The organism is Pedobacter hiemivivus (assembly GCF_005144565.1).
Lineage (GTDB): Bacteria > Bacteroidota > Bacteroidia > Sphingobacteriales > Sphingobacteriaceae > Pedobacter > Pedobacter hiemivivus.
Genome location: NZ_SWDX01000004.1, coordinates 1 through 57,671, shown reverse-complemented (window position 1 = coordinate 57,671; position 57,671 = coordinate 1). Strand labels below are relative to the sequence as shown.

Annotated in this window: 51 protein-coding genes and 1 pseudogene (1 of these 52 running past the window's edge); 28 read left to right on the top strand and 24 right to left on the bottom strand. The window is 39.8% G+C overall.

Going from position 1 to position 57,671, the window contains the following annotated elements; genetic code table 11:
• The 15 genes from sov to FBD94_RS10525 form a co-directional block, all read right to left on the bottom strand.
• Window positions 1–892 carry the 5' portion of a T9SS outer membrane translocon Sov/SprA gene (gene sov / locus FBD94_RS10595; RefSeq protein WP_136880199.1) on the bottom strand. 6,299 nt of this gene lie to the left of the window's left edge, so only the first 892 of its 7,191 coding nucleotides appear in the window; it begins with the start codon at window positions 890–892; its stop codon lies off the left edge, out of view.
• A 3-nt stretch (window positions 893–895) separates the two neighbouring features.
• Window positions 896–1,480 (bottom strand): Holliday junction branch migration protein RuvA, encoded by a 585-nt coding sequence (gene ruvA / locus FBD94_RS10590; RefSeq protein WP_131609159.1) that lies wholly within the window; start codon window positions 1,478–1,480, stop codon window positions 896–898.
• A 2-nt stretch (window positions 1,481–1,482) separates the two neighbouring features.
• Entirely contained in the window at window positions 1,483–3,798 is a 2,316-nt protein-coding gene (locus FBD94_RS10585) for an NADP-dependent malic enzyme (protein WP_136880198.1), read from the bottom strand.
• A 74-nt stretch (window positions 3,799–3,872) separates the two neighbouring features.
• Window positions 3,873–5,096 (bottom strand): lytic transglycosylase domain-containing protein, encoded by a 1,224-nt coding sequence (locus FBD94_RS10580; protein ID WP_136880507.1) that lies wholly within the window; start codon window positions 5,094–5,096, stop codon window positions 3,873–3,875.
• A gap of 68 nt (window positions 5,097–5,164) precedes the next feature.
• Window positions 5,165–6,619 (bottom strand): Asp-tRNA(Asn)/Glu-tRNA(Gln) amidotransferase subunit GatA, encoded by a 1,455-nt coding sequence (gatA, locus tag FBD94_RS10575; RefSeq protein ID WP_136880197.1) that lies wholly within the window; start codon window positions 6,617–6,619, stop codon window positions 5,165–5,167.
• 41 nt (window positions 6,620–6,660) lie between these two features.
• Window positions 6,661–6,867, bottom strand: a complete 207-nt coding sequence (locus tag FBD94_RS10570) for a Sec-independent protein translocase subunit TatA/TatB (protein ID WP_131609167.1) — start codon at window positions 6,865–6,867, stop codon at window positions 6,661–6,663.
• A 10-nt stretch (window positions 6,868–6,877) separates the two neighbouring features.
• Entirely contained in the window at window positions 6,878–7,270 is a 393-nt protein-coding gene (locus FBD94_RS26255; protein WP_225874709.1) for a Sec-independent protein translocase subunit TatA/TatB, read from the bottom strand.
• Window positions 7,271–7,324: 54 nt separating this feature from the next.
• On the bottom strand, window positions 7,325–8,659 hold the full coding sequence (locus tag FBD94_RS10560) for a murein hydrolase activator EnvC family protein (RefSeq protein WP_131609169.1): 1,335 nt from the start codon (window positions 8,657–8,659) through the stop codon (window positions 7,325–7,327).
• A 22-nt stretch (window positions 8,660–8,681) separates the two neighbouring features.
• Window positions 8,682–9,473 carry a DUF4292 domain-containing protein gene (locus FBD94_RS10555; RefSeq protein WP_136880196.1) on the bottom strand — a complete coding sequence of 264 codons (792 nt, stop codon included), beginning with the start codon at window positions 9,471–9,473 and terminating at the stop codon, window positions 8,682–8,684.
• A complete protein-coding gene (locus FBD94_RS10550) occupies window positions 9,451–10,512 on the bottom strand; it encodes a tetratricopeptide repeat protein (RefSeq protein WP_136880195.1) in 1,062 nt (353 codons plus the stop codon). The genes FBD94_RS10555 and FBD94_RS10550 overlap by 23 nt, the downstream gene beginning before the upstream one ends.
• Window positions 10,513–10,944, bottom strand: a complete 432-nt coding sequence (gene dut / locus FBD94_RS10545) for a dUTP diphosphatase (protein ID WP_131609175.1) — start codon at window positions 10,942–10,944, stop codon at window positions 10,513–10,515.
• Entirely contained in the window at window positions 10,941–12,413 is a 1,473-nt protein-coding gene (locus FBD94_RS10540) for a lipopolysaccharide biosynthesis protein (protein ID WP_136880194.1), read from the bottom strand. Before FBD94_RS10540 ends, dut begins: the two co-directional genes overlap by 4 nt.
• Window positions 12,414–12,692 (bottom strand): acylphosphatase, encoded by a 279-nt coding sequence (locus FBD94_RS10535; RefSeq protein ID WP_317131566.1) that lies wholly within the window; start codon window positions 12,690–12,692, stop codon window positions 12,414–12,416.
• A gap of 8 nt (window positions 12,693–12,700) precedes the next feature.
• Window positions 12,701–13,648 carry an NAD(P)H-dependent flavin oxidoreductase gene (locus tag FBD94_RS10530; RefSeq protein ID WP_136880193.1) on the bottom strand — a complete coding sequence of 316 codons (948 nt, stop codon included), beginning with the start codon at window positions 13,646–13,648 and terminating at the stop codon, window positions 12,701–12,703.
• Between the two features lie 18 nt (window positions 13,649–13,666).
• A complete protein-coding gene (locus FBD94_RS10525; RefSeq protein ID WP_136880192.1) occupies window positions 13,667–14,845 on the bottom strand; it encodes an amidohydrolase family protein in 1,179 nt (392 codons plus the stop codon).
• A gap of 84 nt (window positions 14,846–14,929) precedes the next feature.
• Here FBD94_RS10525 and FBD94_RS10520 point away from each other — a divergent pair, with 84 nt between their 5' ends.
• The 5 genes from FBD94_RS10520 (at window position 14,930) to FBD94_RS10500 (ending at window position 19,194) form a co-directional block, all read left to right on the top strand.
• Window positions 14,930–15,622: a helix-turn-helix transcriptional regulator gene (locus tag FBD94_RS10520; protein ID WP_136880191.1), complete on the top strand. Its 693-nt coding sequence runs from the start codon at window positions 14,930–14,932 to the stop codon at window positions 15,620–15,622.
• Between the two features lie 95 nt (window positions 15,623–15,717).
• Complete coding sequence (locus FBD94_RS10515; RefSeq protein WP_136880190.1) at window positions 15,718–16,209, top strand: DinB family protein; 492 nt, start codon at window positions 15,718–15,720, stop codon at window positions 16,207–16,209.
• 85 nt (window positions 16,210–16,294) lie between these two features.
• Window positions 16,295–17,335: a 23S rRNA pseudouridine(2604) synthase RluF gene (gene rluF / locus FBD94_RS10510; protein WP_136880189.1), complete on the top strand. Its 1,041-nt coding sequence runs from the start codon at window positions 16,295–16,297 to the stop codon at window positions 17,333–17,335.
• A gap of 64 nt (window positions 17,336–17,399) precedes the next feature.
• A complete protein-coding gene (rlmN, locus tag FBD94_RS10505) occupies window positions 17,400–18,449 on the top strand; it encodes a 23S rRNA (adenine(2503)-C(2))-methyltransferase RlmN (RefSeq protein ID WP_131609189.1) in 1,050 nt (349 codons plus the stop codon).
• Between the two features lie 250 nt (window positions 18,450–18,699).
• Entirely contained in the window at window positions 18,700–19,194 is a 495-nt protein-coding gene (locus FBD94_RS10500) for a ComF family protein (RefSeq protein ID WP_225874710.1), read from the top strand.
• Between the two features lie 225 nt (window positions 19,195–19,419).
• Here the strand turns inward: FBD94_RS10500 and FBD94_RS10495 are convergent, their stop codons facing one another.
• Together FBD94_RS10495 and glyA are read right to left on the bottom strand one after the other, a co-directional pair.
• On the bottom strand, window positions 19,420–22,197 hold the full coding sequence (locus FBD94_RS10495; protein WP_136880187.1) for a PAS domain-containing hybrid sensor histidine kinase/response regulator: 2,778 nt from the start codon (window positions 22,195–22,197) through the stop codon (window positions 19,420–19,422).
• Window positions 22,198–22,214: 17 nt separating this feature from the next.
• Window positions 22,215–23,486, bottom strand: coding sequence for a serine hydroxymethyltransferase (gene glyA, locus FBD94_RS10490; protein WP_131609195.1), 1,272 nt, complete (start codon window positions 23,484–23,486; stop codon window positions 22,215–22,217).
• Between the two features lie 93 nt (window positions 23,487–23,579).
• Here glyA and dxs point away from each other — a divergent pair, with 93 nt between their 5' ends.
• Together dxs and FBD94_RS10480 are read left to right on the top strand one after the other, a co-directional pair.
• A complete protein-coding gene (gene dxs / locus FBD94_RS10485; protein WP_131609197.1) occupies window positions 23,580–25,508 on the top strand; it encodes a 1-deoxy-D-xylulose-5-phosphate synthase in 1,929 nt (642 codons plus the stop codon).
• Window positions 25,509–25,653: 145 nt separating this feature from the next.
• Window positions 25,654–26,364: a BT1926 family outer membrane beta-barrel protein gene (locus FBD94_RS10480; protein WP_131609199.1), complete on the top strand. Its 711-nt coding sequence runs from the start codon at window positions 25,654–25,656 to the stop codon at window positions 26,362–26,364.
• A gap of 71 nt (window positions 26,365–26,435) precedes the next feature.
• Here the strand turns inward: FBD94_RS10480 and FBD94_RS10475 are convergent, their stop codons facing one another.
• The 7 genes from FBD94_RS10475 to FBD94_RS10445 all read right to left on the bottom strand — a co-directional run bounded on the left by FBD94_RS10475 (window position 26,436) and on the right by FBD94_RS10445 (window position 34,963).
• A complete protein-coding gene (locus FBD94_RS10475) occupies window positions 26,436–27,467 on the bottom strand; it encodes a GntR family transcriptional regulator (RefSeq protein ID WP_131609201.1) in 1,032 nt (343 codons plus the stop codon).
• A 19-nt stretch (window positions 27,468–27,486) separates the two neighbouring features.
• Entirely contained in the window at window positions 27,487–28,878 is a 1,392-nt protein-coding gene (locus tag FBD94_RS10470) for an FGGY-family carbohydrate kinase (protein ID WP_136880505.1), read from the bottom strand.
• Window positions 28,879–28,893: 15 nt separating this feature from the next.
• Window positions 28,894–30,168 carry a TIM barrel protein gene (locus FBD94_RS10465; RefSeq protein ID WP_136880186.1) on the bottom strand — a complete coding sequence of 425 codons (1,275 nt, stop codon included), beginning with the start codon at window positions 30,166–30,168 and terminating at the stop codon, window positions 28,894–28,896.
• Between the two features lie 11 nt (window positions 30,169–30,179).
• Complete coding sequence (locus FBD94_RS10460; protein WP_136880185.1) at window positions 30,180–32,300, bottom strand: bifunctional aldolase/short-chain dehydrogenase; 2,121 nt, start codon at window positions 32,298–32,300, stop codon at window positions 30,180–30,182.
• A 24-nt stretch (window positions 32,301–32,324) separates the two neighbouring features.
• A complete protein-coding gene (gene rhaT, locus FBD94_RS10455) occupies window positions 32,325–33,404 on the bottom strand; it encodes an L-rhamnose/proton symporter RhaT (protein WP_131609207.1) in 1,080 nt (359 codons plus the stop codon).
• 73 nt (window positions 33,405–33,477) lie between these two features.
• On the bottom strand, window positions 33,478–34,203 hold the full coding sequence (locus FBD94_RS10450) for a tyrosine-protein phosphatase (RefSeq protein WP_136880184.1): 726 nt from the start codon (window positions 34,201–34,203) through the stop codon (window positions 33,478–33,480).
• Window positions 34,204–34,213: 10 nt separating this feature from the next.
• Window positions 34,214–34,963, bottom strand: coding sequence for a glycosyltransferase family 2 protein (locus tag FBD94_RS10445; RefSeq protein ID WP_136880183.1), 750 nt, complete (start codon window positions 34,961–34,963; stop codon window positions 34,214–34,216).
• A gap of 42 nt (window positions 34,964–35,005) precedes the next feature.
• Between FBD94_RS10445 and FBD94_RS10440 the strand changes: the two genes are divergently transcribed.
• The 21 genes and pseudogenes from FBD94_RS10440 to FBD94_RS10340 all read left to right on the top strand — a co-directional run bounded on the left by FBD94_RS10440 (window position 35,006) and on the right by FBD94_RS10340 (window position 57,346).
• Window positions 35,006–35,833, top strand: coding sequence for a polysaccharide biosynthesis/export family protein (locus tag FBD94_RS10440; RefSeq protein WP_136880182.1), 828 nt, complete (start codon window positions 35,006–35,008; stop codon window positions 35,831–35,833).
• Window positions 35,833–38,193, top strand: a complete 2,361-nt coding sequence (locus FBD94_RS10435; protein WP_136880181.1) for a GumC family protein — start codon at window positions 35,833–35,835, stop codon at window positions 38,191–38,193. The genes FBD94_RS10440 and FBD94_RS10435 overlap by 1 nt, the downstream gene beginning before the upstream one ends.
• Entirely contained in the window at window positions 38,172–38,684 is a 513-nt protein-coding gene (locus FBD94_RS10430; RefSeq protein ID WP_131609217.1) for a UpxY family transcription antiterminator, read from the top strand. The genes FBD94_RS10435 and FBD94_RS10430 overlap by 22 nt, the downstream gene beginning before the upstream one ends.
• Before the next feature lie 120 nt (window positions 38,685–38,804).
• Window positions 38,805–39,935 carry a glycosyltransferase family 4 protein gene (locus FBD94_RS10425; protein WP_136880180.1) on the top strand — a complete coding sequence of 377 codons (1,131 nt, stop codon included), beginning with the start codon at window positions 38,805–38,807 and terminating at the stop codon, window positions 39,933–39,935.
• Entirely contained in the window at window positions 39,919–40,782 is an 864-nt protein-coding gene (locus tag FBD94_RS10420; RefSeq protein WP_136880179.1) for an ABC transporter permease, read from the top strand. The genes FBD94_RS10425 and FBD94_RS10420 overlap by 17 nt, the downstream gene beginning before the upstream one ends.
• Before the next feature lie 22 nt (window positions 40,783–40,804).
• Window positions 40,805–42,025 carry an ABC transporter ATP-binding protein gene (locus FBD94_RS26250; protein WP_235884439.1) on the top strand — a complete coding sequence of 407 codons (1,221 nt, stop codon included), beginning with the start codon at window positions 40,805–40,807 and terminating at the stop codon, window positions 42,023–42,025.
• Complete coding sequence (locus FBD94_RS10410) at window positions 42,019–42,855, top strand: glycosyltransferase (RefSeq protein ID WP_136880178.1); 837 nt, start codon at window positions 42,019–42,021, stop codon at window positions 42,853–42,855. Before FBD94_RS26250 ends, FBD94_RS10410 begins: the two co-directional genes overlap by 7 nt.
• Before the next feature lie 4 nt (window positions 42,856–42,859).
• The gene (locus tag FBD94_RS10405; RefSeq protein ID WP_136880177.1) at window positions 42,860–43,840 is read left to right on the top strand and encodes a hypothetical protein; all 981 of its coding nucleotides are present in this window, start codon (window positions 42,860–42,862) and stop codon (window positions 43,838–43,840) included.
• Window positions 43,840–44,772: a glycosyltransferase family 2 protein gene (locus FBD94_RS10400; RefSeq protein WP_136880176.1), complete on the top strand. Its 933-nt coding sequence runs from the start codon at window positions 43,840–43,842 to the stop codon at window positions 44,770–44,772. Before FBD94_RS10405 ends, FBD94_RS10400 begins: the two co-directional genes overlap by 1 nt.
• The gene (locus FBD94_RS10395; protein ID WP_136880175.1) at window positions 44,763–45,776 is read left to right on the top strand and encodes a glycosyltransferase; all 1,014 of its coding nucleotides are present in this window, start codon (window positions 44,763–44,765) and stop codon (window positions 45,774–45,776) included. The genes FBD94_RS10400 and FBD94_RS10395 overlap by 10 nt, the downstream gene beginning before the upstream one ends.
• Window positions 45,743–46,810, top strand: coding sequence for a glycosyltransferase (locus tag FBD94_RS10390; protein WP_136880174.1), 1,068 nt, complete (start codon window positions 45,743–45,745; stop codon window positions 46,808–46,810). The genes FBD94_RS10395 and FBD94_RS10390 overlap by 34 nt, the downstream gene beginning before the upstream one ends.
• Window positions 46,764–47,993: a glycosyltransferase family protein gene (locus FBD94_RS10385; RefSeq protein WP_136880173.1), complete on the top strand. Its 1,230-nt coding sequence runs from the start codon at window positions 46,764–46,766 to the stop codon at window positions 47,991–47,993. The genes FBD94_RS10390 and FBD94_RS10385 overlap by 47 nt, the downstream gene beginning before the upstream one ends.
• Complete coding sequence (locus FBD94_RS10380; RefSeq protein WP_235884438.1) at window positions 47,983–49,266, top strand: glycosyltransferase; 1,284 nt, start codon at window positions 47,983–47,985, stop codon at window positions 49,264–49,266. The genes FBD94_RS10385 and FBD94_RS10380 overlap by 11 nt, the downstream gene beginning before the upstream one ends.
• Complete coding sequence (locus FBD94_RS10375) at window positions 49,263–50,378, top strand: glycosyltransferase family 4 protein (protein ID WP_131609235.1); 1,116 nt, start codon at window positions 49,263–49,265, stop codon at window positions 50,376–50,378. Before FBD94_RS10380 ends, FBD94_RS10375 begins: the two co-directional genes overlap by 4 nt.
• Entirely contained in the window at window positions 50,371–51,774 is a 1,404-nt protein-coding gene (locus FBD94_RS10370) for an exosortase Y-associated Wzy-like protein (protein WP_136880172.1), read from the top strand. The genes FBD94_RS10375 and FBD94_RS10370 overlap by 8 nt, the downstream gene beginning before the upstream one ends.
• Window positions 51,774–52,922 (top strand): XrtY-associated glycosyltransferase XYAG1, encoded by a 1,149-nt coding sequence (locus FBD94_RS10365; RefSeq protein ID WP_136880171.1) that lies wholly within the window; start codon window positions 51,774–51,776, stop codon window positions 52,920–52,922. The genes FBD94_RS10370 and FBD94_RS10365 overlap by 1 nt, the downstream gene beginning before the upstream one ends.
• A pseudogene (locus FBD94_RS10360) lies at window positions 52,915–53,772 on the top strand (glycosyltransferase family 2 protein); the annotation flags it as partial. The gene FBD94_RS10365 and the pseudogene FBD94_RS10360, both read left to right, overlap by 8 nt.
• On the top strand, window positions 53,765–54,307 hold the full coding sequence (locus tag FBD94_RS10355) for a putative colanic acid biosynthesis acetyltransferase (protein ID WP_136880169.1): 543 nt from the start codon (window positions 53,765–53,767) through the stop codon (window positions 54,305–54,307). The pseudogene FBD94_RS10360 and the gene FBD94_RS10355, both read left to right, overlap by 8 nt.
• Window positions 54,304–55,272, top strand: coding sequence for an MraY family glycosyltransferase (locus tag FBD94_RS10350; protein WP_136880168.1), 969 nt, complete (start codon window positions 54,304–54,306; stop codon window positions 55,270–55,272). The genes FBD94_RS10355 and FBD94_RS10350 overlap by 4 nt, the downstream gene beginning before the upstream one ends.
• Before the next feature lie 31 nt (window positions 55,273–55,303).
• Window positions 55,304–56,011, top strand: a complete 708-nt coding sequence (locus FBD94_RS10345) for an FkbM family methyltransferase (protein WP_136880167.1) — start codon at window positions 55,304–55,306, stop codon at window positions 56,009–56,011.
• A gap of 111 nt (window positions 56,012–56,122) precedes the next feature.
• Window positions 56,123–57,346 (top strand): ATP-binding protein, encoded by a 1,224-nt coding sequence (locus FBD94_RS10340; protein ID WP_136880166.1) that lies wholly within the window; start codon window positions 56,123–56,125, stop codon window positions 57,344–57,346.
• The last annotated feature ends 325 nt before the right edge of the window (window positions 57,347–57,671 follow it).

Here is a 57,671-nt window from a genome sequence, read left to right as displayed (position 1 = left end):
TGTCTGCGCTCAATCTATACTCATTTTGTTGCGCGCCATTATTGATCTGTATTTGTCTGGATTGAGATTTCTGTTGCGTAAAAACGGTACTTACGTTTAGTTTACCAAATTTCAACTGTGTTTTTACCCCAAACAGCGCCTGCGTACCACTGATCAGTGTTGTATTTAGCGGTAAACTCACATTACCCGCTTCTATTTTTTGTATAATATCATCTTCACCACCAGTATAATCCAGCTTAACCTGGTTTTCAAAATCAAATTGAGCTTCCGTATTGTAGTTCATGTTGATCTTTAACTTGGTACCGATATTACCAATCACATCCATCTGTATGCGTTGGTTAAAATCAAAATTCCCTTGTACCCGCTGACGCTCGTTAAATAAAGGGTTTTCGTTTTTATTGATTCTTCCTAAAAAGGTAAGTTCTGCTTCACCACGTGGTTGAATATCGATCGTTGTACCTCCAAATATCCTTTCAAAAGCCTTACTGTTAATCTTCAAACTTGGAATAATCCCGGTCTTTCTTACATCATTTACCTCCTGATCAGAAAGCACACGCCAATTATCCCGCTTAATTTCGCTGTTTACCAAACGCAGGTACTCCTCTACGGTTAGGTATTGCACTGTACCGAATGGCTTATCACCAACCAGCTCCTGAATGATATATCTTTTATTTACGGCATCATATTCTACCTTCCTATGCACATTGTCTGGCAATGGAGAAAAGGAATTAGACAAAGACCTGATTCCAAGTCTTTGTTTCTCTTTCAAGCCGAAAGAATTTTTTACGGTATCCTGTTTCGCCTTCTTAGGTCCAACTTGCGAAAAAACTTGTTGTCCACCCAGACAAACAGTCAGGAAGAGAAATAGCGTCAATAAGGTTTTCAATGGCAGTTTTTATAAATTCTTCAATGCTATTTTTATCATTTGTTCAACAGACAAATCCTGTCCACCAACCTTCACCGCATTGTCTATTGCCTTTTCAGAAGCAGGCTTGGCAAAACCGAGCATCGTTAATGCCGATATCGCTTCTTCTCTTGTTGTATTGTTTAGCGGAGCGGCCATTAAAGAGCCCGAGCCCTCCTTCTTTAGTTTGTCTTGCAACTCAAGCACCAGTCGCTGTGCAGATTTGACCCCTATCCCTTTAATTCTTTGAATGAGTGCCAAATCAGCATTTACAATTGCTGTCTGAATTTCAATAGGTGTTATGGACGACAACATCATCCGCCCTGTATTCGGTCCGATCCCGGAAACCGAAATTAAATGTAAAAAAAGCCTGCGCTCCCCTTCATCGGCAAAGCCGTAAAGGGTATGCGCATCTTCTTTTATGTGCAGCCAGGTATAAATCTTACACCTTTCGGTGTTCGCAAGGCTACTATAAGTATTTAAAGATATATTGAGATGATAGCCAACACCACCAGCCTCCACAACAATATAGGTAGGGCATTTAAATGCTAACTTACCATCAATATATTCGAACATAATTATTTCTTAGCTATTCTTTTTAATAAACCGCCTTTCTTGGCATTTGCTTCTTGTTCTTTACCCTGAACATCTAAAACAGCTAAGGTAACCATATTTACAATTTCTCTTACCGAACTTCCAAGTTGAACAATATGAACGGGCTTATTCAAGCCCAACAAAATTGGTCCAATAGCTTCAGCTTCACCCAATTCCTGCAACAACTTATAAGCAATATTACCCGATTCCAGGTTAGGGAAGATCAATGTATTTGCCGGTCCATCTACCAATCTGCTAAAAGGGAAATTGTCTTTCAATAGCTCATGGTTCATCGCAAAATTACCCTGCATTTCGCCATCAACCACAATGTGCGGATGCTGTTCATGCAATATCTTCACGGCCTTTCTTACTTTCTCAGGAACCACCCCTTCGTTAGAACCAAAGTTAGAATAAGATAACAAGGCAACGCGTGGATGAATGTTAAATTTACTAACCGATTGCTCAATAAGTAAAGTTAAATCAACCAGTTCCTCTGCCGTGGGATCAACATTTACTGTTGTATCTCCAAAAAACACAGGCCCTTTTTTGGTCATCATCATGTACATACCCGCAACACGGTTTACACCAGGCGCCGTACCGATTACCTGTAAAGCAGGCTTAATGGTCGAAACATAGTTCCTTGTCAAACCAGAAATCATCGCATCAGCCTCACCAAACTCTACCATGGATGCACCGAAGTAGTTCCTATCGCGCATTAATTTAGTAGCTTCAAATAAAGTTAAGCCTCTACGTTGTCTTTTTTCATACAAGAACTTACCGTATTTCTGCATCAATTCAGGCTCCTTAAATGGATCAATGATCGTTACACCTTCCAAATCCAGTGCACTTTCTTCAATGATCCGTTCAATCACCTCTTTATTTCCCAGTAAAATTGGAATCGCGATGTTCTCGTCTTTCACGATCTGGGCAGCCTTTAATATTTTATAATGATCTGCTTCAGCAAAAACAACACGCTTAGGATCAGATTTAGCTTTATTCGTAATTGCACGCATAATCGCATCATCCATCCCTAACCTGTTTTTCAGCTCTTCTATATAAGCATCCCAGTCGGTAATCACTTTACGTGCGACACCTGATTCAATTGCAGCCTTAGCTACGGCGGTCGAAACATTCGTCATCAACCTCATATCCATTGGCTTCGGAATGATGTACTCCTTGCCAAACTTAATATTTTTCTCGTTATAGGCCATGTTTACAGCCTCAGGAACAGATTTCTTAGCTAGTTCAGCAATCGCTCTAACCGCAGCAATCTTCATCTCCTCATTGATCGCAGTGGCCCTTACATCAAGTGCTCCTCTAAAAATATAAGGGAAACCCAATACGTTGTTCACCTGATTAGGATAATCAGAACGGCCAGTAGCCATGATGATATCCTTACGGGATTTAATCGCCAACTCGTAAGCAATTTCTGGGTTAGGATTAGCCATTGCAAATACAATCGGATTTTTCGCCATTGATTTCAGCATATCCTCAGTTACGCAATCTGCGGATGACAAACCAATAAACACATCAGAATCCTTCATTGCTTCTTGAAGCGTATTCAGATTTCTTGAAGTAGCAAACTCTGCTTTTATAGCATCCAGGTTAGCCCTGTCAGCTCTGATCACGCCCGTACGGTCGCACATCACAATATTTTCTTTTTTTGCGCCTAAAGAAACGTATAAACGGGAGCAGGAAATTGCCGCAGCACCTGCACCATTCACCACGATTTTAACTTTATCCATTTTCTTTTTCTGCAACTCGCAGGCATTTAACAATGCTGCGGCAGAAATAATGGCGGTACCATGCTGATCATCGTGCATTACAGGAATATTCATTTCCTCTTTCAAACGACGTTCAATTTCAAAACACTCAGGTGCTTTAATATCTTCTAAGTTGATCCCACCAAAAGTAGGCTCCAATGCTTTTACGATTTTAACAAAATCATCAACGTTTGTGGTATCCAATTCAAGGTCAAAAACGTCAATATCCGCAAATATTTTAAATAACAATCCCTTGCCTTCCATTACCGGCTTACCAGCCTCAGGGCCAATATTACCTAGTCCTAAAACAGCGGTACCATTACTAATTACAGCTACAAGGTTACCTTTGGCTGTATATTTATAAACATCTTCTTTATTCTCTGCTATGCTTAAACAAGGCTCTGCAACTCCTGGCGAATAGGCAAGAGCCAGATCTCTTTGGGAGTTTGTTGGCTTGGTTGGTATAACCTGAATTTTTCCCGGCCGCCCTTGCGAGTGGTAGTCTAATGCATCTTGCTTTCTATTAATCTTACTCATAAAATGATCCTATGTAAAGCGCCAAAGTTACAATTCTTTTGATAAGCCATAAATAAAAAAAGATTAGAAAAGAATTAGCCCTTCATTGGCCTCGTTACATGCTTGCTTTCTGCTTGATGATAGATCTTTAACCGCTGTCCAGGGACAATTGAAGATCCTTTTAAATTATTCCAAACTTTCAGATCCTGCACTTCAACATTATACTTGTTTGCAATGGTACTCAGGTTCTGTCCTGAGGCAACCTTATGATATGAAATTGATGGTTTATGAACTGTTATCTTAGCTTTCTTCGTTGTCTTACCATCATTCGAAGCCAGTACAATGTGCTTATCTACTTCCAGCTCCTCTTCATTCAACAGCTGATATACTTTTGTAAAGCTGGCAAGATCTACCTTAGGCAGGATCACACGCTTGGGTGCTTGCACAGAACCATTTACAATCTTCTTTTTATAGGAAGGATTCAAGCTCCACAACTCATCCACATCAATATTCATGGCTTCTGCCAATGAAGGAAGGGAAACGAACCGATTTACCTGAATGGTATCCGTGTTTTTAAGAAAAGGCGATTTCTGGGCTTTGATTTGATGACTGCCCGAATAATTCATAACATATACCGCTGCAATAAAGGCAGGGACATAATTCCGTGTTTCCATAGGAAGGAACCTTCTTATTTCCCAAAAATCTCTGGAATCAGCTTTAGCAATAGCCCGGTTTACATTTCCCATTCCGCAGTTATAAGCAGCAATGGCTAACAACCAATCACCCAGCTCTTCATAAGCATCTCTAAAATAAGCCGCAGCTGCATAGCTCGCCTGTATAGGATCCTTACGCTCATCCACAAAATTATCCATGTTTAGGCCGTAACCCTTTGCTGTTGCAAACATAAACTGCCATAAACCCGTAGCGCCAACCCGAGATACGGCGTGAGCGTTCATAGAAGACTCTATAATAGGAAGATATTTAATCTCCTCAGGAATATTATAACTTTTAAGTGCTTTTTCAAAAATCGGGAAGTAATAACTAGAAAGACCAATCATCTTACCCATCATGTCTTTACGACCAGCGTAAATATCTATATAGTTTTGAACAAACTCATTATAAGTAAGCGGCACAGTTTTCTGGATAGAATCGAGTCTGGCCTTATAAACATAGTTATGGTTATGGAAAGTTGGGGTTTCGTCTACAACTGGTACATAGGTGGTGTCGGTTATAGCCAACTTTTGCTGTTGTTGCGCAGTTGCAGAAAAGCTGGCAAAAGCCACAGCGCAAGCGGATACAAAGCAGATTAATATCTTCATAGGCATATTAGTTCCTTTTTATCGGTTAATAAAATCTATTTCAGGCTTTAATTAAAAGCGGTGATGGTTTAGTTCGCCTGGTTCGTCAATTGCTCAATATTCTTGCTGCTTAAAAAAGCATGGGATAAAGACAATAGGTCTTGTTCCCCGAAATGCCTGGCCATCAACTGCATACTTAACGGTAAACCGTTATTATTATTGCCCAAAGGAATAGCAATCGCTGGAATTCCTGTCAAAGATGCCAATACAGTAAATATATCAGCCATATACATGACCAAAGGATCGTCGATATTTTCGCCGATATTAAACGCTGGTGTAGGTGTAACAGGACTAATTACTAGGTCAAAGCTGCTTAGCATCTCTTCCATCTTTTCCCTGATCAGTCTTCTTACCTGCTGCGCTTTCTGATAATAAGCATCATAATAACCAGCACTCAAAACAAATGTTCCCAATAAAATACGACGCTTCACCTCCTCACCAAAACCTTCGGCTCTGGATTGTTTATAAAGCTCGTTTAAACTGACAGCTTCCAGGTTACGGTGACCATAATGTACCCCATCGTATCGGGAAAGGTTAGAAGAGGCCTCAGCGGTAGTCAGCACATAATAAGCAGGCACTAAGTAATCTAATAAATCAAAAGAGACATATTCGACTGTGTGTCCTTGACTTTTAAGCGCCTCAATAGCCTTTAAAATCGTTTCCTTTATATCTGTATCTAGCGCGTCACTTTCCAAAGTTTCTTTCAAAACAGCAATCCTTTTAGGCGCAGTGTTTTTTAATCCATCTAAGTACGCTGGAACTACATGTTTAGAAACCGTACTATCGTGATCATCTGCGCCAGCCAAAACCTCTAGTAAAATTGCAGCATCACTAACAGAAGAAGTAATGGTACCCACCTGATCAAAGGACGATGCATAAGCAATCACCCCATATCTGGAGATCCTGCCATAGGTAGGTTTTAAACCTATGCAACCGCAAAAAGCAGCAGGCTGCCTTACTGAGCCACCGGTATCAGTACCCAGAGCAGACAAGCATAAGTCGGCTTGAACAGCAACAGCTGAACCGCCAGAAGAACCACCGGCCACCTTCGTGTGGTCAGCAGCGTTTTTTACCGCACCATAATAAGAAGTTTCATTAGAACCGCCCATAGCAAATTCATCACAGTTCAGCCTGCCAATAATTACGGCATCTTCACTGATTAGCCTTTCTACAACGGTAGCAGAATAGGGAGAAACAAAGCCCTCCAACATTTTAGATGAAGCAGTTACCTGATGATCTTTATAGCAGATATTATCTTTTATACCAATCACCATCCCTGCCAATCTACCTGCCGTCCCGGCGGTTATCTTTTCCTGTACAAGCTTAGCCTGTTGAGCTGCAGAATAAAAAAACACCTCATTAAACGCGTTGAGGTGTTCATTTTTTTCTATTTGCTTAAAATAATAGTCTAATAACTCTGGCAAACTGAGCATTTTCTGCTCAATAAGAGCTTGTACCTCTTTTAAGGAGTTATACTTCTTCAAACTTCAAGAATAGATTAAATTAAAAAATAGGGTTTATAAACCTACAATGGTTTGTTAGTGTTGCTACGGTTCTGATCAACAGCATCGTCAGCACCATCTTTTCCATCTTTAAATTCTTTAATTCCTTTTCCAAGGCCACGCATCAATTCAGGAATTTTTTTACCACCAAAAAGTAGCAATACAATTACTACAATGACAGCAATCTCTCCGCCGCCTAATCCAAAAGCCAATATTGTTGTATCAAACATGATATTTTAATTAAATTTTAGTTTTATCTGTTTCTATTTTTGTGTTCTCGTTATCTACAGCTGGTTCAGCTTTATTAAAGTCTATTGCTGGTTTATCTGTATCGTCATGATGGGCATTATCCTCAGGCTTATATTCATAAGGATGATGTCTGCTGTTATCAGCATCATTAAAGGTAGATTTAAAATCATTGATTTCATCGGTAATACCTACGGAATTAATATTCCTGTGGATTTCGCGCTTAACCCCTTCCGATGCATCCTTAAAATCTCTCAAACCTTTTCCAAGTCCTCGAGCCAATTCGGGCAATTTTTTACCTCCAAATAACAAAAGTACTACACCAAGGATTAGCATAATCTCGCCACCCCCCATGTTTAAAAACTCTATTAACGTCCCTGAATACATCTTGATCTCTATTTTACTTCTTTAAAACAAATATAAACAATTAATTGCAATAGTTTATTTAGCGATCCATGATGCAGGATTCTGCGCCACAGCTCCTCTATAAATCTGAAACATCAATTCTGGCATATCACCCGAAGTAGCCACCGTTCCAATATTCTGTTTTGTACTTACTTCATCACCCGCACTTACGCTTACTGATCTTAAGTTCTGATACACAGTAAAGAACTGCCCATGCTTAATCAGCACATAATGTCTACCCAATGCACTTCCTACTTTACTCACCTTTCCATTAAACACTGCTCTTACGCCCGCGCCTTCCGAAGTTTGAATGGTTATCCCTGCGTTGTCATAACTCGCCTGACCTTCCTTATGCTTTCCGAAACTCTCCGTAATTGATCCAGATGTTACTGGCCAAGGTAAAGCACCTCTATTACTTTCAAATGCGGCCGACAACTTTGCAGCCTCAGGCGTTGCAGCTAAATAACCACTGCTACTTGGTTTTGGTTTTGCAACTGCTACTGGTGCGACTGCAGCTGGTGCAGGTTTATTTTCAGCCTTCGCTTTTGCCGCAGCGGCGGCAGTAGCGGCAGCAGCCTTCGCTTTTGCGGCCCTTTCGGCCTTTTCCGCAGCTATCCTTGCGGCTTCCAGTGCACGTTTTCGCTCCAGTTCAATCTCACGAACAATTGCCGCCCGGATATTCCGGTCAATCTGTGCCTGTTGTTTTTTACGGGTAGCAATATCCTGACGGAATTGCTTTTCCTGCTTACTGTACTTATTCAGCACAGCCGATTGTTCAGACTTATTCTTACCCAACTTATCCTTTTCATTCTCCTGCTCATGCAAAAGATTACTTTTTTCTTTCAGGTTCTTATCTAAAATAACAATTTTATAGTTTAGATCTTTCTGTGTCCCCTGTATGTATCCCGCCTGTTTTTTACGGTACTGCCCAAATTGCTGCAAATATTTGATCCGCTTATAAGCCTGATTAAAATCCTTTGCTGCAAAAATAAACATCATCTTATCATAGGCATTCTTATTCCGCTGGGCAAACCTGATCATTGCACCATATTCCTTTTTCAGTTGCCCAAGCTGCCCTTTCAGATTAATTACAGTATTGGTATTTTCATGAATCTGGTTGTCCAGATTCTTCATTTCAGAGTTAATCACCGAAATCTTATCTTGCATTAACTTGATTTTAGTATTTAATGCATTAATTTGGCCTAAGGTTAACTTTTTATTATTGGCCGTTTTTTTCAGGTTTCGCTGCAACAGATCAATCTCTCTTTGTATCGCCTCTTTTTTTCTTTTAAGTTCCGAGCTGCTTTGGGCAAATGCAACCGATGTGGATAATATAAATAGGAGGAGGAAAAGAAATCTGCTTAGCTTCATTGGGTCAAAAGTATAAAAAAAATCAGTTTATTACTTCATACTTCCCAGGAACACTAAACGGGAAATCAAGTGGAACATTGCGCTCTACATTATAATATTCAAGCTCAATGTTTACAATCTTGTTTCCTGTCATCGAATTTATCGTCAATCCCTTGGGAAACAATGAGCCCCCCAAATCCTGGTAAACTCCATTATACAGAATTTTTAAAGCCTGACCAGCAGCAACATCATTAACATTACTTTCACTAACTTTCATTACCCCATCAAAAAGCACCTTATAAATAAGTGCTTCTTTTTCACCCTGCAATATCCACTGACCATCCGTTTTCTCAATTTTCGCCTGATCGTTCAAAAAATAAGGGATCGTATTACCTAATAAAATAGATTCCAACCAGTCAAAACTTACCTGCTTATTGGTATACTTATGAATATAGCTGAAGGGTTGTTTTAAATATACACCCTGAAAATTGTTACGTACCTTAAGGCTATCTGGTGTAATTAAGGCCCTGGCCACCTCAATACCAGCCAATGCAGTAACGCTCACCCAAATACGGCGACCCTTTTCCATTCGGATATTCATCGTTGCATTGTTCTTGCTACCACCCAGATCCAACTTCGCCTTTGCCTTAACTGACAAGGTGCTAAAAACTAAATCCTTAGACTTCAACAATTGAATATTCTCGGCAACCTTACTACTTAATTCCGTTACGGGCGACTTAGGGGGCACTACTGTTGCTTTCCTGGTTTTACAAGCCAACAAGCTGCTCGAAAGCAAAGCTGCCCACAATAAATTATTCCAAATATTTCCGCTCATAGATCTTTCTATTTAGTTTTTCTGAGCCATTACCAGCTGCTTTTGCTTTTTTCCATTCTACCAGAGCCCGTTCTTTATCCCCGTTTACAAACAAAACATCGCCATATAATTCCAGATAAATCCCATTATCAGCATCCAACTGCAAGGCCGACTTCACGTGTGGTAAAGCCAGGCCATTTTGATTATCCTGATGCAATGCTAAAGCCATAAAGTAATATAAAATAGCCTGGTTAGGATAAATATCCAGTGCTGCCTCGGCGGTTTTTATAGCATCTTTATACTGCTTTAAAAGCAATTGTATGTTCAAAGCTTGCTCCCAGGCTCTATAAGGATGTTCTTTACCTTCCAATATCATTTTAAACTGGGCCAATGCTCCAGGTAAATCACCTTTTTTGTATAAGCCTTCGCCAAGTAACATGGTTTGCTCAACAGCTGTTAACTCCGGCCTTCCAGGCTCTTCATTGCGTTCCTCTTCGACAGATGCATTTATCTTCCCCCCCGAAGTTACACGCCTTCTTGCACGGGCAAGCTCATCTGATGCCCCAAATTTTTTCTCGAGCTCATCATAGCCCTTCATCGCGTCCGCAGTTTTACCTGCCATCAGATAAGCATTGGACCTGTCGAAATAATAATCGGGTTTATCTGGCGAAAGTCGGATCAGCTGGTTCAAAACTCCTGCCATAGCATTCATATCGCCCTTACGCTTATACAATTCAGCCATCAGCATCCAATACCAGGTATTGTTGGTCTCCAAAGCCGTAGCCTTCTTTATGGCCATTTCCGCTTCATAAAGATTATTCTGCCTATAGTTTACAATCGCTATCTCATAATAAACAGCAGCATTCTTAGGATCCAATTGTAGTATTTTGTTGAAACTCTCGTTCGCCCTACTGTAATCTTCATTCAGTTTATCACGCAAACCACCAAAAAAAAGTACTTTTATCATTGCCGTATCTGCCAATGGCACGGCAGGCTTTTGAGCAAACAATGCAGAAGCACTACCCAACAACATCAATAAAAGCACTTTTAATCTTTTCATTTATTTACCTGTATGTCCATAACCACCCGCACCACGAGCCGTATCACTTAATTCTTCAACTGTATTCCAGGCAATGGTCTCATGTTTTGCAATCACCATTTGCGCAATTCTATCGCCATTGTTAACTACAAAATCAGTATCCGACAAATTAACCAATAGCACCTTAATCTCTCCACGGTAATCCGCATCGATGGTACCTGGTGAATTCACAATACTGATGCCATGTTTATAAGCCAAACCACTACGCGGACGAATCTGTGCTTCGAAACCAACCGGAAGTTCAATATATAAACCAGTTGGAACCAAAACACGTTGCAAAGGTTTAATCGTAATTTCAGTTTCTATAAAAGCGCGCATATCCATCCCTGCCGCATGAGCAGTTTCGTATTGAGGCAATGGATGACCTGAATTGTTAATGATATTTATGTTCATCGTTTTTTTAATATTAATTTCAACTGATCTTTTTCAAAATAGACCACACCCACCAAAAAGACCAATAGCAAGGCATTACCAATATAAAGATTCCTATTAAATACCCAAAAAGAAAGCACCACCAGTACAACCGAAACCAACAGGTAAGCAAGCATCCTTTTCAAATCATAAGGTATAGGATAATGCTTCTGTCCAAGTATATATGAAATGAACATCATCACAAAATAAGCCAGCATAGATACCCACGCAGAGCCCATATAGCCATACTTTGGTACAAGAACAATGTTCAATACAATGGTGGTTATTGCGCCGACGACAGAGATATACAAGCCAAATTTTGTTTGATCTGATAATTTATACCAGATAGATAGGTTCACATAAATTCCCAGAAACACATAACCAAGCAGCAAAAAGGGCACAGCGTTTAATCCCACCCAATATTCCCTATCAATAAAATACTTAAGGATATCGATATTTGCAATCAGGCCGACAAAAATAACTGCCAGAGCAATGACGAAATAATTCAAAATCATCGCATAGGTTTGTTTGGCATTTGCACTTTTAGCATGACTAAAAAAGAAAGGTTCTGCACCCAATCTAAATGCGGTAATAAACAAACTTAAAAATACGGCAATTTTACAAACAGCACCGTAAATCCCCAGATTATATTCAGAAACCCCGAGCTGGGTGATGATCATTTTATCCAGATTTTCATTCACCACAAAAGAGAGATTAGCCACTAAAACCGGCCATGAATAGGAAACCATTTTACCAAAAAGCTCCTTATCAAACTTAAGTTGCAGCTTCATCAATTCGGGCAAAAGCAAGATCAAAGTCAGCACACTTGCAATCAGATTTGAAATAAACACATATCCTATCCATTCTGCTCTGTACCATGAACCAAACCATCCCCCTATCGGGCCGCCAAATTTAATGATAGCTGGAACAGCAAATAAAAAGAATAGATTGAGACCAATAAAGCTGCCAATATTCAGGAATTTGATCAAACTATACCGCATAGGACGCTCATCAGCTCTAACTTTTGCAAATGGAATTACGCAAATGGCATCTATGAAAAGTAACCATACAAAATAGTGTACATACTTTACATAATCAGCCATTTCATCCGGTCCACTGGCAAAATATGCGGCTATAGGTGACGAGAATACAATACCTGAGATTAAAAAGAGTGTGGCGATAAGGGCAACACAGAAAAATGTGTTGTTGTAAACCTCTTGTTTTTTATCCTCATGCTTATTCAGGTATCTGAAAAACGTGCTTTCCATACCAAAAGCAAGAATCGCATTGATCATGGACGCCGAGGCATACATCTTCGTAAAGATCCCATATATTCCAGGTTGAAATACGCCCGTAAAAAGTGGCGTAAGTATAAAATTAAATAGCCTGGAAACTACGGTTGTCACACCATAAATAGCTGTTTGCCCAAGAAATCTCTTTATCGATGACATCTATTTCTTAATGATTTCAAAGTTCTGATAGTTTTTAACAGTTCCCGGTGTAATCTCTACGTTCTCAATCTTAGCACGATCTGTCCCCTCGTTACACCAATCCGTAAAAACTTCCAGCAAAGTATCATCCCCCTCGGCCTCTATGTAAACGCTGCCGTCTGCTTCATTTTTAATCATCCCTCTAATCCCCATCTGGTCGGCCACAACCTTGGTTACAGCCCTAAAAGATACCCCTTGTACTTTTCCAGTAATCTTAATTTGTATATGTTTTATTTCCATGTGTACATTTATAACTTGATCAATGCGATCCGCTCTTTCTCCCTCAAAAACTCCGCCCAAATTGATGCTAGTATCTCTGCTGCAGGCTTTATCTCTTTCAACATTGCCGACACTTGACCTATTTCCAATTCTCCTTGCTCAATATCGCCCTCAAACATACCTAATTTAGCGCGTGCCCTGCCTAAAATTCTCACCAGTGTATCCTTATCTGCACCATCAGCTTCCGCCTGCACAATCACATCTGCAAACTCATTTTTAAGCAGACGAACGGGAACGACTTTCTTCATCGTCAATTTCGTATCCCCTTCCGCAGCATCTATAATCTTCTCTTTGAACTGAGGATGCCCTGATGATTCTTCAGCAACAGCAAATGCCGAGCCGATCTGAACCCCATCAGCTCCTAAAGCCATTGCCGCTAGCATTGCCCTGCCACTTCCAATCCCACCGGCCGCAATAACGGGTATCTTAACCACATCACATACCATAGGGATCAAGCACATTGTCGTAGTTTCTTCTCTCCCGTTGTGCCCCCCAGCTTCAAAACCTTCGGCAACAATAGCGTCCACACCACAAGCTTCTGCTTTTAACGCAAATTTGGTATTGGCAATTACGTGCACTACAGTGATGCCCTTTTCTTTTAAAAAGTCTGTCCAAAGAGCCGGGTTACCCGCTGATGTAAACACAATACGTACCCCTTCGTCAACAATGATCTTCATTACATTCTCCACATTCGGATAAAGTAAAGGCACATTTACCGCGAAAGGTTTTGTAGTAGCCGCTTTACACTTCCTAATATGATCCAGCAAAACATCAGGATACATTGATCCGGCTCCAATAATACCTAAACCACCAGCATTGGCAACCGCCGAAGCCAGTCGCCAACCACTACACCACACCATTCCCGCCTGGATTATCGGATATTTTATCCCAAATAGTTCAGTAGTTCTATTCGCCATATCGTTGATCACCTTTAATTAAAACAATCGCGTTACTATATCTCCTAAAATCACTTTCCCATCCTTTTCCGTAAATTCAACCAGGTTTATGCCCGGCTGCTTACCCAATTCAAAACTGCCAAAACGCCGATCAATTTCCAAAAACTCCGCCCCGTTAAAGGTGGCCCACTTCAGTAATTCTTCAGTTGGCACATCAAAGCGTTCCTGCAGCAAGTTCATCTCCGAAAGGATACTTAAACTATCATTACTAGCCAGACTATCTGTTCCCAAAGTAATCCTTAAGCCTGCTGCCCTCATCATGTTTACATCAGGCAACATATTTTCTATATATAAATTTGCATTTGGACATAAGCACCAATACAAATTAGGGTGAATGCTTGTGGCATAAGTTACATCAGCAGCCGAAGTATAAGTATTATGTACCAGTAAGGTTTTCACATCCGTTGATAGCAAGGGCAGATAAGTCTGCAAAGATGTTTTCCCCGAGGGTTTAAAAAAGCTAATATCCTGCCCCAAAAACTTAAAAAGGGCTAAAAAACCACCTGTTTTTTGTTCAAAAAAAGCGTTTTCGTCTGCCGTTTCTTGATTATGAATCGTCATAGGCCCATCCTGATATTCTGCATAGGCGTTCAGTTCCTGAAACAATTCGGGAGATACCGAATAAGGCGCATGAGGCACAATAGAAACAGGTAAAGGGCTCAGATCATCTTTAAACTGCTTAGCCCTTTTCATCGCTTCCTTAGCCAGATCTGGATTAAAGCCCATGATCTCTAAAAATGAATGATAATAAACAGGGGTATTCACTTTCAATGCTTTTGATATGAGTTGATTACAAATATCTCCAACGGCTACAATCCCATTTTCATACATCTCAATATCGGCCTTTAATATGGCTAGATTTAACTCATATTCGTCAGAAGTTCTCAGTTTAATCACCGACTTCACAAAGTCAGGCAAGCCTGTATGCTTCGGAATTTGACCTTTAAGATTCGACAACTCGATATGGCAATGTGTATTTACAAAACCAGGAACCAACAAGCCTTCATGAAATTGAATGTCATTTATTTGCTTTTCCTTCGCTTCCTGAGGGGTATAAACACCTTTAATAGCACCGATCGAATCAATCGAAAGCACTCCATTTTTTATTGGCGGACCAACTACAGGATAAACATAGCTTGCTGAAATATGAGAAATCATACGCAAATAAAAGATTTTTCCATCTAAAAACTACTATAGGCTATTTTATATAGAGATCAATTATATTTGTAGGGAGAACAACTTATGAACCGAATAGACCGACTTTTTGGAATACTTTTATTACTACAAACGAAGAAATATATTTCTGCGGATAAAATCGCGGATCAATTTCAAATTAGTACCCGAACGGTCTATCGTGACATTAAGGCTTTGCTAGAACAAGGTGTTCCCATCAGTTTTGAACAACCCAGGGGATATTATATTGTTCAAGGATATTTCTTACCGCCAGTTTCTTTTTCTTCAGATGAAGCGAATGCCTTACTGATCATGGAGCGAATGGTATCGCGTTTTGCAGACAAATCCATCTTCACCAATTACACTTCGGCGCTAAACAAGGTAAAGGCGGTATTGAAACATGCTCAAAAGGAAAAACTGGAACTCCTTAATGAAAGCATCAAATTTCAACTGAACCACGAATGGATGAATGAGGAATTTGATCATCTGGCTGATCTGCAGAATGCCATTTCGGGCAAGTATATCATCGAGATCGACTATCAGAACCAAAATAAAGAAAGCAGCAAGCGCGAAGTTGAAGCGATTGGACTCGTATTTTACGCATACAACTGGCACTTGATTGCCTGGTGCCATTTGCGTAATGAGTACCGTGACTTTAGAGTTTCCCGTATTGTAAAGGTCCGCAACCTTGAAATGCCTTACCGTAAAACGGTTCATATGCCATTAAATGAATACATGAAGTCACTGCCAGTAGATTATTAAAATTTAATTATAATTTAAAAAACAGACTGCCATAGGGTTGTCATTACCCCCTCTTTAATTTGTGTTATTAATCCAAACATTAAAAGCACAATATTATGAGCAGAATTAAAATGTTCCTTAAAGAAATGGAAGAGGCAGCAGTAACCACCCGCAAAATGCTGGAAAGGATACCAAACGATAAATTTGACTGGCAGCCACATCCTAAAAGCATGACGGTAAAAAGACTGGCCACCCACATTGCTGAACTTCCGTCCTGGGTTCCCATGGCCCTGACGACTGATGAGCTTGATTTTGCCGCCAATCCTTATCAGCAAGAAGACGTAAATACCACAGACGAGTTACTAGCTTATTTCGAAAGATCATTACAGGATGGACGCAGCCACCTTACCGAAAAGTATGAAGAAGTTCTGGACCAAGACTGGACTTTAAGAAATGGAAAACAGGTTTATAGTGTAGAGCCTAAGGCCGATGTAATCCGTATGAGCTTAAATCAAATTGTGCATCACCGGGCCCAGCTAGGTGTGTATCTAAGATTAATGGATATCCCTATTCCGGGTAGTTACGGGCCAAGTGCCGATGAAATGTAGGCTTAAAGTTCAAAGCATAAAAATATTTTTATAGTTTATATGGGTATAAATTGATTCCTTTGTAAATAAATTTATACCCATACCCATGTCTGACTCTACCACACGGTTAAATAAATACATTAGTGAAAGCGGTTTATGCTCGAGAAGAGCGGCCGACAGATATATTGAGCAAGGAAATGTATATATCAACGGCAGAAAAGCCAAAGTAGGTGACAAGGTATATTTTGGTGACGTCATCACTGTCAACGGACAGACGATAGAGCCAAAAGAGGTTGACAGCACTATTTTAATCGCTTATAACAAACCTGTAGGAATAACCAGCACAACTGAAGCTGGAGTTAAAAGCAATATGGTTGACCATGTGAACCATAGCGATAGAGTATTCCCTATCGGACGTCTGGATAAAGACTCACAAGGACTGATCTTCTTAACAAATAATGGCGACCTGGTAAATAAAATTTTAAGGGCTGGCAATAATCACGAAAAAGAATACCTGGTTACGGTAAATAAACCAGTTACTGAATCCTTTATTTCTGGTATGGCTAAAGGCGTTCCGGTATTGGGCGTGATGACAAAAAAATGTAAGGTAAAACAAGAGAGTACTTTTGTATTTAGAATTATATTGGTTCAAGGCCTAAACCGTCAGATCAGGAGAATGTGTGAGCATTTTGGATTTGAGGTAACCAAACTGGAAAGAGTAAGGATCATGAACGTTAGCTTAAAGGGTATTCCTGTAGGCGAATGGAGAGAACTTACACCAGAAGAGCAAACTGAGATATTTAACCTTGTTGCAAAATCAAGCGCATTAGAGGCTGCATCGGCTCCTAAACGTGTAAATAAAAAACCTAAGGCACAAGCTGAAGAAGATTTATCGGAGAATGTTACGCCTGGAAGAACTAAAGGAAAAAGACCTGGTAAAAAAGCTCCTGGTTCTGTGACCAGAGAAGAGCGAGCACCTGGTGGAAAGGGTAAATCTTTTGGTAAAGTGCCGGCAAGCAAATCAAGAGGAGGCGGCGCAGCGAGTAGCGATTGGTTTAAAGCAGGTGGTCCTAGCAAAAGACCAGTTAAACCTGGTAATGGTAGATCTGGAGCTCCGGCTGCAAAAACCAGAAGCCCTAAACGATAGGCTTTTATACCTTTACCCCACAATTACAATCCGTATTGCATTTTTTTGGTAACTTTGCATTTAAATGCCTACTACAAATAAAATAGATATTCGTTCATTAGACCTGCCACAGCTTCAACAGCACTTTACGGCTATGAAGGAACCTGCCTATAGGGCAAAACAGGTCTACCAGTGGCTTTGGGAAAAATCAGCCCGTTCATTTACAGAAATGAGCAATCTTTCCAAAGACCTTAGAAATAAGTTGGATGAGCATTATGCGATTAATGTTGTAGAGGTAAACAACTCACAGTTCAGCAACGACCATACTATCAAAAATGCATTTAGACTGTACGATGGAAATATCGTAGAGGGTGTTTTGATTCCAATGGAAGACCGAATGACTGCTTGTGTAAGCTCACAAGTAGGCTGTAGTTTAACCTGTAAGTTCTGCGCTACAGGCTATATGGATCGCAAACGAAATCTAAATGCTGACGAAATTTATGACCAAGTCGTACTGATCGATCAACAGGCAAAGAAAAACTATAATGTTCCCCTTACCAATATTGTTTACATGGGTATGGGAGAGCCACTGCTAAATTATGCCAATGTGATGAAATCTATTGAGCGCATTACTGCTCCTGATGGATTAAATATGTCGTACAAACGCATCACGGTTTCTACAGCGGGTATTGCTAAAATGATAAAAAAACTTGCCGATGATGGTGCTAAATTTAATCTGGCCCTGTCACTTCATGCGGCGAATGACAAAAAGCGAAATGAGATTATGCCAATTAATGAGGCCAATTCATTAAAAGCACTTGCGGAGTCGTTAAAATATTATTTTGCCAAAACTAAGAACCCTGTAACCTACGAATACATCGTTTTCAATAATTTTAATGATGAAATTGAGGATGCAATGGAACTGGCAAAGTTCTGTAAACATGTACCTTGTAAAGTAAACCTGATTGAGTACAACCCTATCCAGTTTGCTGATTTCCTTAATGCTGAAGGAGACAAGATAGACGCGTTTTCTAACTACCTAAAAAATCAAGGCATCACAACAAACATCAGACGCAGTCGTGGTAAAGATATTGATGCTGCCTGTGGACAACTAGCTGTTAAAGAACAAAATTAAGCCCCCTTTTAACCAGCGTAACCCTAAAACACATTAGATTGACAGCATGATGCTGTTTAAACGTTTTTTAGGCGACCTCGTTGCCCTCTTATTCCCCAATCTATGTTGTGGCTGTTACACCTCTCTATATCATGGTGAGGACCAGTTATGCACTAGATGTATTTATCATCTTCCTTATACCGATCATCATCTCCATAAAGAGAATGGAGCCGCCAGACAGTTGTGGGGCCGTCTACCCTGCCATGCAGTCATGTCATTACTCTATTTTAAAAAGGGAGCTCGCACACAAAACATCATCCATCATCTAAAGTACCGGGACCGCAAAGATCTAGGAATAAAGCTTGGGGGCATGATTGCTCAAAAGCTATTGATGAATCCTGCTTATGATGATGTCGATTTGATTATCCCAGTGCCGTTGCATCGCCGCAGGGAACACCAAAGAGGCTACAACCAAAGTTTATGTGTAGCGCAAGGAATTTCATCGACATTAAAAATCCCGGTAAACACCCGTTGTTTGTTGCGTACACAAGCAACCACAACTCAAACTAAAAAAGGACGATACAAACGATTTGAAAATATGAAGCAAGTATTTTCAATTGTGGAGTTAGCCAGCCTTAAAGACAAGCACATTTTACTGGTTGATGATGTCATAACAACCGGCGCTACATTAGAAGCTTGCGGGATCGTTTTGTTTGAAGCTGGAATTAGCAAGCTCAGCATTGCCACTGTTGCCTTTGCCAAGTAAAAATCTTTCCTAAGAAAAACAGGCTCTCTTCTCATTAGAGCCTGTTTTTCCCAAAAAAACAATTTTATGACAAAAAAAACTTCCAATATATTTGGCAATTCAAAAATAATTCCCACCTTTGTTGTGAGAGCGTTAATTTAAGGGTCGATAAACTCATTCTTTGAGTTATCGGCCCTTTATCTTTTACCCCAAAAAGAGTATCCATTCCGCTATTTTTATAAGATTTTATTGGTATAAATGAATGGAGAGCAGTTCTCTGATTTCTTCAGGTTTGAATGGTTTTAAAATATGTCCATTCATTCCCGATTCTTTAAACTTCCTGTATTCGTTCTGAAGGGTTGAGGCTGTTAAAGCAATAATGGGAACCATTTTAAAATAATTATCAGGCTGACTTCGAATAATTCGGGTGGCTTCAAAACCGTCCATTCCAGGCATTTTAATATCCATAAACACCAAATCATAGCGCTCATCCTTAACCTTATGTATGGCCTCTTCGCCATTAAAGGCAAAATCAATATTCAGCCCAAACTTCCCCAGGATTCTTTTGGCAATTAACAGATTGATTTCATTATCGTCTACGATAAGTATCCTTTTACCTGTAAATGCTTCGGCTTGCGCAATCAGCTCTCCCCCAGTAGCGAGCAGAGATGATTTTAAAAAGTTCAAAGTAAAAGAAAAGCAAGTCCCTTCGTCTTCTATACTTTTAACCTCAATCTCGGAATTGTACAACTCCAATAACTTTTTGGTGATGGCCAGCCCCAAGCCTGTACCGCCATACTTTCTTGAAATATCCGTTTTAGCTTGTGTAAAAGCTTCAAAAATGTAGCTTAGCTTATCTTCAGGTATACCTATCCCATTATCACTTACCTCAAAATGAATGGCTATATACTGCTCATCACTCGCTATAAGTTTAAGCTGAAGGATGATTTTACCCTGATAGGTAAACTTAATGGCGTTGCCTAACAAGTTCATCAGAATTTGGTAAAGCCTGGTCTTATCGCCCGAAACAAGCTTAGGGATTTCCTCGTCATATAGCAACACCAGCTCATTCTCTCTCTTACTCGCATTGACACCTAAAGAAGTCACAATATCCGTAGTTAACGCTTTCATCGAGAACGGCATTAGCTCCAAATGCAGATTACCCGTCTCTATTTTTGTGAAGTCAAGGATATCATTAATAATATTGAGCAAATTTTCGCCTGAAAACTTCAGGATATTCAAATCTTCGATTTGCGAGGGCTTAGGGTCATTATCCATCAACAGATGCGTCATTCCTATCACCGCATTCAAAGGGGTCCTGATCTCATGACTCATTACAGAAAGAAACATTTCTTTAGCCTCACTCAATTGCAAGGCCTGCTCTTTGGCCTCAACCATTTCCCGCTCTACTTGCTTACGCTGAGTAATATCTGTAATCAGGTCAATCTGCCTTTCGAGTTTCCCTGTCAGTCCCAAAACCGGTGTGGTGGCTACAGAAAGCCAAACCATTGTCCCATCTTTTTTCTTCGCCTCAACTTCTATAGAATAGGCCTGCTTATCTTGTGCCTTTTCTCTTGCTTCATTAATTAATTGCTGTTGAGTAGCATCACTTTCGGCACAAAGTATATCTCCAAGTCTAAACCCATGAAGTTCGGTGGCGGTATACCCAGTTAGTCGTTCCAGAGATTGATTGACCCAGGTAGTATAGCAGTTAGCATCAGAGATATTGACCCCGGTATTCGTCTCACTAGCAACTAATGATAAGACCTGCAACTCCTCTTCGGCATTTTTCTTGTCAGTTATATCAATAATGATTTCTACTTCTATCTCGACTTTTCCCGCCTCATTAAATACTACAGTATTATAAATAGAGATCCATATTGGCTGCTTATCTTTACGGTAAGCCAAGAGGTCGACTGTAAAAGATTGGTTTCTTTTAGTCAACTCCCTTGCGTGTTCCAAAAGTTCCATATCTGTTCTTGGCCCCGAAATCAAATCCCCTAAACGCTTTCCTTTCAGATCATTCAGATTAAAGCCGGTAATTTTCTCAAAAGCCTCATTTACCCAGGTTACATGGTTATTGGCATCGTTTATAACAACCGCATTGTTCACCTTACTGGCGACAAAGGAGAGCTTCATCAGCTCATGCTCCACCTTTTTATTTTCAGTAATGTCTCTACCATAAGCATACCACTTTTCATTCTTGGTAACCATTGTCCAACTGATCCAGCGAATAACGCCGGATTTACTGACAATCCTAAAGTCATTCTCGAATTGCTTAATCCCTTTCCTGAGCCCATCTTCAATCGTATTGATCACTCTATTGAGATCTTCACGATGACAAAAACTCCAGATATTTAAACCTTCAGCTTCCTCAACACTATATTCCAGCAGATTAGTAACAGCATTATTAATAAACAAGACTATGCCCATTTTATCCAGAATACAATGTATTTCGGGAGATACTGCGGAAATATTAAGCAATTCTTCAAAGCGCTGTGCATGAGCAGCGAGTTCCTCACTTTTCCTTTGTAAGGATATATGGGTCATGACTTCCTTAGCTAGCGTTTGCAGTCCTTCTTTCTGAGCGCTGGTAAATTCCCGTGGCACCGTATCAAAAACACAGACTGTACCCAACTTAAAGCCATTCTCGTCTATTAAGGGGGCACCGGCATAGGATCTTACATAGGGGATTTCTATTACGGATGGATGATTTTTAAACCGATCATCCTCCAGGGCATCATAAACTTCAAAAACATCATCATTCTCGCTGATGATGGTATGTTCACAAAATGAGATTCCTCGCGGAATCTCATTAAATGTAATGCCTATTGAGGATTTGAACCAGACCCTATTTTCATCAACTAATGCAATTAATGCAATAGGTGCGCTGCATACAAGTGATGCAAGCTTGGCTATATTATCGAACTGATACTCCGAAGGGGTATCCAGGATATGATAACCATGCAGCGCGCTAACGCGATTATTTTCACTAGTTGATGAACGCTGGTCTTTTGACAACATTTAGCTTTGTAAAGCCGTTATTTATACAACGGAAAACGACTTACTAAATTTATCACTTTTTCTTTTACTTGCGCTAAATTACTTTCATCTTCTGCATTTGTCAATACCTGATCAATCAAGTCAACAATTTCTGCCATTTCGGTTTCTTTAAAACCTCTTGTTGTAATAGCTGCAGTACCAACTCTAATTCCTGAGGTTACAAATGGAGATTTGTCATCAAAAGGAACCATGTTTTTATTTACTGTGATCTCTGCTTTTTCCAATGCATTTTCAGCAAGCTTACCAGTGATATTTTTATTACGTAAATCGATCAACATTAAATGATTATCTGTACCACCAGAAATGATACCGTATCCTTTAGCTACAAAAGCTTTGGCCATTGCCTGTGCGTTTGCTTGTACTTGTTTAATGTAAGTTAAATATTCATCACTTAAAGCTTCGCCAAATGCGATTGCTTTAGCCGCAATAATATGTTCTAACGGACCACCTTGAGTACCTGGGAAAACTGCCATATCTAATACAGATGACATCATTCTGGTTTCTCCTTTAGGCGTTTTTAATCCGAATGGATTTTCAAAATCTTTACCCATCATGATCATACCACCACGAGGTCCACGTAATGTTTTATGCGTAGTTGTAGTAACGATATGGCAATGAGGAAGTGGGTTTTGTAATAATCCACGGGCAATTAGGCCTGCTGGATGAGAAATATCGGCCATTACCAATGCTCCAATCTTATCAGCCACCTTGCGTACAAATGCATAATCCCATTCTCTGGAATAAGCAGAAGCACCAACGATAATTAATTTAGGGCGTTCTGCAAGGGCTAGTTCTTCCAACTTTGCATAATCGATCCTACCATCTTCTTTTGTCACACCATAAAATAACGGCTGATACAATTTTCCTGAAAAGTTAACCGGAGATCCGTGTGTTAAATGTCCACCATGTGAAAGATCAAAACCAAGGATTTTATCACCTGGCTTAATCACCGCAAGCATTACTGCAGCATTTGCTTGTGCACCCGAATGCGGTTGTACGTTTACCCATTCTGCACCAAAAAGTTTTTTAGCACGTTCAATAGCTAAGGTCTCTATAGTGTCAACCACTTGGCATCCACCATAATACCTTTTACCTGGTAGTCCTTCAGCATATTTATTAGTTAAGCAAGAACCTGCAGCCTCCATCACTTGTTTGCTCACAAAGTTTTCAGACGCGATCAGTTCCAAACCATGTTCCTGACGGGCCAATTCTTTGTCAATCAAATCAAAAATTAATGTATCTCTAGTCATTTATCAATGTATTTTTTTGTAAAATTAGCGATTTTCCTTCTTAGTTTAATAACAAAATACCTTACTTTGTACTTTCTATTCTATAAAGCCTGCATGGAAGACAATAACGGTCCGTTTTTACCCAATATAAATTATCCCGCTGATTTAAAGCGGTATAAAGAACAAGATTTAGAGCAAATAGCACAGGAACTTCGCCAATATATTATTGATGTAGTAAGTGTAAATGGCGGACATTTTTCATCAAGTCTTGGTGTGGTAGAACTAACGGTTGCTTTACATTACGTATTAAACACCCCTTACGATAAGTTGGTATGGGATGTTGGTCACCAAGCTTATGGTCATAAAATATTAACCGGAAGGAAATCTGTATTTCATACCAACCGAATCCTTAACGGAATCAGTGGTTTTCCGAAAATCAGTGAAAGTGAATACGATACCTTTGGTGTTGGGCACTCTTCTACCTCTATTTCTGCAGCACTAGGTATGGCTGTTGCTTCGCACTACAAAGGCGAAACTGACCGTCAACATGTAGCCGTAATTGGCGATGGTGCAATGACCGCAGGTCTTGCCTTCGAAGGATTAAATCATGCGGGTATTGAAAACTCTAACCTACTGGTAATTTTGAACGACAATTGTATGTCGATCGACCAGAATGTTGGCGCTTTAAAAGAATATTTAACGAGCATTACGACTTCGAAATCCTACAACCGCTTTAGGGATGATATTTCGCAAGTATTAATTAAACTTTCTGAGCTTGGGCCAAATGCGCACAAGTTTGTAAAGAAAATGGAAAAAAGCATTAAAGGCACTTTACTCAAGCAAAGTAATTTCTTTGAGGCACTAAACTTCAGGTATTTTGGTCCGGTTGACGGCCATGATGTACAACGTTTAGCGCAAGTGATCAGGGATTTAAAAGATATTCCTGGCCCTAAGCTTTTACATATTGTGACTTTAAAAGGCAAGGGCTTTGCTCTAGCCGAGAAAGACCAAACGAAATGGCACGCGCCAGGTTTGTTCGATAAAATCACTGGTGAAATTAAGAAATCAGTATCTGATAAACCACAGCCTCCAAAATATCAGGATGTATTTGGACATACCTTGGTAGAACTTGCTGAGGCGAATAAAAGGATTGTGGGTATTACGCCTGCTATGCCTTCAGGTTCATCGATGAACATTATGATGAAGGCGATGCCAAACCGTGCATTTGATGTGGGGATTGCAGAACAGCATGCAGTAACCTTCTCTGCAGGTTTAGCTACACAAGGCCTTGTTCCATTTTGTAATATATACTCCAGCTTTATGCAAAGGGCTTACGATCAAGTAATTCATGACGTAGCCATTCAGAACCTCAATGTGGTATTTTGTCTAGACCGTGCCGGTGTTGCCGGATCTGACGGAGCTACACACCACGGGGCTTATGATCTTGCTTATATGCGTTGCATCCCAAACATGACTATTGCAGCTCCAATGAATGAAGAAGAGCTACGCAACCTTATGTATACTGGTCAGCTAGAAAATGCAGGCCCTTTCTCTATCCGTTACCCAAGAGGAAATGGTGTTATGCCTGATTGGAAACGTCCATTTAAAGCAATTGAGGTAGGCAAAGGCAGGAAGATCTGTGATGGTGAAGATGTAGCCATATTAACAATTGGCCATGTTGGCAATTTTGCTGTTGAAGCCTGTAAGGAACTAAACAGTGAAGGCATACACCCTGCGCATTACGATATGCGTTTTGTAAAACCTTTAGACGAAGCTATACTGCATGATGTGTTTAAACGCTATAAACATGTAGTAACGGTTGAAGATGGTTGCTTACAAGGCGGTATGGGTAGTGCTATACTGGAATTTATGGCTGATCACAAATACAATAGCCAGGTAATTAGATTGGGCATCCCTGATGAGTTTATAGAACATGGCGAGCAGCCTGAACTATGGGCACTTTGTGGCTATGACACCAATGCGATCATTACAACCGTAAAGAAAATTGCAGTAGGCAGAACCACCGCCACCATAGCGTCTTAACTCCAAAAATTCATTCTTCAGCAAATCAATGTGTTAGAAAATGAATGTTATTACATGACATTCATTTGACATTATTAATTCTATTAAGGCTATTTTTGCAGCCTTAAATATTAGAATTTACAATTATTTAACAATTAACACATTTATGAAAAAATTATTACTTTCGTTTGGTGTTGCTATTTTAGGTTTAGCAGCTCAAGCACAAGACTTTAAACCAGCTAAAGGTGATGTAACTACTGAATTTGGTTTAACAGGTGGTATCAACAATACTAACTTCAATTTAAACAATGGCGCTGGTTTATTGCGTTTCCGTTACTTCCAAAAAGCTGATTTAGCTTTCCGTTTAGGTTTTAACGTTGAAAGCACTAGCGATACTAAGAATGCTTATGGTATTGTAGGTTCTCCAAACGAAGGTAAAGATGGATCTTCTACTAACAGAGGCACTAACTTTTTAATTAACTTAGGCGTTGAGAAACACTTTACTGGTACTGACCGTTTGTCTCCATATGTAGGTGCTGACATTCTTTTCGGAACAGGATCTCAAAAGAATACTTACGACAACACAGCAGGTTATGGTTCATCAGTTTACGTTGATAACCAAAGCGGAGAAACTAAAGGTCCAGGTTACACTTCTTTCGGTTTACGTGGTGTAATTGGTGCTGATTACTATATCGCTAAACGTTTATTCTTAGGTGTTGAAGCAGGTTTAGGTTTTGATTATGCTACTGCTGGAAAAAGAACTGAAACTACTACAGTTGCAGGAACAACAACTACAGTTAAATCTAAATCAACTGGAAACGGTTTTGATTTAGAGGCAAATGTAATCACTGGTGTTCGTATTGGTTTTGCATTCTAAATAAAACACTGATTTAATCAGTTATTATATAAAAAAAGCTGAGCAGATATCTGCTCAGCTTTTTTTATGCGCTACAACGAAGCCCGCAGCGTTAGATGGAATGGAACTTCCAGATGCTCCTTAGAGTTATCGAGAATAAGCTTAGCCGTCATCTCTCCCATTTGCCTGAAATCTGTAGAGATCGTTGTTATTCCGTTTAAAATGATCTTCTTTAGCGGCGTTTCATTGTAAGAGATCACCCCTACATCTTTACCTAACTTCAATTTCATATTGATGAGCCTCTCGATCAAGATCACCAGATCATCTTCCATCAAATTAATATACACCTCTCCTTCTGCAATCTCTTCTGTAAGGATTTGATTGACCACCTTTGGCGTAAAGGCATATTGCTGACAAAAGCGATAAAATCCTTTCAAAATTTCGACAGGATAATAGCTTCGTTTAGGCATAATAATCTTAATGGTATGATATTTCCCTAAATGTTCTCTTGCTTGATCCAGCGCATTATAAATGTCATCCTCAAAGTTTTCATAGACCGCAGCATATTCGCCACTTACCCCCGGAACCAGTTTATCCAAGATCACCAGTTTTTCCTTAGGGATCAGGTTAATCACCTCATGCACGTGGTCGTGTCCCTCCATAAAATGAGGAATGATCACATAATGCGAGTAATCTTCCTTTTTATTGGAAAGCAGCTTTTTAAAGAGGTTAAAATCGTTGTTATAGATGTAAAAATCTACCGCTACATGATCCCCCAAAGCCTTAATAAAAGCATCGTAAATGATCTTTTTATGGGAGCTGAGTTTGTTGAAAAGCAGAAATATTTTAAGTGTCCTTCTAAAATCAGTACTGATGATGTAGTAGCCTTTGCCCGGGACAGAGCCTACTACACCAATCTTTTTAAGGTATTTATATCCTTTTTCTGCTGTATCTCTGGAAATTTCCAGCTCGTAACTCAATTCGTTGATAGAAGGCAGCAGGTAATCCTTTTGAATCGTGCCGGATTCTATCGCACTAAGAATAGAGTTAGTTAGCTGTAAGTACTTTGGCGTTGAAGAATATTCATCAACATGGATATAGTCAGAAAATTTCACCGGCTTCATCAGGTTAAGATAGGACTATTTAATGCAAAACAGTTCCTCCGGCATAATATTTTAATTCAATGATATCATTTGGTAAAGGTTTTGTGTTCCATGATTTATGGATGGCGAGGGCTGCTCCAACAGCAGTTGCTTGCGCCATATAGGCTGCAAACACTTCCAATTCTGGAAAGGCAGCAGCCAATAAATTCATAAATATGGAATTCTTACTAAACCCGCCATCTACAAATATGCGTTTTACAGTTGTTCCCTGTAAAACTCTATTAGTAGAGATGTATTGTTGATTCACCAAATCAAGAATCAACTGATGATAAGCCATCACATCTGTCGGGTAATCATCAAGATGGCGACTACCAAATGGAGATTCTTTAAGGCCTGTAATCGTATGCGCTTCAAGATCGACTACTTTATCCATTCGTTGTAATTCCTCTATAATTTTAGCATCAAAAGGAACGGAGCGATAAGCAATCACATCTGTATTGTAATGGGCTGCAATACGCTTTACTTGTTGCTCATGCTCATACCCAGCAAAAAGACGCGAAGCTTTTACCGGCTTTCCTTCATACTGTAAATAACACAGGCAATCATTTTCCAATTCTTCCGTAGTAAGCGGTGTTGAATTGAAAGGATTTAAACTGATGCACCAGGTGCCGGTAGACAACAAGATAAAGGGTTCATGGAAATTAACCAAATAAGGCACCAATGCTGCTGAGCTATCATGAAAGCCAGGACCAACAGCATAGTTATTTCCGGGAAAAGCCGCTGGAAGCACACTATCCGAAGGAACGATAGGCGCTAACTTATCACTCAAGCCTTCTTTCCCTACCCATTCATGGTAATCGTTTTTAGTAAAATCCCACAAATTAGTGTGACAGCCAATACTGGTAATGTCAGAGTACGCTTCACCAGAAATCAGGTAACTTAAATATTGTGGCAGGTGAAGTGCATATTTAATCTGCGCAAACAGCTCAGGCTTTTCATACTTGATGCGGTAAAGTTGCATCCCCGAATTTAGGCTCCCTAAAACCGGAGATGCAGTAAGGTTTGAAAACACTTCTTCGCCCCCATAAGTATTGTAAAACTGATTTTTTAAAGCTTCAGGGTATTCCTTAAGATAATTATATAACGGGGCCAATGGATTTCCATGCTCATCAATATATACAAAGCTTGCTCCATAAGTCGCAAAGTTGATTGATTTGATCTCAAAAGCAGGGTTTTTAAATACCTCCCTTAGCGAATCAAAAATCGACAACCTTAAGCTTTCCAGATTTTCGCAAGGATCACCATCCTCATCTAAAGTCTCCAGAAACCTGGCCGATCTTTCGAAAACAATTTTATACTGTTCATCAAAAAGGAACAACTTTTTATTTGTCTTACCTACATCAAACACAGCTATTACAGGAGTGGCCTTCATCTTTAATCCCATTAATTATAATCCAGTTGCTACAGTTTTTAAACCACGGCTTTTAATCAATTCTTGTCTAACATTACTCGCTCTAAACAACTCCAGTGGAGCCAAAGCTGCACCAGCACGTAAACGAGCTTCGGCTACTAGTGGACGTAAATCTGTACGGAATGCCTGTTGTAAGATTTCCTGCGCGCGAGCTACATCATTTTCATCTTGTGCTTTTTGTAAAGCCACACGGTCTACAGATAAAGCCTGTGCATAGGCTAGCATAATTGCTTCTACCGATTGCAAAAGATCTTCAAGAGGATCTTTAACATTATGTGAGGCATCAATCATCCAAGCCAAATCTTCTCTGTGGTTCATTCCACGTGCATCCATTCCTTCAACCAATTCATTAAAGATCAGGAACAACTGGTAAGGCTTCATACTGCCCGCAGTTAAATCGTCATCTCCGTATTTTGAATCATTAAAGTGGAAGCCGCCCAGCTTTCCTTCCATCAACAATAAAGAGACGATTTGCTCGATATTTGCATTTGGCAGGTGATGACCAAGATCAACCAGCGTAAAGGCTTTAGGACCTAGTTTATTTGCGTACAATAAAGACTGACCCCAATCTCCTACTGTTGTAGAATAGAAGTTTGGCTCGAAAGCTTTGTATTCTACAAATACTTTCCAATCAGCTGGCAAAGCAGCATATATTTCTTGCAAGCTTTCTAGTGTGTTTTGGAAAGCTTTTCTAAAGTTCAATTGTCCGGGGAAGCATGATCCATCCGCCAACCAAACGGTAAGCGCTTTAGAACCCAACTCTACACCCTGACGGATCACCTCAATATTGTGCTCAATTGCTTGTTTCCTTACCGCTTTATTTACATGCTGCAAAGATCCGAACTTATAGCTGTGGGCCGAACCTGCCTGATCCTGAAAAGTATTGGAGTTCATGGCATCAAATACTAAACCATGCTGTGCAACCAATGCTTTTATAGCAGGTACATTTTCAGCAGTATCCCATGGAATATGAAGCGAGATTGCGCCACTTGCTGCATTTAACTTATGCAATAAGCCGATATCTTCAATCTTTTCTTCGATGTTACGAGGTTCTCCTCCTGAAGAAAAACGTCCGAAACGTGTTCCGCCTGTACCTAAAGCCCAGCTTGGAATACCGATTTGGAAGTCAATCAGCTTTTGTACGATACCTTCTGCGTTTGCAACTTCATCTTTAATAACAGCTAGCTTCCGCTGATGCTTAGGCAAAAGCTCGCTGTTATGTGATTCTATTTGATAATTTTCTAAGTTCATAGTTCAAGGTTTTAACGGACAAAGGCGTTTGCTACACCACCATCCACATTTAGTACATTTCCAGTTGATTTGTTCAATAGCCCGCCCACAAATGCAAAACAAGCATTAGCAATATCATCCGGTAAAATTATTTCATTTAGCAAGGTACGTTTTGCATAATAAGCAGGCAACTCCGCCACGGTAATTCCGTAGGCTTTTGCACGACCTTCAGCCCATCCACCAGCCCAGATATTACTATCACTAATCACTGCATCCGGATTTACTACATTAACACGAATACCATCAGCACCCAGTTCCGCAGCATTTAACCTGCTCAAATGCAACTGAGCAGCTTTAGCACTACCATAACCAGCATTATTTGGTCCGCTAACCAATGCATTTTTGCTCACAATATTCAGGATATCACCTCCAATTTCTTGTTTCTGCATCACCGCTGCTGCAGCCTGAGTCACAAAAAACTGTCCTTTCACCAATACGTCATACAACAGATCCCAATCCTTTTCAGTATGATCAGCTATTGTTTTTGAAATAGAAAGACCTGCATTGTTGATCACGATATCCACACCACCAAAAGCAAGTGCAGCAATATCAAAAGCGCTTGCGATGTCTTCAGCACTGGTTACGTTCAATACCGCAGTAGCATAGCTGTCCTTACCAAATTTACCTTCAAACTCATCAGCAGCACTTTGCAAACGCTCTGCATTCATATCATTTAGCACCACTACCGCTCCTTCTTCCACAAACTTACGAGCAATAGCCTTTCCAATACCACCTGCACTACCAGTAATCAGGGCAATTTTTCCTGAAAGCGGCTTAGCTTTAGGCATTCTTTGCAGTTTTGCTTCTTCCAACAACCAGTATTCAATGTTAAACGCTTCCTGTCTCGGTAAAGAAGTGTATTCAGAAATGGCTTCTGCGCCTTTCATAACATTAATGGCATTGGTATAAAACTCTGCGGCTACCCTTGCTGTTTGTTTGTCTTTTGAAAAAGAGAACATTCCGATACCAGGATAAAGGATAATTACCGGATTGGCATCACGTATTGCGGGGCTATTGCTGTGTTTGCATGAATTGTAGTATTCAGCATACATCTTTCTGTAAGCTTCAAATTCCGGCGCTAATCTTTCTTTTAATGCTTTAACATCACTAAGATCTTCATTAGGCTCCAATTTCAGTACCAGTGGACTAATTTTGGTGCGTAAAAAGTGATCGGGACAACTGGTTCCCAATGGAGCTAAACGATCCAGATCATTCGAGTTGATAAACTCTAATACCCTTGCATCATCCGTAAAATGACCCACCATATGTTTTTCGCTCGAGCAGAAACCTCTCAATATAGGAGCAATAGTTGCCGCCTGTTTTGTACGTTGTTCTTTTTCGGCACTTTCTATTTGCTGTCCGCCAAATACCGAACCTTTTTTACCATAATTCTCTTCCAGGTATTCTGCACATCTTTCAATCACCTCAAGCGTGTTCATATAGCTTTCATAAGCTGTATCACCCCAGGTAAACAATCCGTGCGAACCTAACATAATCCCTCTGATTCCAGGATTTTCATCCAGGCATTTGCGCAACATCAGTCCCAGTTCAAAGCCTGGTTTCTGCCATGGCACCCAGCCAATCGTTCCGTTAAATAATTCTTTGGTGATGCGTTCTCCATCTTTAGCAGCCGCAATCGCAATTGCCGCATCTGGATGCAAGTGATCGATATGCGCAAATGGCAAGAAACCATGTAAAGGCGTATCAATAGATGGCGCTTTAGATTTCAGATCATAAATGCAATGGTTAAAAAGCTCAACCATTTCATCTTCGTGTGCCAATCCCCTGTAAACATTTTTAAGGTCACGCAGGCGATCTACATACAAAGCTGCAAGGCCACTACTTTTTAAAGTACCCAAATCTCCTCCAGATCCTTTCACCCACATCACCTCGGCTTCCTTTCCGGTTAATGGATCTTTAGCGATGGCCTTACATGAGGTATTTCCACCTCCATAATTGGTTAAGCGCAAATCTGCACCTAATAAATTTGAACGGTAGATCAACAGTGCAACTTCATCCCCGGCCATTTCAGCAGCCTTTGCATCATCCCACAAATAGCTTACATGTTTAAAATCGGTAGTTCGAGTACTCATAAAAATATTTAAATTAATTGTTTTTTATTTGATTGAATTTCCATAACCCACAATGAGTATAGATAAAATAAGGATTACTATTCCAGAGATTACAGTACCAAAAGTCCGCTTCTTTACACCACTCCATTCTTTAAAGAATAACCCCCACCCGTTAGCGACCAGAATGATACAAGCCATATGTAAAATCCATCCACTAGCTCCGTTACCCAACTTACTTTCGCCCATTCCATAAAAAAAGAACTGTAAAAACCAGGTTGTACCGGCAAGTGCAGAGAAAATATAGTTTTTAAGTAATGGCGCTTTTTTATCTGTATAATCTCCAAAAGTTTTATTGCGACGGTTCAACAGCATACACCAGAATAAATTTGTGGTTAAGCCTCCCCATAAAATAACAACATAGGTCACATTGTTTTGAAAAAGAAATTCTCCCTGTTCGGGATTAATTGCTTTCCATGCTTCGTTGGCATGGTGCGCCATATCTTTACCGGCATCAATACCAAAGGCAAAGCAAGCACTTAGTACACCTGATACAATAGATACAATTAGTCCAATGCCCAGTTTATACTCCTTATTAGATGGATCCGCTTTCCCTGAGGCTACCAGATCTTTCTCTTTCATACTACCCGCCAATCCACATACTACAATACCGATTACGCAAACCAATAATCCAAGCAACACCATTTGTCCCCAATGACTGTTAGCCATATCAGACAAACTATCTTTTCCTGCGGTTGGATTGAAATCATAATAAAGAGAAGGGATCAAAGCGCCAAATACAGAGCAAAGACCAAGAATTATGGTACTACCTAGTGATATACCGAGGTAGCGTACACCCAAACCATAGGTTAATCCGCCAATTCCCCATAGCAAACCAAAGAAATAAGTCAATAGTAATATTTTACCGTCCGTCTGAACAATGATGTCCATAAAGCCCGGAATAGTTAACCAGGCAGCCAATGGCGGAACGATTAACCAGGAAAACAATCCACCAACGATCCAATACGTTTCCCAAGCCCAGCTTTTGACTTTCTTGAAAGGGATATAGAAACTACCGGAAGCAAAGCCGCCGATGAAATGGAAAATAACTCCGAGAAGTATCTGCATAGTTTAGGTTTTTAAATTTGGTACGCCTAAAATAGAAGAATCACACTATACTTCTGTCATGTACTGTCATGCCCTAAAAAAGCATTTTATTTTTGAAAGGGTAATTGCCTATCATTTTATATAGCTTTCCTGTGCAAATTAAATCCTGAAGTTCTTTTAGATGCCTGCTATGATGTAAATCCGTTCCAGCAAAATCATAGTAATTCTTTTTTAAAAGGCGTTGTGCTACTGATTTCACCTCAGGTCCATAATATCCTGCCAGGGCCAATAGATTTAATTGAAATAAAACGCCCATATCTTTTAACCTGTCGTACCGTTCTAACTTTTTATGGTAAAAGCCATATCGCTCAGGATGGGCAAGAATCACCTTACACCCTGCCAACTGGAGATCAAAGACAACCTTTTCAATCTGAGGCATTTCTGACAAATAAGACATTTCTATCAGTATGTGTTGGTCGGGTAAGCACAATAAGTTTTTAGCAACCTTAAAAGTTTCATCCACCATGTATTCCGCAGCAGCATCGATTTCGACCTTCAAATTCGTTTTAACCAAGGCTGCTTTAACATCCTTTAGGGCATGAGTAATGGTTTCAGCGGTATTGGGATACAACTCCGTAAAAATATGTGGTGTACAAAAAAATTTATGGAATCCCAGCTCAGTCAATTCTTTGATAAAATCTACAGATTGTACGAGGTCTATGGCCCCGTCATCAATACCTGGCAATAAATGGCTATGCATATCAACACCTAGCCATTCCACATCACGTACATAATTTTTTCTCCTAAAAAACGAAATCATGAGCTATTCTTTAACCTATAAACTGTCCTACCTTCCTTAACGGCTTTAGGACAAGACCCAGGAAGGGCATGCCTATATTATTATTAGTCATTGCTCTAAAATCACATCTCCAGGCTTTGATACGATTCAATAAATTTTGATTACTCACACCACCCTGCGTCATATTAACTATTACTTTATTTAAATAACAAACCTTAGCCTTATTTGTGTGCATAAAACGGAGCATCAATTCATAATCCGCAGCCGTACCATACCTGGAATTATATAAACCCAGCTGCTCAAACATTTCTCTTTTTGCATAAAAAGTTGGGTGAGGAGGCATCCAACCCCAATTAAATTTACCTGGGGAATAATTACCAGATCGCCATCTGCGCAGCACCTTGCCATTCGGGTTTACATAATCTAAATCGGCATATAAAATATCGGCATTATTTTGCACAAAAGACGCTACTATTTCACTGATTACATTATCATTAGCAAAATAGTCATCTGCATTTAACAGCCCTACAACATCTCCTGTAGATTTCATAATTCCTTTATTCATGGCATCATAAATTCCATCATCTGCTTCTGATTTAAAGTAATGAATATGCGCTTTATTTTGCCGAATTATATCCGCCGTTCCGTCGCTAGAATTTCCGTCAATAATGATGTACTCAACGTTTTTATAGGTTTGTCGAGCTACCGAATCAATGCACTGTTGTATTGTTTTTGCTGCATTGTATGTTACTGTAACTAGCGAAATTTTTACATTAATCATGACAACGAATTTAATGATTAATTACAATTATTTATATTTAATATGTACTTTTGGCGAATTGGCGTATTGCTATGGGAATTAAGGCAGTTTTTTAATATGTGTTTCATTAAGAAAATCATCAATTTATTGATCGTTTCTACAATTCTATTTGCTAGTTTTTCTTGCGCTAACAGACAAAAACAGGCGCTTTTTGAAAAAAAATCCACCGCAAACAATTCCCCAAAAAAGGAATTAACCCCGCCCAATTATCAGATAAAACCAGGGGATTTGTTACAGGTAAAAAACCTGCAAAACAGAAACCTCATTGTTAATGAATCCTTTACAAAAGAAAAAGAAGCATCAAACAACAACCACGAGCAGACTTACCTGGTTGAACAAGATAGTACTATTGGGCTACCTATCCTTGGACGTGTAAAAGTTGGAGGGCTCACGCGCAGAGAAGCCGCAAATCAAGTACAATCACTTTATAGGAAAGAACTTAAAGATCCAATCATTGAATTGAAAATCATTAACTTAAAAGTAACCTTACTCGGAGAAGTCAAGAATCAAGGCATATACAACCTCTTAAAAGACCATACTTCCTTGATTGAAATCATTGGAGAAGCAGGTGGCCTTACCGATAAAGCAAGCAGCAACAATCTGAAAATAATTCGGGGTGGGATGCAAAATCCGCAAATTATCAACCTTGACCTGACCGACATCAGCACACTTTCTGACTCCAGAACTTTACTAGAGAATAACGATATCATTTACATCGCCCAAAATAAACGAGCGATCCGATCCGAGAAACTACAAAGCATGTCGGCCATTTTGCAACCGGTTATTGCTTTATTAAATACAGCATTACTCATCTATACAATTACACGTTGATGCAGGAAGAAAAGGTTCAAAAAAGGAGCGACGCCAAGGAAATTGACTATTTAAAAATAGCGCGAATATTACTTAGTCGTTGGTATATATTGGCTGGATCAATTTTAACTGCACTATTAATTGCCTATGCTTATCTATGGTTTACACCAAAAACATATGCCACATCGGGCATTCTAAAGTTTGAGGAAAAGAAATCGGAACTATCTGACCTTGTTAATGCAATGAGCAACTCGGGCCGCAACCCTGCTAGTTTACAAAGCGAAAAATTCATATTACAGAGTAGAAACTTACTATTAAGTGCCATTAAACAACTGGACTATCGCATTAGTTTTTACATCTCCGGCAGGCTACGTGACTACGACCTGTACCCTAAACAGCCGCTTCACATCAATCTTTTGAAACTTGACAGTTTAAATTTTTATCAGGGTGCTATTGCATTTAAACCTATAAACGAAAAGACATTTAACCTCAGTTGGAGTGCTTCTGGCAAGGAAGTACAAAAAGTCTGCACTTACAATAGCCCCCTAAGCATTGGGAATGTAGGATTTATCATTAAATATCCTGGCCCAATCCAACCAAATATCGTTTATATGTTTAAGTTCAACACTCCTGAAAGTCTTCTAGGTAGGGTAAATGAAGGATTGCGAACAAGTGAAGCGGCTAAAAATTCCAATATCGTCAGCCTTCAACAAACGGATTCCAATCCTCGGTTTGCGGCCGATATATTAAATGCAATCATGTCCGGCTATCTGGATTACGACAGAAACCAAAAAGCCCAATCGGCTACTCAGATGATTCGTTTTATCAATGAGCAGCAAGAATATCTCTCTTCGAAAGTAAAAGGATCTGAGAGGTCTTTGGAAAAATACAAACAGCATTCCGGCATCATGGACGTCAATTCATCGGCTAGCGTTGCCTTATCTAAAGTGACTGAGCTCGAGTCGCAGCGTTCTTTATTAAAAATACAACTGATGGCCATTGATCAGTTAAAAAAACAAATCAGCAACGAGAAACACCATGCAAGCCTCAATTTTAATCTGGAAGGCAACATTGATCCCTTACTGGGGACCCTGATTAGCAAGCTGAATGACTTACTTACGGATAAAAATGCACTGTTAAAAACATACAACAGCACCTCTGAAACGGTAGAAGAGGTAAACAGCCAAATTGCTCAGGTCAAAAATGCGGCATTACAGAATATTAATGCCTCCAACCAACGAATTCAAAAGAATATAGCTTACATCAATACCCAATTATCGCAAGTTGATCAGCAAGTATCGTCATTTCCCGCTGCCGAAAAAGATATGATTAGTTTACTTCGGGATTTCGAAATCAATGAAAAAGTATATTCATTTTTATCAGAAAAGAAGCTTGAAGCACAGATAAACAGGTCCGCAATTCTTCCTGGCGCAACAATCATTGAGCCTGCGCAAGTTAATGACACGCCAATATCACCTAATGTCCCCAAGATTTACCGCAGCGCGATTATCTTTGGCTTGTTAGCAGGATTGGCAATTATAGCGTTTATCCGGATATTAAATCCGTTCATCTATGATAAGGAATCTGTCGAAAACATGACGACAATACCCATTGTAGGTATCATCAGAAAATATTCAGGTCCCAGCCCAAGGTCTATCTTTGCCGAATCTGTGCGGGCCGTACGTACCAACCTTAATTTTCTAGCTTCAGATCAAAAGAGCAAAGTGATCTGCATTACTTCGGAAGTCGCCGGAGAAGGAAAATCTTTCGTTGCCCTTAACCTTTCAAACACGCTTGCCCTAATTGACAAAAAAGTAGTATTGATTGGCGCAGACCTACGACGCCCTAAACTTCACCACACTTTTGGAAGTGCCAATAGCAAAGGATTAAGTAATTACCTGGTCAACCAAGCTACGGTTGATGAGATTATCCAACATACAGATCACAATAATCTTGATTTTATCAGCTCAGGACCAATTCCGCCTAATCCATCTGAATTACTCCACCATGAGCGACTTACAGGTTTATTAAATGAACTTAAAAAGCGGTATGAAATCATCATGATCGATACTGCGCCTGTTGGCCTGGTATCCGATTCCATCCCTTTAATTTGTAGGAGCGACATCAATATTTTTGTGATCCGATATGGGAAATCAAAGCACAATGCAGCCTTGATCCCTCAAGCCCTGGCAAAGGAATACAATTTAAACAATATGGCGATTGTATTGAACGCCTTTGAGGAGAACGTTTTGCAATCGGGCTATTACAAGAGCAGCACAAGCCAAGGTAGGCTTCACTATTATGCTGATTACAATAGCCATCAGCATTCGGGTTATTATGAGGATGAAAAAAAATCAAAATGGTGGAGCATCAGAAGATAAAGAAGTGGCTACCGGTTTACACCAAGTCCCGCGCTGAAAAGAAGGCGCAGCAAGCTTTGTTGGGCAAAAATATTGAAGCCTACCTCCCCCTTCAGCGTCAGCTGAAACAATGGAGCGATAGAAAAAAATGGGTTGATGAACCATTGATCAAATCATATCTATTTGTTCATATTGAGCCAGGCCAGCAAACTGAGGTATTGATGACCAATGGCATTTCCCGTTTCATTTATTTTTCGGGAGAGATTGCAGCGATGCCAGACAAACAGATTCAAGACCTTAAATTATTATTGGCCAGCCCCTATGAATTGGAAATTACAGAAGAGCGGCTACAACCAGGCGAGAAAATAGAGATCAAAGCAGGCCCTTTAAAAGGAATCATCGGCGAGATCATTGAATATAAATCTCAAAAGCAATTGCTGTTGAGATTAGGAGACCTACAACATTCCATCGTTGTGAATGTTGCAGCATCCTTAATTGAAAGAATACCTTAAAAGTTAAACGCAATTACAATAGCGTTTAGCACCTGAAAAGCATAAAAAGCAATAAGTCAATAAAAATGTGACTTAGGGAGCGAAGCTATGGATTAACCGCAGCATCGAGAGGGTGATGTAATGTCGAAAAGAATATTATTCCTTACACTGGAAACATTCAGCGCAGCTGGTGGCATCCAAAGCATGAACCGAACTTTGGCATATTCGCTATACGAGCTATGTAAAAAAAATAACTGGGACATTAAACTATATTGTTTAAATGACCTGTCTGCCGATGTAAAGCCAAAATACCTGCCATTTTTTTGTTTCAAAGGGTTCGGCAAAAACAAGGCCATGTTTACTTTAAAAAGCATAATGAATGGAATGAACACGGACCTGGTACTGCTGAGTCACGTTAATCTTTCTATAATCGGCCTTGCCATTCGACTTCTAAATCCCAACTGTAAAATATGGCTGATAGCACATGGGATCGAGGTTTGGCAACCATTAAAGGGCTGGAAAAAACGCATCTGGAATACTGCAAATCGCGTTATATGTGTTAGCCAATTTACAAAATCAAAAGTGATGAAGCTACACGGTGCAAGCCCATCACACTGCGTCGTTTTAAACAACGTCTTAGATCCTTTTATAAAACTGCCAGAAAATTTTGACAAGCCTGAATACCTTTTAAGACGATATGGATTAAAGCCTGGTGACCCGGTGGTTTTCACGTTAACACGGATCAATCTTGCAGAAAAATTTAAAGGCTATGACCAGGTCATCACTGCTGTCACCCGAATCAAACAATACCTACCTTCGATTAAATACATCCTTGCTGGTCCCTGTGAGCCTACCGAAAAAAGCAGAATTGAACAGCTGGTAGCAGATCAGGGCCTTAGCAACAATTTTATCCTGGCTGGATATATCGAAGAGAAAGAACTGGCAGATCATTATCTACTGGCAGATTTGTTTGTGCTACCCAGTAAAAAGGAGGGTTTTGGAATTGTATTTATAGAAGCGATGGCTTATGGCTTACCAGTTATCTGTGGCAATGTGGATGGCAGTATTGATGCAGTCCGCAATAGCGAGATGGGAATGGCGATTGACCCTGATGATATTGACGGACTGGAAATGGCCATCATTCAGAAATTAAGCATGAACTTAACGATAGATGATCGGAAAAACATTCAGGGCCAATGCCTAAAGCATTTTAACGAAACCAATTACAGGGATATTTTAGAGAAATTGATTATAAATGAAACCGTTGACTGAAGAAGATTGGGATATTGAGATTAAACCACTAAACAATCTACTGGACTTAAAACTAAAGGATGTTTGGCATTACAGGGATTTGTTATTGTTATTGGTCAAACGAGATTTCGTTTCGTTTTACAAACAGACGATATTGGGACCATTGTGGTTTTTTATCCAGCCGCTCTTTACCACCATCATATTTACATTTGTTTTCGGCAATATGGCTGGCATCTCTACGGATGGCCTTCCCCAGCCCTTATTTTACATGGCCGGGATTACCACATGGAATTACTTTGCAGAATGCTTAAATAAAACCAGTACCGTATTTAAAGACAATGCAAACCTGTTCGGAAAGGTTTATTTCCCAAGATTAATTATGCCTTTAAGCATTGTCGCATCCAACTTAGTTCGCTTTGGTGTACAAATGCTCTTATTCCTATTGATGATGCTGTTCTATCTGGGCACAGATGTGCAATTTAGTCCAAACCGGTATATCCTGTTATTTCCTTTACTTGTGGTTTTGATGGCATGTTTAGGCCTGGGCTTAGGCATGATCATCTCTGCAATGACAACTAAATATCGTGACCTCGCATTCCTGGTTACGTTTGGCGTACAATTGCTAATGTATGCCACAACGGTAATTTATCCTTTATCTACTGCTTTAGATAAATATCCAACCTATGCCTGGATTATTGAATACAACCCGATGACGTCTATTATCGAGGCATTCAGGTATGGTTTTCTGGGTAAGGGCAGCTTCAGCTGGCAAAGTCTTGGCTATTGTACCACCATCACACTTTCTATTATGGTTATAGGGCTGATTGTCTTTAATAAAGTAGAGAAAACATTTGTAGATACCGTTTAACATTGGTTTATCCTATAGATTTATGAGTAACCTAGCAATCAAAGTAGAGAATCTTTCAAAAGCCTATCAACTAGGCGAAATAGGTACCGGAACCCTGTCGCGTGATCTGGAACGTTGGTGGGCAAGCATACGAGGCAAGGAAGATCCATTTTTACGTATTGGCGAAACCAATGACAGAAGCGCTAAAGGAACGAGCAACGTTGTATGGAGCTTAAAAGACTTAAATTTGGAGATCAAACAAGGTGATGCTGTTGGCATTATTGGCCGTAATGGTGCTGGAAAAAGTACATTACTAAAAATATTGAGTAGGGTAACGGCTCCTACCACAGGCTCCGTGAAAATCAAGGGGCGTATTGCCAGTTTACTGGAAGTTGGTACAGGCTTCCATCCTGAGCTTACAGGGCGAGAGAATATCTTTTTAAATGGCGCTATCCTGGGGATGCGCAAAGCGGAGATTAAACGGAAGTTTGATGAGATTGTTGATTTTGCAGGCGTAGAAAGGTATATCGATACACCGGTAAAACGATACTCCTCGGGTATGTATGTTCGTCTCGCTTTTGCGGTGGCAGCACATCTGGAATCTGAGATCCTAATCGTCGATGAAGTCTTAGCGGTTGGAGATGCGGAGTTTCAGAAGAAGTGTTTAGGAAAAATGGGCGAAGTAAGCAAGGGAGAAGGAAGGACAGTGTTATTTGTAAGTCATAATATGAGTGCCATAGGAAGTTTATGCCAAAAAGGCATATTATTAGACCGGGGAATTCTTAAATCTTTTGGTGAGCAAAGTACAATCATCGACCACTACAACTCACTAAATATCACAAGTAATACACCAAAGCGAAAGCATTATTTTGGACAGCATTCTGTTTTGGAAATACTTGAATATGATGTTACAAGCAATGATATTGTATTAACATTTAAAACAAAACTTTCAGACCATGAAGTTTTCAAATCACTGGTTATTATAATTACCGACGTTTTAGGTAATCGAATATCGTTAATTGATTTACGGGAAAAATTAGGGACAACAGCGCATCATAACCTAACTGAGATCCTTATTGATCACACTCCTCTGGTTGAAAACACTTATTACATCGGAATCAGCATCGAAACCTCTCTAAAATGGTACGATCTAAAGGAAATCCTTTTATGTGAGATTCCCATAAAACAAACTTCGACAATACAATACGAACCAAACCTAAGAGGTTATGTAACACTCTCCTCATCATACGGCATAACATGTTAACTGATCAAATTACGCTACTAATCTTTACTTGTGAAGGACGTGAGCATTTATTAAAAGAAACCATTGCGTCCTTCAAAAAAAAGTGCAGGTATCCTTTTACAAAAACCATTTTAGCTGTTGATGGACAAATCAACAACAATACTATAGATTGGATTAATCCAGATTTAGTCATACAAAGTCCTGTAAGAAAAGGTTATGTAAACAGCATTCTTCACGCGATTAAACAAGTGGATACCGCTTATTTTTTTTGGCTGGAAGACGACTGGGAATTCCCATACGACATTCCAATTTGCGAATTAGCTTTACAACTAGATGCGGATCCACAACTTATCCAAATTGTATTGGCTAAAGCGAAAAAAGAAACCATGCAAATTGAATTAACTAACCCATCTTCGTCTTTCAGTGCTAATCCGGGTTTATGTAATGCTATGTACATAAAAAATGGATTTCAGCTGCTCCAGAAATCTAAAAAGATATATGATATGGGATTTGAAGATTTCATGAAGCATTTTATGGAAATAGAACAGCTCTCCGCTTACTACATTTACCAAAACAATGGCCCATTTGTTCATCATTCCGGTTATTTAGAAAGCACTGCCAGAGAATATCATATGATTAGCTCCATAGATGCGGAGTTAAGCCTTATTGGAAAAAAATACATATCGGGGTATGGTAATGATAAAACCATCACGCTAAAAAATAAACTGTTACTAGTCCCCAGACTGTGGCTCGCTACAACTATCCTAGCCTTAAAGCTTTTTCGAAATAGACAGTCATACGATTTTGCTTTGAGAATTTACTTCTCCTATTTAAGGAACTTCAAGTATTAATGATATGATGATTGAAACTGTAAACAGACAAATCTTAACTATAGCCAATACGAAGAAAGCATATTTTGATATGGCGATAAATTTGGCAAGATCATTTATCTGGTGGCATCCTGACAGCAATATCAAATTTAAAATAGTCACAGACCTTTCCGAAAATTTACCCTCCGATCTGGAGAATCTCATCCAATTACAACATGTGCGACCAGGCGAACTGGGCATTGGCTTTTCCGCTAAACTCCACTTAGACAGACTTGCTGATGATGGGCAAACCTTATTCATTGATAGCGACTGCTTAATTTTTGGTAATCTGGACTTTATTTTTGAGCGCTTTAAAAACCATAAGGTATCTGTTATCGGCAGCTATATCACAGAGGGGGAATGGTTTGGTTCCATAAAAGAAGTGTGCGATCTATTTAACGTCCCGCACTTACCGAAATTTAACGGGGGTATCTATTATCTCGAAAAAGGTAAAGCAGCTGCTGATGTATTTTTAACAGCCCGTACACTCGAAAAAAGATATGACGAAATCGGTTTTATAAGGCTCAGAAATAACCCCAACGATGAAATGCTGATGGCCTTAGCGATGCAGCTACATGGCCATACACCTATACCAGATGATGGCATGATGATGAGCGACCCACAAGCCTGCCCCGGAGGATACGCTATCGATGTGATTAGGGGAAACAGGTGGTTATTAAATCCAGCACCACCTAGCCTTAAACACCAGGATTGGTACCCATTTCTCAAGGTCTCCCCCGTAATATTTCATTTTTTGGGTTATTATACACAACATCACCCTTACAAACGAGAAACATATAGGTTAAAAATGAGAGCCAAAAACCGATTAAACCATTTTACAGAGGGGTATGCAGTCATAAAATTTACTGTCCCCGAATATTTTAAAAGTAAATTAAAAGATAGGCTTAGGCCATTATACCATTTCCTTTTTGGAGTACGAAAAATAAAACCTTCAAACCGCATTTAATGAACGTAAGTATCATTATTCCAACCTATAATCGTCTGTGGTGCTTACCTCATGCTATAGACAGTTGCAGAAATACAAAATGCAAAACAGAAATTATAGTGGTAGATGATGGAAGTACAGATGATACCTGGGAGTGGTTATCCCAGCAAAAAGACTTAACCATTATCAAACAAAACCACTTGGGTAAATGCTGGGCTGCAAACCGGGGATTCGAAATTGCCACTGGAAAATATATCCGGTTTTTAGATTCCGACGACCTATTGACCAAAGGTGTGATCGACGAACAATTTCAACTGGCAGAAGACCAGCATAGCGATGTGGTAGTAAGTGGTTATCAAATTATAGATCAGCAAGAAAATCTGGTGCATAAACAATTGTGGCTATCCTGCAATGATTTTGTTGCGCAACAACTTGGAGAGTGTGATGGGTCACATTACTCTGCCTTCCTATTTACACGGGAATTACTCCTTGACATTCCGCACCGACCAGACTATGCTTTTAGAGACGATAGAATGTTAATTTTGGAGGTAGCGATTAAGAATCCCAAATTGGCTGTTCACAGCGGATATGCCTTATTACACAGGGCACATGAAAGCGACAGGCTGCAATTCACTTCCGGATTGCAGCATTCGGTGCAAAACCACCAACACCTGGCTATCTATAGATACATCATTGATAGGCTAAAATCCTATGATGCATTAACCTATCGCAGGATTTCAGCAGCAATAAACATACTTTGGCCATTATCACATTGGATGGCAAAGCATCATTTAAATGACGCCATAAGACTATTTAATTGGATAAAAGAGCTTGACCCCGAATTTAAATTCCCTGAAAAAGGAGGCCTACTACTGGCCTACAGAATTCTCGGTTTCAAAAAAACGCAACAATTGCTGAGGTTGAGAAGGTTATTAAAACCGAAATGGCTATAAAACCGCTTAATATATTTTATAAAGAACCGGATCCCGACAGGTGGTTTAAATACGACCGTTATCTCAGATCGGTTATTCGCTACCTTATAAGAGGCAAACAACGTCCTGGTGGAGTCATGTTAATCGCCCTTAGTTTAATGAAGGGTCTGGATAAATTGGGCATTCCCTATCGGTTTAATGATTTCGCTCATATCCGCAAACATCCTGACGAAATAGCTTGTATTATAGGCAAGCCTCATCTATTGTTTGAAAGGAGCTGGATCAATCCAGTGATATTTGGAGCCGGGGTCTTTGCTCACCCAATCGACCACCCTGATTTGTTCAGTAAATACCCAAATGTGAAACGATTTTTGGTGCCGGGAGATTGGATGAAAAAGATGTGCGAACCTTACTATGGGGATAAAGTACTAGCATGGCCAGCAGGAATTGATACAGACCATTGGTCGCCATCATGGAATGCCGATAAAGAATTTGACTTTCTGATTTATGATAAAAGAGGGAAGACTGATCTGCCAGCTCAAAAATTTATGCATACTATCCTTAGCGAATTTGCTAAAAAACAGTTAAAACATCAACTCATCAACTATGGAGACTATAGTCCGGCAGAATTAAAGACCAAGCTGGCCAATTCAAAAGCTGTGCTATTTTTATCCAGGCATGAAACACAAGGCCAGGCTTACCAACAAGTCTTATCCACCAACACCCCCATACTTGCATGGGATAAAGGCGGATATTGGCAAGACCCTGCCTATTTCCCGTATAAGGTTAAATATGAGCCTGTAAGTGCTGTCCCTTATTGGGATGAACGCTGTGGACTCAAATTTTCTGAGATTGAAGAGTTTCCCCTTAAACTGACACAGTTTCTTAAAAATATGCCTGAATATAAACCCAGGCAGTATATTCTTGAACAGCTTACCCTGGAAAAGAGTGCCCAAATGTATTGCAACATTGTTGAACAAGTGCGTAAAGAATGCCAACAAAGTCCAATCCCCCTCTCCGTATAGCCATAACCGCTGATCCTCAAATCCCTGTTCCACCAGTTTTTTATGGTGGTATCGAACGTATTGTACATCTGCTCGTAACGGCACTCAGCAAACAAGGTCATGAGGTTACTTTATTTGCGCATCCAGATTCAAAAGTATGCTCCAAATTAATTGGATACTCAAATGCAACAGGCAACAGCACAATCGATCAACTTCAAAATACCTGGACCATTAACAAAACGATACTCAGTAAAAAGTTCGACCTGGTACACAGCTTTGGAAAACTAAGTCACCTATTACCGATGCTACCACTAAGCATCCCCAAGCTCATGAGTTACCAGCGCGAACCAACTCTTGTTCAAATCAAAAAAGCAGTTCGTATTTCCCGAAAAGACAGCTTATGGTTTACAGGTTGCAGCAATTATATAGCTGATCAAATTAAACCTCATGCACCTGCATATGCCATTTACAATGCAGTAGAAATGAACAAATACATTCCCCAGGTTGAATTACCTGCAAATGCGCCTTTGGTATTTCTAGGCCGAATTGAGCCCATCAAAGGCACACATATCGCCATTCAAGCAGCCTTAAAAACCGGCAAAACGCTGGTGATTGCAGGCAATATCTCCCCCGGTCATCAGGATTACTTTGATCAACAGATAAAACCTTTTTTAAACGCCGCGATCACCTATGTTGGACCTGTAAATGATCATCAAAAAAACGAACTCCTTAGTCAATCGGCGGCGCTATTGATGCCTATTGAATGGGATGAACCTTTCGGAATCGTTATGGCAGAAGCCTTGGCTTGTGGAACACCTGTAATTGGCTTTAAAAGAGGGGCCGTTCCAGAGATCGTAAAACATGGGCTCAATGGATTCATCTGCTCCACAATAGCTGAGATGACACACTTTATCCACCGTATATCTGAAATAGACAGAAAAGAAGTTAGAATGGATGCTGTACTTCGTTTTTCATCCGAAGTAATGGTTAGCCAATACCTAAAAATTTATGCAGATCTTATTAATTACAAGCGGTCAACCCTCCTTAAATCCTAGATTGGTAAAGGAAGCCGATGCGTTGAGTTCCGCAGGGCACAACGTAACGGTACTCTACGCCTACTGGAATGAATGGGGAACTAAGTTTGATCATGCTTTGTTAAAATCTAAAAAATGGAAAGCAATACGCATTGGCGGGGCACCTAAACAAAATAAAGCATCTTATTTCCTTACCCGACTGATTCATAAATTAGCAACGATAGGCGCTAAAAAAGTAAGTATTCCTTTTTTTGCAGAAACAGCCATTGCAAGAAGCAGTTTTATGCTTTCTATGGCTGCAAAGAAGTATCAGGCCGACCTCTATATCGCCCATAATCTGGGTGCGCTACCAGCTGCTGTAAAGGCCGCCCAACACAACCATAAGTCTTGTGGATTTGATGCCGAAGATTTCCACAGAAATGAAGCTAGTGATGATCCCCATAGCTTTGATGTAAAGTTAAAAACCTACATAGAGCAGAAGTACCTACCCAGAACCAATTATTTAACAGCAAGTAGTCCTCAAATCACAGCTGCTTATCAAGTCCTATTTCCGTCCAAAGCTATCGTTACCATACTTAATGTTTTTAGTTCTGTTTCTGCTGTCAGTATCCCTAAAACGGATCCCATTTCCCCTATAAAACTCTTTTGGTTCTCTCAAACAATTGGCAGCCAACGAGGGATTGAAACATTAATTCAAACACTAAATAACTTACCTGCTGAAAGTTTTGAATTGCATTTACTGGGTGGCTTCCAACATCAAGGCAGCAAAGCCTACTTTGAAAAATTAAGGACACCAAACTTATATGACCTACGTTTTCATCCACCTATTGCGCCCGATGAATTGATCAATTTTGCCGCGCAATTTGATATAGGACTAGCCTTGGAGCCTTCTTTCTCCAAAAACAACGACCTGGCCCTAAGCAATAAAATTTTTACATACCTACAGGCAGGATTAGCCGTAATTGCCAGTAATACCACAGCACAACGAGGTCTTTTAACAGCCCATCCGGAAATTGGCCGCTTATATGAAACGGGCGATACAAGATCTCTTTCCAATGCACTTTTGCAATATGCCGAAAACAGGGATCAGCTTGATCAAGCCAGACAGGCATCTTTAATGCTAGCACGCAACAAATTCAACTGGGAAATCGAGCAGGTCAAATTCTTAAAAGTTATTCAGCAAACCTTAAATCTTGAATCCTAAAGTCCTTATTATTTCGCCCTACTTTGCCCCTTCTAATGCTGCAGACACGCATCGCATACGGATGAGCCTGCCCTATTTTGCACAAAATGGCTGGGATGCGGAAGTCGTTATCGTGAACCAACAGCATTCTGATCTGATGAAAGATGAATTGTTAAAACAGAGCATCCCTGCAGGTATCAAAATTCATGAGGTCTCAGCATTTAATAAAAAGTGGACCGCCAAATTTGGTTTAGGAAGTCTCGCTTTAAGATCCATGTGGTTCTATAAACAAAAGGTCGATCAATTACTTAAAGCACAAAAATACGAGTTGATCTATTTTTCAACCACCCAATTTCCGCTTTGCATTTTAGGCGCTTATTGGAAAAAACGCTTTGGAATTCCCTATGTGATAGATATGCAGGATCCCTGGCATTCTGACTATTATCAGGATAAGCCTAAAAATCAGCGGCCAGCCAAGTATTGGTTTTCCTATCGCTTAAATAAATACCTGGAACCACTCGCTATGAAACATGTCGATGGGCTGATTAGTGTATCAGCCGCTTATCTCTCCGTTTTACAAAAGCGTTATCCCCGCATTGCGCGCATTCCTTCTGCAGTGATTACATTCGGAGTGCTTGAAGCGGACTTTGTGATCGCAAAATCCAACAAGCATCAATTTAAAGAACTGCTGAATCCTGGGAAAGTTAACATTGTATGCGTAGGTCGCGGAGGAGCGGATATGCAGAAGCCGGTAAGCCTGGTATTTGAGACTTTACAAAAAGGATTGCAGGAAGAGCCCGGCTTGTTTAATCAATTACATTTTTACTTTATTGGAACTAGTTATGCACCTTCCGGCCAGGGCTTGCCAACCATACTACCCATCGCCACCAAATACCAGGTTCAAGACCATGTAACAGAGATTACTGACAGAATCAGCTTCTACCATACCTTGCTTAGCCTTCAACAAGCAGATGCCTTATTTATTCCCGGCTCGGACGATCCACAATATACCGCTTCGAAAATATATCCTTATCTACTCAGTAAAAAACCTTTACTGGCCATATTTCATCAAGACTCCAATGCCATTGATGTGATCAATGAATGCAGCACCAATACCACTTTAATTAAGTTCTCTGATGAGGACAGCAATAGTAAACTGTCCCGTGTTTTAACCGATTGGGCAAATATGTCCTTAGTCCCACTGCAACTTACACCACAGATAAAGAAGTACAGCGCGACCCATCTCACATTACGGCAAACCGAATTGTTTAACAGAGCCATTCATCAACGGTGAAGAAACTAGCCATCATTACTACACACCCTATTCAATACTATGCACCAGTATTTAAACTATTGGCGGGCACTGAGCAATTGAGCATTAAGGTTTATTATACCAGAGGCGAAGAAACGCTGCAACAGTTTGAACCAGGCTTTGGGAAGGTGATCAGCTGGGATATTCCTTTATTGGAAGATTATTCATACCAATGGGTACAAGCAAAGGATCTAACAGTACAGGTGGCGACCTGGCAACCAGATGCCGTACTGGTATATGGCTGGGCCTTTAAAGGTCACTTGAAATGCTTACGTTTTTTCAAAAACAAGATCCCTGTATATTTCAGGGGTGACTCTACACTATTAAACGAGCCAAAATGGTTAAAAAAATTATTGAGGACGCTGTTTTTAAGATGGGTCTACAAACATATAGATCATGCATTTTATGTTGGAACCAACAATAAAGCATATTTTAAAAAACATGGTTTAAAGAACCATCAGCTCAACTTTGCCCCCCACGCCATTGATAACGCACGCTTTGAAGATGAGCAGGAAAGTGTAAAAGAATTAAGATTATCCTTTAACATCCGTCCCGATGAGATTTTAATACTATATGCAGGAAAATTCGACCTGGTAAAAAATGTAGATCTATTACTATCAGCGTTCATTAACATGAATAACCCAAGGGCTCACTTACTCCTAGTCGGAAATGGCATAGAAGAGCTTAATCTTAAACAGAAGGCACAACAAAGCACATTATCGGCAAATATTCACTTTGTACCCTTCCAGAACCAATCCCAGATACCTGCATTTTATCAGGCGTCTGATTTATTTTGCCTGCCCTCCACTAGCGAAACCTGGGGACTAGCAGTAAACGAGGCTATGGCTTGCTCAAAAGCAGTTTTGGTAGCTGACAAAGTGGGCTGTGCTGTTGATTTGGTAAAGGACGGATACAATGGATGGATTTTTAAAGCCCAGTCTTTAACCAGCTTAACCCAGCATTTAACATTATTAGTTAACCAAGGCAAAGATGGCCTAACACAGATGGGGACAAATTCAAAAGAAATCATCAACCATTGGACCTTTCAAAAACAAGTCGCAGCTATTGAAACTGCAGTAATAAAGCATGGATAATCACCTATCTATTGAACGATACCTCATCCTATTTATTCCGTGGATATTGGCATTGCTATGTATAGACTACCCTATATTATCCTATTTACTGGCTTGGTCGGGCTCCTTTTTCATCTTTTACCTGACTTTAACAGGGCGGATAAAACCTTTGCCTAAGGACCTCTCCATAGCCGAACAGCTGATGCGGCCCATTTTTCTGGTACAGTTCATCTTTGCCGGCTATATGTGCTGTACTTCTATTTTTTACCTCCTTGATGTGTTGGGTTATGTTGATTTTAATTCGGTAAGCAACGCTTATCTAGTAGACCAAGAAAAGTTAAGCCTTACCGCGCAATGTCAACGGTATTATTGTCTTGCACACGCTTCCTTTGTTACCGGAATACTGGTTTTCATAAACACTGCTCTGGCCCCAAAGTATACATATGATCGGTCTCAACTCAGTAAACTGATTTTTACCATGGCCTTAATTACCCTCGCACTATCCATTTCACTTACCTTTCTCGACGGCTTATCGCAATTTTCTCACCAACTCGATACCTTGAGCTTCATTGCAGCCACCCTGGCACTCGCTTTTGCCATACCTGAAAAAAAAATATGGAGCACCCTTTTTTGCCTTTTCATTTATGGATTTAATTCGTACCAGGCATTGATATCTGGCTTTAAAGAGCCTATCATCTTGAGCGTTCTCATACTGGGCGTTTTTTTATATCCCAATTATAAAAAAATAGTATTCATCACTTTTGTGCCCATACTGCTACTGCTTTTCATCTTGCTACCCACCTATAACCGTATTTTTCGGGAACAGGCCTGGTCGGCCGATGTTGCTGCAGATCAAGCTGGCGTATTTGCTCTTGAAGCTACGCTTGACCAGGATGATCCTGATAACAATTGGTCCTTTTTCACTTATCGCTTAAGCGAAATCGACATGTTTACCAAATATGTGAAAGCAACACCAACTCACATAGATTACTATGGATTCGACCTGGTTCAGCAATCATTGCTATCTATGATACCACGAGCGCTCTGGCCATCCAAACCCAATACCGAGCAGCTCGTTATGGAACGTGTTTATAAGGCAGGCGTGATACATCGTGGTTCAAAAGCTTCTGCCAAACCTGCATTCATCGTAGATGCCTACCTTTCTGGAGGGGCTGTAGGAATTTTCCTCTGCCTATTTATCTATGGCACCGTCTGTCAGCTAATCGCCAACAAAGCAGAGACCTTATTTGGTGGCTATATCTTAGGTACTGCCCTCTTGTTTACAGGATTATTCCAAATATTCTGGCGCGGACAAAGCTTTGAATTTTTAATCAACTCTGTCTTCTGGAGTTACATCAGCATGCTATTGATTTTTAACGCATTGCGTTTTACACAAATATTAAAACCAACAAACTGATGAACATTTTACAAATTAATGCCTCCTATAAACCCGCTTACATTTATGGAGGGCCAACCATGTCTGTCTCAAAATTGAGTGAGCAGTTGGTTAAAAATGGCTGTGGTTTGGAAGTATTTAGTACAACAGCCAATGGACCTACTGAATTGCAAGTTGTTAAAGGGCGGTCACAAAATATAGAAGGTGTTTCTGTCAGGTATTTTAAGCGAATCACTAAAGACCATAGCCATTTCTCTCCACACCTACTCATTACCCTATGGAAAGAAGTTCGCAATTTTGACTTGGTACATATTCATGCCTGGTGGAATCTCGTATCTATGCTTTCGTGCTGCATTGCCTTATTAAGGAATGTCCCAGTTATTTTATCACCCCGTGGCACCTTAAGTGACTATTCTTTTGCAAACAAGCATGTTTCTATAAAAAAGCTATTCCATATAATTTTAGGGAAATTTTTACTTAATCGTTGCCATTTACACACCACTTCGGAAAGGGAAGAGGAAGCCATTGAACAGTTGATTAAACCAAAAAGTATTTCTACCATATACAATGCGGTAAGTCTGCCGCTATACATTCCTGCTCCTGACCATGGAAATGAGACAGTTAAACTCCTCTTTCTTTCCCGAATCGACCAGAAAAAAGGGCTTGAATTATTGTTTGGTGCCTTAGCTGATCTTAGCTTTTCATACCAACTCACCATTGCCGGAACCGGAGAGGAAACCTACATCGCAGAACTAAAAGCACTAACCAGGCAGTACCAGATCCACAATCACATCAACTGGGTGGGTTTTAAGGGCAGCGACAAATTTGACCTCATTGCCCAGCACCACCTCCTTGTCCTTCCATCCTATGATGAAAACTTTGGCAATGTGGTTATTGAAAGTTTATGCGTGGGTACAGCAGTTCTCATCAGTGGGGCTGTTGGATTGGCAAAATATGTAGCGAAGAACAATCTGGGTTGGATTTGCGACACTAATATCGGTTCGATTAAAGACTGCCTCCACACCATGTACCACAATCCAGGTAGGTTAGCGATCATCAGAGAATTTGCGCCTGTTGTTATTGTCAATGAATTTAATGAGGACAAACTCATCAAACAGTATCTTAAAATGTATCAACAAATCATCAACCCAAATTACAAGAATGGGTAATCCTCATTTCAGCTTCGTTATTTTAACTTATAATGAGGAACAGCACCTGCCAAGATTATTGAGCTCTATTTACGGCCTATACGCTACCGTTTATGTATTAGATTCGGGAAGTACTGATCAAACCGTAAGCATCGCCAAGCGGTTTGGCGCCCAGGTTAAACAACAGTCCTTCCTAAATCATCCGCACCAGTGGCATTATGCGCTCAAAAATTTCGACATCCAAACCCCATGGGTTATTGGTCTTGATGCCGATCATATTGTATCGGACGAACTAAAGCAACGATTGTTGGATTTTAAAGATCAGGATTACCCCAATATAGATGGAATCTATTTCAATCGTAAAAACTATTTTAAAAACAAATGGATCAAAAATGGTGGGTTATACCCCTTTTATCTGTTAAAAATGTTTAGATATCCCGTCGGATATTCTGATCTGAATGAGCTCATGGATCATCGCTTTATTGTCCCGGGCAAAACGACAATTTGGAAAGACGGCCACTTGCTGGAAGAAAACTTGAAGGAAAACAATATCCGCTTCTGGATAGATAAACACAATACTTATAGCGACCTATTGGCACGGGAAGAGGTAGAACGTCGGCAGCTACTAAGGGCACAAACTGTAAAACCCTTATTTTGGGGTAGCCCCGACCAAAGGACGGCATGGCTTAAAAAACTATGGTGGCGAATGCCATTGTTCATAAGACCAGCCATCTACTTTATCTACCGTTATATTTTCAGATTGGGAATCCTTGATGGCTACCAGGGCTTTCTTTTCCACTTCCTACAGGGCTTTTGGTTTCGTTTGATGGTGGATGTCAAAATAAAAGAAATCATAGATACTGATGAAAAAGACTGACCTCTCACTTTACAATAATGCTGCTTATCATCCGGGAGCCAACTTAATTAAACGGACCTTATGGTTCTACCTAAACGCATTATTCTTTAAAACATCCCTGATTCCACTAAGCTCCCTAAAAGTCTGTCTGTTGCGCTTATTCGGAGCTTCAGTAGGCAAAGGTGTAGTGATCAAACCTTGTGTAAATATTAAATATCCCTGGCTACTACAAATTGGCGATCATTCCTGGATTGGCGAAAACGTTTGGATCGACAACCTCGTTAAAGTACATATTGGCAACCATGTTTGCTTATCCCAGGGTGCATTACTCCTCAGTGGTAGCCATAACTATAAAGACCCAGCTTTTGGGCTAATTACAGGAAGCATCATTTTAGAAGATGGCGCATGGATTTGCGCAAAAGCAATAGTAACTCAGGGCATCACCGCGGGAAGCCATTCCATTCTCAGTGCAGGATCCATAGCCACAAAAAACCTGGAAGCCTATACCATTTATCAGGGGAACCCTGCCACAAAAATCAAACACCGATGATACTGTATTTTTTTATCCTGGTCACTTCTCTTTTTATAACCCTAGTCATTATCCCCTCAATTATCCATGTTGCGCGAGACCGTCATTTATATGATGATTTAGGTCACCTTCGGAAAATTCATAATCCTGGAATCCCCCGTTTAGGTGGCGTAGCTATATTTCTGAGCTTTACCATTACTTTATTGCTTTGGGACATTAACACGCCCGAATTACCTATCAACTACCTGCTTACAGCCTGTACCATGCTTTTTGCCATAGGGATTAAAGATGATCTGGCTGGAGTGGGTCATCACACCAAATTCCTTATAGAATTTATTGCCGGATTAATCCTTGTTATCCCCGGTAATATTCGCATCAGCAACTTGCATAATTTCTTCGGTATATACGAGTTGTCTTATTTCCACAGTGTGATTCTATCTGTACTGATTATTGTATTTATCATCAATGCCTTTAACCTGATTGATGGGATAGATGGCTTAGCAGCCACTACAGGGATTATCGTAAACAGCGTATTTACCGCACTGTTCATCAAGCTTCATCATTACGAACTTGCGGCAGTTTCATTAGCACTTGTAGGTGCAATTTTGGGATTCCTGAGATTTAACTTAACTCCAGCTAAGATCTTTATGGGCGACACCGGCTCTTTGTTAATCGGATTGATTTCTGCGGTAATGGCCTTAAAGTTTATTTCGGTAAATGACGCTTTCGAAATTGAATCTGCTTCACAGGTATCATCCTCTTTAGGAATTGTCTTGGCGATACTGATAGGGCCAATTTCTGATACATTGAGGGTATTTATCATTCGCCTGGCAAAAGGAAAATCTCCTTTTCAGGGAGATCGAAACCACATTCACCACCGTATGTTGATATTAGGATTTACACATTTGCAAACCACACTCATTTTAGCTTTACTTAATGGAGTTATTATTTTACTCGCCTTCACTTATTTTTTTGTCGTAAGTTAGCACCCGTTATTTGGTAAGAAAAAAATAGGACATGATCAAGAAACTGCTAAAAAAGCTTAAGCAAAATATTAAAATTTTAACTGGAGCAATCACTTCCATAAAGGCAGAGACTAAGATTAACCATAAATGGTACGGGAATACTTACGGAGGATTTTACGTTCACCCAAATGTTTTAAATAGTAAATCTATTGTCTATTCATTCGGAATCGGTGAAGACATTTCATTCGATAGGGAGATGATAAAAATGCACAACTGTCAGGTTTTTGGATTTGACCCAACGCCTAAATCTATTGACTGGATTAAAAAGGAACAGTTGCCATCAAACTTCTCTTTTTTCGAATATGGGATTGACACCATAACCGGTTTTGTAAACTTCAATTTACCCAAAAACCAGGATTTTGTATCTGGGAGTATCATAGCTCATAAAAATGTAGACGAGAAAAATATGGTTTCTGTCCCTATGAGAAGCTTCAACGACATCACAAAAGAATTAGGTCATACGCATATAGATGTATTGAAAATGGACATTGAAGGTAGTGAATATCATGTAATTGAAAGCATTCTTTCTTCTACCATTCAAATAGATCAAATTCTAATAGAGCTTCACGAAAGGTTCTTTGAAGACGGAAAATCGAGAAACCAGAGATTACTACAGTCTTTTAAAAATCATGGTTATGAGATATTTGCTGTATCAGATTCTCTTGAAGAGGTCTCTTTTATAAAAGTTAAAACAGTCTAGCGAACGAGGAAAAGTTATAAGTATACTTATAACTTTACAACAAAAAAGAGTAAATTATAATTATACTTATAATTTATAGCTAACTTTACAATAGTTATAAGTATAATTAAAATGAAACAGCAAGCAATCCCTTCTTCTCTAATTGAGCGACCGAGTTATATAGAGCAAATCACTCCATATATAAAAAAGAACTTAATAAAGGTGATTTCTGGCCAAAGAAGAGTAGGAAAAAGCTACCTATTGTTTCAATTGATGAAACTGATTCAGGATTCAGAAAAAACAGCCAACATCATTTATATCAACAAAGAGGATCTGCAGTTTGACTTCATCAAAAATGCAAATGACCTCAATGAATACATACTTTCCCAACGTAAAGCAGGACAACACAATTACATATTTATTGATGAAATACAGGACATTACTGATTTCGAAAAGGCACTAAGGTCATTATTATTAGACGAAAACAACGACTTATACGTCACTGGAAGCAATGCAAAAATGCTTTCGGGAGAGTTAGCCACCTATCTAAGTGGCAGATATATTGAATTTAATGTTTATAGCCTTTCCTATCCGGAGTTTCTTTCTTTTCATCATTTAAAAGACACAGACCAAAGCCTTGCTCATTATTTTAAGTTCGGAGGTTTACCTTATCTGATCAACCTCCCACTCAACGATCAGGCATTCGAATACCTTAAAAGCGTGTATTCTACAATTATATTCCGGGATGTGGTTAGCCGGTATAATCTGAGAAATAGCCTTTTTCTGGAAAAACTGGTGTTATTTTTAGCAGATAGCATAGGCAGTCTATTTTCCGCAAAAAGAATCAGTGATTATCTAAAATCTCAACAAACTAATCTTGCGCCCAATCAGATACAACTTTACAACAGCTACCTTACCAGCGCTTATATTATACATGAAGCAGCCCGTTATGACATCATCGGCAAAAAAATTTTTGAAAGTGGCAGCAAATTTTACTTCGAAAACACAGGATTAAGAAATGCAATTATCGGATACAAGCCTAATGATTTAGGCAAAATACTAGAGAATGTAGTTTATAACCACCTTTTATATCTGGGATATAAAATAAAGGTTGGAACCATGAACACTCAAGAAATTGACTTTGTATGCGAACGTAATGGAGAATTACTCTACGTTCAGGTGGCCTTAAGGCTAGATAGCGAAGCCACCATAGAACGTGAATTTGGCAATCTGCTCCTTATATCCGACAATTACCCAAAAGTTGTTGTTACCAACGACCAATTTACCGGGAATACCTACCAGGGTGTTGAACATATAAACATCAGAGACTTCTTAATGCGTAAAAGGATTGGATAAGATGCTAAAAAGGGCTGTAACGACTGTGAGGGCACTGAAAAAGTTCCTCATTTATGAGCCAGCTTAAGGAACGATCAAGTAGAACATGTTTTTTACTTGATCGTTTTTTTTATTGAACAAAGTTGAGATTTCGTTATACTGATTTTTTGATCAATATATACCTGTCTTTTTCGAAGGATAAATAAGCATTTTGGTTGCAATTGACTGGATTTAACTCAGATTTATTGAATATTAGATCAGTTTTAGGATTCTTTTTAAGTTTACGGTAAAAATTGCCATAGCCCCCTGCATTTCCATATTCTGTATTCCATAGGAAGTCGCACGT

Bases quoted from the DNA above. Each gene is read 5' to 3' on its own strand.
- ruvA (WP_131609159.1), bottom strand. From the start codon at position 1,480: ATGTTCGAATATATTGATGGTAAGTTAGCATTTAAATGCCCTACCTAT.
- FBD94_RS10585 (WP_136880198.1), bottom strand. From the start codon at position 3,798: ATGAGTAAGATTAATAGAAAGCAAGATGCATTAGACTACCACTCGCAA.
- FBD94_RS10580 (WP_136880507.1), bottom strand. From the start codon at position 5,096: ATGAAGATATTAATCTGCTTTGTATCCGCTTGCGCTGTGGCTTTTGCC.
- FBD94_RS10570 (WP_131609167.1), bottom strand. From the start codon at position 6,867: ATGTTTGATACAACAATATTGGCTTTTGGATTAGGCGGCGGAGAGATT.
- FBD94_RS26255 (WP_225874709.1), bottom strand. From the start codon at position 7,270: ATGTATTCAGGGACGTTAATAGAGTTTTTAAACATGGGGGGTGGCGAG.
- FBD94_RS10560 (WP_131609169.1), bottom strand. From the start codon at position 8,659: ATGAAGCTAAGCAGATTTCTTTTCCTCCTCCTATTTATATTATCCACA.
- FBD94_RS10555 (WP_136880196.1), bottom strand. From the start codon at position 9,473: ATGAGCGGAAATATTTGGAATAATTTATTGTGGGCAGCTTTGCTTTCG.
- FBD94_RS10550 (WP_136880195.1), bottom strand. From the start codon at position 10,512: ATGAAAAGATTAAAAGTGCTTTTATTGATGTTGTTGGGTAGTGCTTCT.
- dut (WP_131609175.1), bottom strand. From the start codon at position 10,944: ATGAACATAAATATCATTAACAATTCAGGTCATCCATTGCCTCAATAC.
- FBD94_RS10540 (WP_136880194.1), bottom strand. From the start codon at position 12,413: ATGTCATCGATAAAGAGATTTCTTGGGCAAACAGCTATTTATGGTGTG.
- FBD94_RS10535 (WP_317131566.1), bottom strand. From the start codon at position 12,692: ATGGAAATAAAACATATACAAATTAAGATTACTGGAAAAGTACAAGGG.
- FBD94_RS10530 (WP_136880193.1), bottom strand. From the start codon at position 13,648: ATGGCGAATAGAACTACTGAACTATTTGGGATAAAATATCCGATAATC.
- FBD94_RS10525 (WP_136880192.1), bottom strand. From the start codon at position 14,845: ATGATTTCTCATATTTCAGCAAGCTATGTTTATCCTGTAGTTGGTCCG.
- FBD94_RS10520 (WP_136880191.1), top strand. From the start codon at position 14,930: ATGAACCGAATAGACCGACTTTTTGGAATACTTTTATTACTACAAACG.
- FBD94_RS10515 (WP_136880190.1), top strand. From the start codon at position 15,718: ATGAGCAGAATTAAAATGTTCCTTAAAGAAATGGAAGAGGCAGCAGTA.
- rluF (WP_136880189.1), top strand. From the start codon at position 16,295: ATGTCTGACTCTACCACACGGTTAAATAAATACATTAGTGAAAGCGGT.
- rlmN (WP_131609189.1), top strand. From the start codon at position 17,400: ATGCCTACTACAAATAAAATAGATATTCGTTCATTAGACCTGCCACAG.
- FBD94_RS10500 (WP_225874710.1), top strand. From the start codon at position 18,700: ATGTCATTACTCTATTTTAAAAAGGGAGCTCGCACACAAAACATCATC.
- FBD94_RS10495 (WP_136880187.1), bottom strand. From the start codon at position 22,197: ATGTTGTCAAAAGACCAGCGTTCATCAACTAGTGAAAATAATCGCGTT.
- glyA (WP_131609195.1), bottom strand. From the start codon at position 23,486: ATGACTAGAGATACATTAATTTTTGATTTGATTGACAAAGAATTGGCC.
- dxs (WP_131609197.1), top strand. From the start codon at position 23,580: ATGGAAGACAATAACGGTCCGTTTTTACCCAATATAAATTATCCCGCT.
- FBD94_RS10480 (WP_131609199.1), top strand. From the start codon at position 25,654: ATGAAAAAATTATTACTTTCGTTTGGTGTTGCTATTTTAGGTTTAGCA.
- FBD94_RS10475 (WP_131609201.1), bottom strand. From the start codon at position 27,467: ATGAAGCCGGTGAAATTTTCTGACTATATCCATGTTGATGAATATTCT.
- FBD94_RS10470 (WP_136880505.1), bottom strand. From the start codon at position 28,878: ATGAAGGCCACTCCTGTAATAGCTGTGTTTGATGTAGGTAAGACAAAT.
- FBD94_RS10465 (WP_136880186.1), bottom strand. From the start codon at position 30,168: ATGAACTTAGAAAATTATCAAATAGAATCACATAACAGCGAGCTTTTG.
- FBD94_RS10460 (WP_136880185.1), bottom strand. From the start codon at position 32,300: ATGAGTACTCGAACTACCGATTTTAAACATGTAAGCTATTTGTGGGAT.
- rhaT (WP_131609207.1), bottom strand. From the start codon at position 33,404: ATGCAGATACTTCTCGGAGTTATTTTCCATTTCATCGGCGGCTTTGCT.
- FBD94_RS10450 (WP_136880184.1), bottom strand. From the start codon at position 34,203: ATGATTTCGTTTTTTAGGAGAAAAAATTATGTACGTGATGTGGAATGG.
- FBD94_RS10445 (WP_136880183.1), bottom strand. From the start codon at position 34,963: ATGATTAATGTAAAAATTTCGCTAGTTACAGTAACATACAATGCAGCA.
- FBD94_RS10440 (WP_136880182.1), top strand. From the start codon at position 35,006: ATGTACTTTTGGCGAATTGGCGTATTGCTATGGGAATTAAGGCAGTTT.
- FBD94_RS10435 (WP_136880181.1), top strand. From the start codon at position 35,833: ATGCAGGAAGAAAAGGTTCAAAAAAGGAGCGACGCCAAGGAAATTGAC.
- FBD94_RS10430 (WP_131609217.1), top strand. From the start codon at position 38,172: ATGGTGGAGCATCAGAAGATAAAGAAGTGGCTACCGGTTTACACCAAG.
- FBD94_RS10425 (WP_136880180.1), top strand. From the start codon at position 38,805: ATGTCGAAAAGAATATTATTCCTTACACTGGAAACATTCAGCGCAGCT.
- FBD94_RS10420 (WP_136880179.1), top strand. From the start codon at position 39,919: ATGAAACCGTTGACTGAAGAAGATTGGGATATTGAGATTAAACCACTA.
- FBD94_RS26250 (WP_235884439.1), top strand. From the start codon at position 40,805: ATGAGTAACCTAGCAATCAAAGTAGAGAATCTTTCAAAAGCCTATCAA.
- FBD94_RS10410 (WP_136880178.1), top strand. From the start codon at position 42,019: ATGTTAACTGATCAAATTACGCTACTAATCTTTACTTGTGAAGGACGT.
- FBD94_RS10405 (WP_136880177.1), top strand. From the start codon at position 42,860: ATGATGATTGAAACTGTAAACAGACAAATCTTAACTATAGCCAATACG.
- FBD94_RS10400 (WP_136880176.1), top strand. From the start codon at position 43,840: ATGAACGTAAGTATCATTATTCCAACCTATAATCGTCTGTGGTGCTTA.
- FBD94_RS10395 (WP_136880175.1), top strand. From the start codon at position 44,763: ATGGCTATAAAACCGCTTAATATATTTTATAAAGAACCGGATCCCGAC.
- FBD94_RS10390 (WP_136880174.1), top strand. From the start codon at position 45,743: ATGCCAACAAAGTCCAATCCCCCTCTCCGTATAGCCATAACCGCTGAT.
- FBD94_RS10385 (WP_136880173.1), top strand. From the start codon at position 46,764: ATGCAGATCTTATTAATTACAAGCGGTCAACCCTCCTTAAATCCTAGA.
- FBD94_RS10370 (WP_136880172.1), top strand. From the start codon at position 50,371: ATGGATAATCACCTATCTATTGAACGATACCTCATCCTATTTATTCCG.
- FBD94_RS10365 (WP_136880171.1), top strand. From the start codon at position 51,774: ATGAACATTTTACAAATTAATGCCTCCTATAAACCCGCTTACATTTAT.
- FBD94_RS10355 (WP_136880169.1), top strand. From the start codon at position 53,765: ATGAAAAAGACTGACCTCTCACTTTACAATAATGCTGCTTATCATCCG.
- FBD94_RS10350 (WP_136880168.1), top strand. From the start codon at position 54,304: ATGATACTGTATTTTTTTATCCTGGTCACTTCTCTTTTTATAACCCTA.
- FBD94_RS10345 (WP_136880167.1), top strand. From the start codon at position 55,304: ATGATCAAGAAACTGCTAAAAAAGCTTAAGCAAAATATTAAAATTTTA.
- FBD94_RS10340 (WP_136880166.1), top strand. From the start codon at position 56,123: ATGAAACAGCAAGCAATCCCTTCTTCTCTAATTGAGCGACCGAGTTAT.